Here is a 55,147-nt window from a genome sequence, read left to right as displayed (position 1 = left end):
ATAGTGCAAAACCTTCCAATTAGTTTTGATGGAAGGTTATTTGGCTTGTTCTTTTTTATTATATCATGTCTTTTTTTAGTTTTTTATTGATAAATGTTGACAAACTATTAGCTGGTTTAGTTTAAGTGCATCCTTTCACAAACTCCACCTATGTACTTTAGCATTATTTATCTTTCAAAAATCTTACATTTAACTATACTAAATAACATAGGTTTTGAACATGGTTATAACTGTCCGTTGCCACGTTTCAGACTAATCTTTATTTGGTCGAAAATGGAACTCATGCTACAATTAACGAAAGCAATAAGGAGGGATTGTGTGGCGAAAACTGTTTCAGGAAAGCTATCGATTCTTATCTTAGCTGTATTCCTCATTCAACTCGTTTGGTTTATAAACATGATGTCTGTGAATGGATTAGGCGCGATCGTTCAGTTCATCCAAGTGACTTCCATAACAGGAATACTAGGAGTGATTGTGGGAGGAATTAGTTTAAAGAAGGAACGTGACAACAAATTCGTTCCTATTGCGACGATGGGCATCAGTCTACTATTTATAGGAATCATGTTTCTCTTCTTATTTGGATATTCCTTTGGTGGGTGATTGATTGAAGCAAAGGAGTATTCTTTTCGTGTAAAAGAACGGAGCAATTCATGGGCCCCAATTGATATGCTAGTGGAATGATAGATGCACAAAATTGTAGAGTACCCTGACGTTCATGTTTAATATAGAAAGGAAGAGGTCCTATTTTAAAGAAACTTTTATTTATACTCGCTATCCCTCTTGTTATATTGTTATCGAGTTGTAGTAGTGATTCCACACAAAATGATCCTTTTCAAGGAGAAGCATTCTCTTCGAAGAAAGAAGCGATAAACGATTTCGCTACTAAAGAGAACATAAAAGGTCATATCATCAAGGCCCAAACAAATAAAAATGAGCAAATTCTTATCGCAGAATATAACAGAGATGAATATACCATGGGTGAATTGCTAGAAAAAGACGGGGAATACAAAGCCGTAATAATTACAGGAGTCCAGTCTTTAAGAGGTGTAAACGGTATGGGGTGGGAATTTGCGAGTACAGCAAACAATGAATACTCTATTCAATTCCATAAAGAAGAACGGGCGAGTTCAGTTCATGTCACAGAACGAGACTTTTATTTCGAGTTAGGCAACGGGCATACACTCTCTACACAGCCTTCCATTACCTCTGATGCGATTGTTTCAACGGAAACCTATTAATTAGCCATGGAAGCTCGCGGACAGTTCGGGACAAGGGAGCTGTCTTCCTATCCCTGTCCCCCTATCCCATTAAATATAGAACCAAAATGTAAATATAGAAAAAACAACCACAAAGATAACTTTACTTATAATGAATTCTTTATTACTTATGCCTAACTTCTTTTCCATAAACCTCACATAAGCCCAGACCAACAAAAAACCACCTATTCCAAAAGCCTGTCCCTGGAAGTCGTGGATAACAGATAGTAACCTCATAGTTGCTAAACCAATAAGGAGAAGACCTGTATACCCAAGCGTCATATAGAAATAGAGGTTTTTCTTCTCATCGTTCATACACATACCCTCCAAAAATTCTTACACATTATGTAACTGTTCACTAATAACTATTGTCATCACAATTATAATGAATTGCTGCATTTCTGTTATGTGTTTATCACTGTTAATGGTATATTGATCTCCTAACACTAAAGATTCTTTGAAAGTTGGATTAGGAACTGAGCGCTTCTTAATGCTTGAAAGCACTAATTCACTTGCTTCCTTCTCTTTTACAAAAAAGTCCAATGACCCATTTCTACCTCTTGCAATAAGAAAGTCATCTCCATCAGGGGAGACAGCAAGTATTTTTTGAGACGTCATTTTTAATTCTTGTTGTAGTATAGAGAGTTTGTTCCATTCTGCATCAAAGACATCTATATTCTTATTGAAACCTCTCTTTTTACTTATATAGGCCATGACCTTTGCTTTGGGATTTGTTATGCATAGAACCTTACTCCCTACGGAATGTAAGTTAATTAAATTCAGCAATTGATTTTTCCAATCTCTTGAAGGATCTATGGTTTCCTCAATCATTCCTATTAATTTCCCATCAGACCGTATGGAGTACTGATGACTCTGACTTTTAAATACGGACTCCTGTTTTATCTGTAAGTTGGAATATGTTGAAAACAATGAATGCATCACTTCCTTCTTTTTTCTTATATATTTTACGATTATTTACCTTAATCTGTTTCACAAAAAGGCGATTGCTCACAATGAACAATCGTGCCCGTTATCAGAACAGTATTAGTAAGCAGATTTACTTTTCTTTAGATTTCGCTATTAAATAATTTAATGGTCCAGCAAAAATCAATCCCCCAGCAGCTATACCTAAAAAAATCGCAGAGTATGATAGCAGTTCAACATCCTTGCCTACACTATATTCTATAATCATAAGAAGGATCGTAATGATGGTTGGAGCTACGAGCGTCCAAAATAACATTAATTTGATCATCTTTGACATCTTTCTCCTCCCATAAACAATAGTCCCTATACAGCTATCGCCACAAATAGTAAAAACCCTTTAAAATCTTCTATTTAACCCCACTGTCGTTCTTTCTATTTGATAATCTCAAATTATATAATAGTAAGATTAAGAACATTAAAATAAATATCCCTATATTATCAACCCATTTAACCTCTTTATAAAAAATCAACTGCCAAATGATTGATACTACAAAAAATATGAAGGGAAATCTGATGCTGTTCCTCCACATAGTTCTACCCCCTTGCATTTATAAAATTTCCAACATACAGCTTGTTAAAAAAGCTGCTCCGTCTGTTTAAATCCGTTTTTCACAAACTCCACCTATGTACTTTATCTCTGCATTTTCAGATGTCAATAAATGTATGAACTCTTCTTTATTCTTAGGCGAAATACTAATGACCTTATAATCACCATAAAGTATTGATAGTCGATCAACTGAAAGAGCAGGTGCAGTAATGAGACTTCTTTCATTGCTTATTTTGATAATATCTCTACTGTTAATATACCTCTTAATCGGGCCAAATCTAATTGTTAATTTCCCATCTTCAACAAAGTATCCTGTCCTAAACCAAATCCAAGTAATGCCCCCTAATAACACCCCTGTTAGAATATAGCCGAATATACTGTTATAAGGTATAAACTGTAATCCAAAGGGTTCTGAACCAAATCTGTAAATACATACGATAAATACTAAAAAACCATAATAGAATAATCTTGACCAAATATCCTTTTTAGATGAAAAATACATCCACCCATCCCCTTATAAAAATACAGAATTAAACGTCCCCGCCGTATTAGAATATCTCCAAGAAACATATGCATTTTCTCCTCCCTCAATTACATAGAAGAGGTATAGTTACAACCTAATAAAATTTACGATTAATACCAAAAAAAGTTTCAAAATTATACCAATACCCTGAAACTTGGAAGCTCCGGGATGGTTCTTACGCTTCCTGATTGTAATATATGAAGGATCTGCTACCTTTTCATACTGTTTCTCTAATGTTTGTTGTGTTTGTTCTCTATAAAAGGGCACAGATAGAGGTTGGCGGACAAGGGACCTGTCCCCCTATCCCATAGTAAAAGAAAAACTGTATTTTTTTTGCACAAGAATACCTTGCATTATTAAGTACTCTTTCATATAGTGGTTACCAGAGGTGAAAAAATTGGAAATTAGTAAGGAAGTATTAAAAGGGCATATTGATACGCTTATATTATCTCTTTTACATAGAAAAGACATGTATGGATACGAGTTAGCGAAAATTGTTCGTGAAAAAAGTGAAGAGCAATTTGAATTGAAGGAAGGCACACTCTATTTATCGTTAAAACGATTAGAAAAAAACAAATGGATCTCCCCTTACTGGGGGGAAGATCAAGGACCAGGTGGAAGAAGAAAATACTATAAACTCACCCAACTAGGTGAAGACGGCTTCAAAGAAAAACGAGCAGAGTGGAACTACGTGAAGAATATAATGGATTCATTCATTGAAGGAGGAGAATCATGAAGCAAGTTGATGAGTTTGTCGATTCCATATACGCCAATGTCGATGGGAATGAAGCAAAAGAATTAAAAGAGGAGATGCGCGCTCATTTAGTAGAAACCGTTGCAGAGCTAAAAGCTAACGGAAAGACAGAACAAGAAGCAATCGATATCGCCATTAACCGTTTCGGCGATCAAAACCAAATCAAAAAAGGGTTATTTCAGTTGTTCAAGGTCCAAAGCAAGGTAATCAAAAATCTATTCCGAATGTCTGGCATTGCGCTTGCCTTAGGTTTAGTGCTTTTGGTTAGTATACTTTGGAAGGAATATGAAGTGAAGACCGTTGACCAAACCGTCAGTAGTGTGATCATGACGATTGAAGACAGTAGCTTGTCTGAGCAGAAGACTAAACAGATTACGTCCCTTGTTGAAGGAAAAGATGCCATCGAGTATTTTGTAGTATATAAAAATCCAAACGCTTCCGCATTGCAAGAAGAGGGAGAACGAGAGATTGCTATAGAATATGGAGATACTTCAGTTAAACACTCCGAAGGCTACGGTGCTGTGGTCAAAGGAGATCACCAAGATAAATACCGTACGGTTGCAGTCTATGAAAGCAGTAATAAGACAGGTCTTTATTCTATTTCAATTGGATCATTTATAGTGTTTGTCGTACTTAGTCTATTCGCATTAATCTTAAGAGCAAAGCCAAGTCGTTAACATAAGGAGGAACTGTTACCTTTTCCATACTGTTTCATACAAAAAACGTCAGAGAACATGCGTGTCTCTGACGTTTTTTGTGTTTGTTCTCTATAAAAGGTTACAGATAAGTGCTATCTCTTACATTATGACCATGTAGCTCAGTGAAAGTGTCATAGATCGGTCGCCTCTGTTACCTTTTAGTCATTAATTGATGAGTAAACGTCACAGATAGAGGCGGCGGGACAAGGGACCTGTCCCCCTATCCCTTTTCTCTCAACATGGAATACTTCACATAAGCTTTATAGTAACTTCCAGCAAAAATGCCAACCATAAGTATAGGGAGCAACTTCAAGAGAACAAATGGAGTTTCAAAAATAAGTGCTTTCCAAAATAGTGCACCGTTCATATCCCAAAGGCCTGCGTGGTATAATCTCGTATCCTTGTAAATCATAAAAGAAAACACTAAACAGAGCATCCCGAACCACAGTGAATAATTCATTAATCGCTTATAATAATTGCCTTGTGATTGGCGATCGGAGAAGATTTCATTTTGGCCATCGTCTTCTTTTTGCCAATATCGGATTCCAAGCCCGCTCCCCTTTATATAGTTCCAGCCGAAATCCTCGTAGATTCCAATGTATTCTTCACGCTTTTCCTTGGGTAAATATTCTTGATAATCAAGTCGCATCACATATTTCTGGTCCGTTTTTTCGAAGGTGTACAATCCTAAACTATTAATATGTGTGCAGCGATACCCTTTTTGTAACTGTTCGTTCAGCCATTGCTCTTCTTTTTCAATATTAATAAACACGTTAAACTTCTTCATTCACATCACCTTCTTCATATAAGGATAAAATATGCGAGAGCCTTTCTTGTTCCATCTTTAGAATCGTGCTTCCTTCTTCGGTAATCTTATAGATCTTTCTCCGTCCTGAATGTCCGACCGGTTCAATCCAACCGTGTTTACTTAAGTTTTCAATCGCCCCGTATAATGTACCAGCGGCTAAGCTAACGGAGCCTTCACTCATGCTTTCGATCTTTTGCATTACGGCATAGCCGTGCAGTGGCTCACGTAGAGCTAATAAAATGTAGTGCATCGTTTCAGACAACGGCAGTAATTTGTGTTTCATTCTCTCACCCTTTATTCAGTTCAACTATATAGTGTAACTTAGTAATAACATAATACAGTTCAACTGAATAATCAATACTATTTTATAATTTTTTCCAAAGGACTTGCAGTACCCTTTCGAATTAGGCCAATACATAAAAAGAGTCGATTTCCTTTACGTTCGGAAATCGACTTTTTCCACCTATCTTGTGAGGTGAACTTTTAAGTAGCGCTATGGGTTCTTTTTCTTGAAAAGCGAACTAATGCGATGGCCAAACAAAGCATGCTCAGTGCCCAAACAAATCCAGAGATCCCCATCTGGAGCGAAATCTCTTCTGAAGCCATTGGATGCGTGTAGTCAAAAGCCATTCCTTTTAACGCAAAGTAGACTGCAGCCGAAACGAATAGCAGATGCAATACTATCCATGTATAACCTGAGCGATTATGTTTATTTCTTATCCATAGAAAGATTGTAACCAAAATAGCGGTCCCCATAACAATCGAAAAACCACCAATTAACAGACTCATAACTTCTTGTTCTAATGGCATAAGATAACCTCCAAATTGAATTGTTTGTTCCATAAGGCTCTTTATTTAGGATCCGTACTGTTCCATAACTTCCCCATTTTCATCTAGAGCCTTTATAGGTCCCCAAGCGTTGAGTTTATAAAAGTAACGACCTGAGTTAATGGGTAGGATTTCTATTTTTTCAACTTTATTATTCACTCTTGCTGTAATAGAAGATACACGTTTGTCCTCTACCTTACCGAAAGCGATCGGTATTTCGGTTTCTTTCCCTTTTCCATTTTCGATATGTACAATTTTATGATGGGCGGCGAATGAATCGTTTTCCACTGATTCTACTGTCGTATCGATCACTTCCCAGTTAGAATCGCTATGTTTAGCCAATAAAGCAACCCCTACTCTTTCCAATGCATCATTCTCATCTACATTGTAGGCAGAAAAGAGGACGACAGTTCCATACGTTCTTTCCTTTTTGGATATAATCTCATGTACGTCTAATTCGCCAGACCAACGATTGTCTATTGCCTCTTTGGGTGATTCATTGCTGCACCCTATAAGGATAAAAACGATAGAGATGAAGAATAAGTGTTTCGTACATCGTTGTAGTATTTCGATAAACAATGGTACTAGTCCTCCTGTATGGTTATGTTCTCTCTAAGAAATGGCTCGAAGCGCGGGGACGGTTCTGGTGCTTTGTCATCTTAACCTACGGGGGAGAACTGAGTTTTTTTGTGTTTTCACTCTATTAAAATTCCTACTATATCTTACAAGATGTCCATGCAGACTAATGAAACCGTCACAGATGGAGGTGACGGGACAAGGGACCTGTCCCCCTATCCCATGTCTCCTAGGGTTTTCGTATTCTTATGAATCAATTCTCCATTCCGCCAATCATACCACTCCAAATACTCCGTGTTTTCTCCTTCAACGGTATAATGAACAAGATAGGTGTTTTCTTCCCTCTCGATTTCTTCAAAATAATTTATTGTGAAACTCTCATCCCCTACTTTTTCTCCAATGGCATCATACACTGCTTCCTCTACTCTGCTATCTTGCCAGTAATGAAATACCGATGCGCCCAAAACAATAAAAGCTAGTACGATTCCTATCCAGTCGCTCACTCTGGTATTCTTTTTCTCTTTCTTGTTGTACCACATGATTTTAATTAAACCTGTGATCAACATCAGCATTAACACAGGGACATATAGAAGAATCAGAGAAACTTGAAAGAGCGCCCCTACATATGAAATCACAAACCAAAGGAGTAAGAGGAGCAGAAATTTCTCTAATCCATATTTTTTCTCATTAAACAATAACTCAACAACAACGCTTTTACGCAAACTCCCACTCCTTCACTTTATTAAACGACCACTTTCCTATAACAACAAAGGAGCTGCCATTTAGACAACTCCCTAGGCACCCTTTAATTGAAAAAGAAGTTTCCAATGAATCCGAATAGAAACATGATGATCATGCCTCCAACCAGAAAATACCCAATAAGCTTAATAGGTAAAGGTAACCTGCCTCCCCTCGTTTTAGGGAACCCCTCGATATCTTGCTTATGGGCTATGGCATCATTAAAGGGCTTGTTTTGGTCTTCATTGTTCATAAACGATTTAGCACCTCCGTTGTAGAAGCTATTTCACTGTATCGAAAATCCTTATCTTACACTTACGATTTACATGACTTTACGTTTCAGTCCTGTAATGATTTACAATCTAGTTTGTTCCATCCCCCTACTCCCTTTTTGTTTTACCCAAAGAGATAAAGGTTACTAAATACTGTAAAAAGGAGTCCTTCTCATGGACGTACTTGCTGTCGTTTTAATGACGATCGGTATCATAGCTGTACCGGTGATTGGCTTTTTCTACCCTGCTTTGAAAGAAATGAAAGGGGAGCATTTGTCGGAACGTAAGCGATACGGATACGGAGCACTAGGCATTGGCATCTTGCTTTTACTATTAATACTCAGTCAATTCATCATGAGGTTAGAGTTTACTGAGTTAATTCCGTATGTTCTTTAATTTTTTAATCTAAAGAAATTTGACGATACCAACATAAGTACCCCTATAACCAATAGCGGTATCGATAACGTCTCTAATAATTCTGGCGTACCTTCAATCCCCAATAAATCACTAAACGCAAAACCAGCGGCAAAAACCCATATCCCTAAATAAGCAAGCACTTTTCCTACGGTATTCTTCCCTCTTCCTAACATCTACATCATCCTCCTCAGTTGTTTTTATGTATACCATGCTCTTTTCATCTTTTAACAAATAAAGGAAACCAATTAAAGCATACCAAATCCACACATGCATGGGAACCATAAAAAAAGAAGCCAGGATCCGCTAATCCTGGCTTCTCTCTATTCTACTATGCCGGCTGTGCTACGTTCCACGTATCAACCATGTTCACGCCAGCTGCTTTCATCATTGTATAAATCGGGCAACGGGCTTCTACTTTTTCCTGTAGTTCTTTCAGACGCTCATCTGATTCACTTGTTGTAATGTCAGCCTCGATCGTTACCGTTTCGAAGTATGGCTGAACATCTGCTTTGCCCATGAAACCGCTAGGATCGAACTCACCTGAGATGTTGAAGGAAATGTCCTGTAGATCAAATCCGATCTCTCTTGCGACCATGCGCGCCGTCACGTTTTCACAAGCGGCAAGGGAACCGAGTACACTTTGAAGTGGGTTTGGCCCAGAGTCTTGACCGCCCATGTGTTTGCCTTCATCAATCATAAATTCGTGCTTTCCTGCATTTGCTTTTACAGTAATACCTTCTGTTTGTGCTGTTACGTTCATTGTCATTTTATTTGCCATTGTAATCTCTCCTCTATAGTGTGAATCGATTTTAGTTGTGAATGAGAACTTCACGTTTCTTTGAATTTCGTTACTTTTTCATTTATAGTTGCGTTTTTTATCTGCTCACCAATACCCTAAGGGGTACATAAAATACTATACTAGGTATCTTTGATATTGTCAATAGTTTGGGTTTTCCCCCTGATTCAGGAGGATTATTAGGCTGACGCAAAGAATTTTATATTACCATGGAAATAATGACTAAAACCTTTAAGAGTTCCCTTTATTTGATTTCTCGTATTCTTAAGCTATGGAAGGAGTAGTATTCATGCCTTATCGAGCAAAGACTCAAACGTTTCCTTTGCTTTTACTCTTATTTTTAATGGTAAGTTCTGTACTAAGTTCATCATTTCGGAATAGCCTTTCTGTTGAATTTCTTGTGTTCGGGATTCTATTTTGCATCTTTACCTTCTTCACTCTCTTTATCCACTACGAATGTACAATCGATTCAAACTATGTATCGTATAGAGTCTTATTCTTCTCCTGGCCACTATATAAACGGACCCTCTCTCCAAATGAAATCAAACAGATCAAGTTCAAACGTGTTGGCTGGAATACCAAGGGGGCTATCATAAAAACAAAAAAAGGCCCTCAAGTCAGAATCACTCATTTCACACCCGAAGACGTATATACAGATTTAACGAACTTTGCAGCCGCACATAACCTTTCCGTCTACAAGACAAACGATTACCTAATTCTAGATAGGTAACTAGATCATGCGTTTAAAAAAGGAGAAGAACCGCCAACCTGCGTTTCTTCTCCCGTTACTTATGTATCGTTTATGTATGAGTTTGGGCTGACTTTCTTGTTACGACATCCTTTGGTGTTTCCAATACGTCTTATACCCCTTGTTTCGCACGACGGCTTCTTTCGGAACTTGAGTGGAAATCATCCAGATCGCAAGAAGATCGACACAGGCACCTATGGCATTTAGAAAAGCGATATCAAACAAAAATAAAGAATAAACCCCGGTCGCCGCCATAAACACGATTGGCACAATCGATAGCACAAGGAAAGGGGTCAGGTAGACTACCAGAGCCCGGTTGCGACTCATCCTCTTCGTATAAAAAGCGAAAAACACAAGGTACTTCATCAGCACCCCAACATAAATATCATCAGACTTCAGCTTAGCCGGAAACACTACCGCATGTAAGCCTTCATGAATGGGAAGCATGACGGCATAAGCCAAGAGAAGATTCCAGCCAAATCGGAATTGATAAAACTCTTCAATTCCTAATACAACTGCCAACAAATAAACCAACAGAATCGCAAATACCCCAATTGGTAAGGCCATCCATTGAGCTAGCGCTGCGTTTGGCTCCTTGAGCATCGTCCATCCTTCCTCTTCAGGACGGAACTGCTCTGATACGGGAAGCTTTGTAGAAACCTTCACTTCGTCACCTCTTCATCACTCATATAGTTCCCTTCATTTAACCCCCATATGGTATAACCAAATAATAGACCACCTAACAGAAATGACCCAATCGCAATTGCGAGCTCAAGCACCCAGCCTCCAGTGAAGTAGTCACCGAACGTTAGCTTGTGCTCCATTCCTTCACCAAGCAGGAAGAAGAGTACCCCTGTGGATAATCCCCAGCCAAGCACACCGTAATATAATATGTAATGCTTCTTACCTTTCTCGCGAATCTTGCTCCATTTTTGGTTAGCATTCTTGTGACGTTCGTTCATCCAATCCTCTCCTTTTGAACCATCACACATTTTATCATATTTCTTCCAATATTCTTGTAAAAAATCAATATGGTTCTCTAGTTGAATATGGTAGTCTTGTACCAAATGAATCGATTGGCGGGATTAGAATGAAACACCGTTCAGCTTTGGTCTCTATTGGTCTAGGGGCTACTTTATGGGGAATCATCGGAATTTTTGTAACGTATTTATACGACTTAGGCTTCAACCCTGTTCAGGTCGTGGCCTTACGTGTGTTCATGGCAGCGGTGTTCATGAGTGTCTATGTTGCTTTAAAAGATAAACGTTTGTTCCGAATTAAGCTATCTGATAGTCGCTATTTTATTGGGACGGGCATTATCAGCATCGTGTTTTTCAACTGGTGCCTTTTTAGCGCGATGGAAGAAACGTCTATTTCGATCGCCTTTGTCCTATTATATACGGCTCCCGCTTTCGTCACGATCTTGTCGAAGTTCTTATTCCAGGAACCTCTGACAACGCGTAAGATCAGCGCCTTACTCACAACGTTTATTGGCTGTACACTTGTAATTGGTTTATTGCCTGATATGAGTGGCTCTATTTCTTTATACGGCCTTCTACTCGGACTTGGCTCTGGATTTTTCTACGCCCTTTATAGCATTTTCGGAAAATACGCCCTTCAGAAACATAACTCCCTAACCGTTACGGTGTATACGTTTCTATTCGCAACAGTTGCTGTTGTCCCGTTTAGCGGTTTGGGGGAAATGGTACCGGTTCTCTCCGATTGGAAAGTATGGGGATTCATCGTAGGACTCGGCTTCTTGTGTACGATGCTTCCGTTTATTTTGTACACCAAAGGTCTCGAACACGTAGAATCAAGCCGCGCTTCTATTATTGCAACGATCGAGCCTGTAGTAGCTTCTCTGACCGGATTTCTTCTCTTTAATGAGACGTTAACGCTGTGGCAGTATGTTGGGATCGCTTTTGTGATTGGTTCGGTTATTATGGTTCAGGAAACGAGAAAAGGAAATCGTGTTCAAACGTTGGAAGAAGCGAACGTTTAAACGGAGAATTTAACGTAGTAAGTAATTGGATAATTTAAGAGTGTTGCACCTGCTTCTAACAATCAGAACTCAGGAGAGGAGGATGTAATTGATCAGCTTATTGGAAATGATCTTTCAAGTATCTGGAGCAGTGTTGCTCTTCTGTGCCGTTTATTATTATTTTCATTTTAAGAAAATCAAAAAGACCAAGAAACTAACTGCAGTTGAGTTTACCGTTTACGTTGCAACTCAAATTGCATTTATACTTTTGGGAAGTAGTTATTTGCTTCTACTTTTGGATAAAAGTTAGTAAACATACGAGTGTGAATGCTGAATAATGGGTCATCCATCCAATACGAGTTATTTATACAGTCCCTTCTCTAACGCATAATTTAATGCCAGTTCAGGGACTAAGTATTTCACACTCATTCCGTTTTCAATGCGAGAACGAATGAGTGTAGAACTTGTTTCCACATTCACACCTTTACTCAAACAATCGAATCGGTGTTCATGCTTAGTCAGAAAAGAATTTCTAGCGATTATTTCAGGCATATCATATCCTTCTCGTCCCATGACAATGAATTTATTGTTTTCGATGAGTTCCTGCCCCTTGTGCCATGTTGTGATGTTGGCTAAATTATCAGCACCCATCACAAAGAACAGTTCGTCATTCGCATATTCTCTTTTTAACTTTTCCATCGTGTTATACGTATACGTCTCCCAAGCGTGAGCCCTAAGCTCAATGTCATGAACATGAAAATGAGGATTATCTTCAATCGCTAATTGGATCATGCTCAATCGATCCTCATTCGGCGATAAGTCCTGAACCTTATCAGCCCTTATATCTGAAGACGGGATCAGAATAATTCCATCTAATCCTCTCCTGTCTCTTACCATTTCCATTGTGACAAGATGACCGATTGTAATGGGATCAAATGCCGAACCAAATACTCCATACCGTTTTGTTTCCATGTTTATCTCCCTCTCTTGACTATAAGATATCAACCTTCCCACTTCCCTCAGGTTCTTTTCCTTCTATACTTATGTAATCACGTTCAGAGCAATTAATCATCATGTTTACAATACGGTGAACTTTTTATACGAACTCTCTCGTCTCTTACCCTTTAAATCCTTGAATTTGATTATAGCCTAAGATCATTGCGACTATAAACCAAATCGTAGCAATCACTAACATGAAGAGGACCTTCCACACTTCCTTTAGTACGATTTTAAACGACAATTTCTTGTACTCCGTTATTTCGACGGATTGGAAAGGTACACGAAGCAAAAAGCTCATTAGAAATAAGAAGAGATTTTTGAAACCTTTATGATTGGATAACATGGCTATTTTGTACAATATATAAAAGGATAACATTATAGCTAAGAATACATATACTTCGATAGCAATAAACATATAAAACTTAACTTGCGCTAGATCCTTAGCTTCAGGGAACAACATACCATCACTACTTTTACCTTAAAGTTTATAATCAATAGAGACTATTGGAATCACTCTTATTTTATCAATAATAAAAGGAAACCGAAATCATATACGATCGGTATTCCTTATCCATTAATTTCTATGCTTTTCAACTACACAACTATATTCCTCGCCCGCCTCAGCTTTTTATTTCTCCTCAAATTCCACCGCACACACTTGCTGCGGATTAATGATGATATCATCCTCAATTTCAACAAGCCCGCTATCCTCTAACAAATCTAGAAACTCATCTCGATCCTGGCATTCGATTACATACGCCTTGCCGTTTGTTAAGAAGATCTTTGCATACGTCGTCATCTTAGATTCCACTCCTTTATTGGAACCTATGTGATGACATGAGTGATTATGTACAAGCCCTTTGCTGAAAAATACCTACTCTTGTCGCTTCTTTTCCTTTTTGTAAATAACTAATTTAAACACACCACTCAGCATAAACATCAAAGCTATTAAAAGAGGATAAGATACCGTCCGCAACACCTCGCCACGATCAGGTGGTGCCCACACGCCAACTTGGGGTGTTATCATGTGTATTACTTGAACCACAGCGAGTAGCAGCATGACACCTGCACTCACAAAAGGAATAACGAACCAACTCTTTTTAGACATGTTCCGATTGCTTCTTTTCATAACTAACCCCCTCCGCTTCAACGGCTCTCCTTGTATTACGAGGACAATCGTTGAAACGTTTCAGGAGTAACACGTACTTTTCAAAAGATCACTTAGGATAGATTTTCATCTATAGAAAAAGGACTATAGAAACGTTCATCTTCATGTATATCTCCCTAACCTAATCTCTTATATGGACAGACGATTTGACCGTATCGAATATGCTCAACAGCATGATAGTAAAGCCATGTTGGATATCATTGATCAAAAAGTAAGCCGTACTCGAGTTGATGTTGATTATTTAAGTGAAAAGACAGGTGTGCATGATGTAAAGTTGAATAATCTGGCCAAGCGTCTTGATGAATAAAGAAGACCTTTTCCTACTTTCCCACAAAAATAAAAAAAGCACCTGGCCCAAGACCAGATGCTTCCTTCATCTATATTAACGCTCGATTTTTTCCCCTGCATACGACTCAATCTCAAGTGGAGCAGTTAAGAACTGTGGTGCTTTCTCAACGAAAGCTGTGAAGTGGCTGCTCTTCCCATGTGCTTCAACAGAAGCCTGATCCTGCCATACTTCTACCATTGTATACGTGTTCTCTTGCTCTGTGCTTTTCATTAGGTCATACGAAATGTTTCCGTCCTCTTTTCTTGAGTCAGCGATCAGTGAACGGATCTCTTCTAAGAAAGCTTGTTCTTTCTCAGGGTTTACTTGAAAATGTGCGTGAGTGATAATCATGGTTATTCCCTCTTTCTCTTATCAGTTTATTTCCAGTCTGCGATCGTATCGATTGGAAGACGTACAGATTCGTACCCATCTTCTGCTGCTTTACCGATTGAGATCAGCATAACTGGGTAGTAACGGTCTTTATCCAGACCATAGGCTTCAGCGATTTGGTCTTTCTCATATCCACCAATTGGGTTCGTGTCATAGCCGTGAGCACGAGCTGCTAGCATGAACTGCATGGACACAAGGCCACCATCGATTAGATTCATTTCACGGTACGCATCCTCTGAAAGTTGATCCACTAGTCCTTGAATGGCAGGAACTTGACGATCGCGTACTTCTTGCGGCATTTTCCCTTGTTCAACTGCACTATCGAAAATCGTCTCAAGGTATTCTGTGCTGTTCATATCTACAAATACAGCTACTACGGCTGCAGATGTTTCGACTTGATTTTGATTGAACATGGCTAGAGGCTTAAGGGTTTCTTTCCCTTCTTCACTGTCGATGACAACAAAGCGCCAAGGTTGTAAGTTAACAGAAGAAGGAGCCATGGTTGCTTCTCTTAGAATTTCAGTCATCTCTTCTTGGCTGATTTTTACAGATGGATCGTAGTTACGAATGGAACGACGACCTGAAATAATTTGGTTGAAATCGTTGATAGTTGCTTTCGTCATGTTGTATTCTCCTCTACTCTATAGGTTGTTCGTCTTCAATATCCTTCACGTTGCTCTCTACTCTCGTTAATAAATCAGATAAGACAGCACGCTCTTGATCTGAGATTCCTTTGAAGACTTGTTTAATAAAAGTTTCTTTCTCTTTACAATAACGCTCGATCTTTTTTCGACCAGCTTCTGTTAGCTTGACGAATGTGACCCGGTTATCTTCAGGGTTTTTGCGACGAGTGACGACCCCTTTTTCATCAAGCTGCTTCAGGTGTCTCGTCACGGCAGCACTATCAATGTTGACCTGGTGACGGAGCTCAGTCTGATTAATCTCATCAACTTCCATTAATTTATGAAGTAACTCTAATCGTGACTGGCTTATTCCTGTGCAGCGTTCAAATTTCGGGCTCATCTGTCTATAGATCTCATTCAATTGAAGAATGAGCTTCTCTTGTTCTTGATATGAATTCGTCAACAAATCCCCCTCCTCACCTAATTAATTGATGCATCAATTATTGACCCGTCAACTAATTTAATATAGATCCTTATGCTTTGTCAACTAGAACGAATCCATTCATTGACCCATCAATCATTGAGGCATCAATTACTATAAAACAGACGATGTACATGAGTCAACGAAAGTACACTCTTCTTTACTCACTCTCTGCTACCTCTACATTCACGCGATAATCAAATGTATGCTACAATTGTACAATTAGATAGGTTATAGAAAGGATTTTTTGATGTGGTATGATGAGGATTTCACTTATTACCATGAGGGATTCGAAATCAACAAAGCCGGATTCAGTGTTGTAGCGAAAATCCAAGAAGGGATCATTCATATGATTGACTTCGGATTTGAGGATGTTGCTCCTTTATATCCAACAATGAGTCGCGAATTTATTGATACACTTATGTCTTTTGTACCGAAAGAAGTTGCGAAAGCCCTACCTCGCTATAGAGGAAAAAATGCGGATTTGGTCTACTACTTTATGAACCGTGAAGGAAAGTGGTTCGAGTTCAATTATCACATGGATCGGATTGAACCAGTCCAGGGCTTAGATAAATACAATATGAACGACACCGAAATGATTCCATGGGTCGGCGAAGCATTAAAGCGCCAAAACGCTGAACATTGCCCAAGCTGCCGCGCCCTTTATTTAGAAAAAGGCAAAGTCGAATGCCTACCATGTAAAACCATCGGCCCCCACCACCCTCACAGAATGGCCGAGGCTGACAAAGTGGAATAGAAAAGCTAGAGGACGGCCTGAACCGTCCTTTTTTTGATGGATTAAATTCCAGACTGGATATCGGAACCAGGGGTTAAGCCGATCCACCCGAACTTGAGCCGCTCCCGCTAACTCTCTCCTCCTACTTGAGTCACTTTTTCTTAATCTTGAGCCACTTCTCTCTAACTTGAGCCACTTCCTTGCTGACTTGCGCTTTTTATCTCTAGCTTGAGCTGTTTTTTTAAGTACTTGAGTCAGTTTTTTTCGAACTTGAGCCGGTTCTTCTATAGGTTGAGTCGCTTTCACTGGACTTGAGCCGCTCTCCCCCGACTTGAGCCACTTCCGCCCCGACTTGAGTCGCTCTCCCCGAACTTGAGCCACTTCTGCCCCGACTTGAGTCGCTCTCCCCGAACTTGAGCCACCCTCCCAACTATATATGCCCTCCGCTTACCATCATCCCTATCATAAATTCACGTACATCCCTCATCATCCAATACATGTCAAGACTAGTAATAACCCGACTTTTTATCTATTATTTTACATATACCTACATCTTAAGGAGTGGCTTTGATGACAACGGATACGAAGGAAATAAGCCAGGAGTGGCTCGAGATACAAAAGACCGTAAAACAAGACTTTCTGAACCATGTTTCTAAGAAGGAAATGGCGAAGATTGCCCAGGTGTTTGACTTGAAAGTACAAGGATTTTCAAAGAAACGATTGGTTTCTGCCCCACCTCCTATGCTAAAACAGACGATCACAAAATTTATGGATTCACTTACCGATTTGAGAATCTTCTTCCGAGGATTCACAGGACCTTTTATAGAGGACATGGAAGCGCACGAGTTTTCTGAGCTGATTTTACAGGCATCTTTAGAAGAAAGCATGACCGATACGCAAAAAATGATGATTGTGGCTGTGCTTTTTCCGGAGCGTTATGAAGACAATCGAAAGAGGATGATCGAGAATGTAGAGAACGGAGAAGATGTATTCACTGGCCTTCAAGAATTTTCATTAGAAGAAATTCTCAAAGGCCATGCGCAAAAGCACGAAACAACGCTCCCTTCTCTCATCGATTCGTTCCTTGAGAAACACACGATAATCGAGGATCTCCCCGAGGAGTTAGATCTTGTATCGTTTTTCGAAAAAGAGTATGAAGAGGATCATGAAACAGAAGCCTTGCAAATTGTAAGCGAATACGACCTGAACGGTGAGGACTATTCTTCTGAAGAATTGCTACCATTATACAAACTTGCACTCCATGAGCTTATTACGCTTGCCGACCGAACCATTACGAAAGCTAACGAAGAGCGAGAGGGAGCGCTACACGAGAAGGCTTCTGCTGAACGAAAAGCAAGTCGGTATTATAAGCGACGCGATGACCTCCTGCGTCAGTTGAAAGAAAAAGAACAAGATCGACAAGATGGAGAAAAAGACCAAAGAGAAGAACGACTAGAGCTTCAGAGACAGAATGAAACGCTTGAACGGGAACTTGAGAAGGTGCGTCAGGAGTATAAAGATGCGATGAAGAAGAAAGAGGATGCCGAGATCGATGTGTTCTCAGAGCTTGATGACTTTTTGTTTATTACAAGCGAACGTGCCGAGCGCTACGATTCTTTCATCCCTGAAAAGAAGCTGCTTACATACAATACAGATCGTTCGTTTTCTGAGCAGTTTAAGTTTATACCAGAGAATAAGCTGATCTTCATAGACACCAACTCCCTTTCATCTAAGGCGCAGCTTGAAGTCAGGAAGTATTTGCAACAGAAACAGTACAGTTATAAATTCGTCAGCGGTTCTCCTCAGAGCGTGTTCCGCAAAATTATTTTCTACCTAGAAGGAGATGCAACCTATGAAGCTATCAACTAAACTCCCACATATCGTAAGAAGACAACTCGATGACAGCATCTTCGTTGGCCGATTAGCTACATCGTCTGAAATTCATACCCAAACGTTTCAGGAATCACCGATTGTACTAAGCGAACATTCGGACCGGCTAACCTTTTACATCAAGCCGTTATCCCCTATTCCGAACGGACTTACCCGCTATTTTGGTAAGATGAGTGACTTGTTAACAGGGAATACAAACTCGATGAACAACGTGCGTTTGTTCAATGATTTGATCAACTATGATCGTCTTCCCTATCCAGATATTAAGCCACGTATCGAAGCGCTGTTTCAGGACAAGCTTGTTCTCTTCAAGTTGACCCATGCGAATGACAATATTTACGTTGAGTTGATTAAGCTTGAGCCCATTCAACCTGAAGAGGGGTATGTAGTGATTCCAGCTCCCGACTTGCGTATTGGAGAAACGAATCAGGATCTCGAGTCCAAGCTAACGAACGAGAAACGCCCCATCACACTAAAAAAATACCCGAACCTATTCCCGTCTCCATCCATGGTTCTGTTTGAGAACACCCTTTATGAAGTTGATTTGGAATCTAAAAGTAACTCTACAACGTACTTTCAGAAGGATGACGCGTCTGTTCGATACGCTACGCTTGATCCAGATGAACTGATCGAACATGTTGATGCTGTTTACGAACATCATTTATATTTCTTATCTAAACAAAAGTTCGCTAGTTTGTGTGAGCTTTTTGAAACGAGAAAAAGAGAGCTGACTAAAGAGCACCCGCCAAAGGTGGAGCAACCTGCAACGCCTGCTAGTTCAGTAGAAAGGCATATACCTACTCCGGCTCGAGCTACTTCTGAGATGGAGTTTCTTCACCGTTTGCTTCATAAAGCAGGGTATGAGCACAAAATGTTTTATCGTGAAGAGGATCTGTATGCGTTTCATATGAGTGTGAAGACGAATCCGCTCACCATTCTCGGTGGCATGTCTGGTACAGGAAAATCACAGCTCGCTCGTATATACGGGGAAACGCTAGGACTCGTAGAAGGTGAGACAATGCTTTTCTTACCCATCTCCCCTTCTTACCAGGATCCAAATGATATCCTTGGGTACTTGAATCCGACAACAGAGCTGTTCCATGAAAGCGATACGGGTCTTGTGAGTCTCTTGCAACATGCGGCTGATTATCCGGATCAGCTCCATATGGTTATTTTTGATGAGATGAATTTATCGCAAGTGGAGCACTGGTTCAGTCCATTTCTTTCGCTCCTTGAGATTAATGGAGATAAGCACTTACAGATCTTTAACGATCACGTGACGGAACAAAGTGGTCGCTACCAGTCTCGTATTAAACTTGGGGACAATTTGATCTTTGTTGGAACCGTGAACTTCGATGAGACGACGAAATCCTTCTCCGATCGGCTGCTTGACCGGACAAATATCATTACACCGAAGAAGCCGCCTTTTAAAGATACAATCGCTTTCTATGAAAAGGTCCACCGTTCTGTGCCTGTTTCTCCTGAGCCGAGAAAGGTGAGCGCTTCTCATTTGCGCGGGGAATGGCGCTTTGCTCCGCAAGAGGTTGGGCTCCATCTTTTGAACGAGTACGAGGTCCATACACTTGATGCGATTCATACCCTTATGAATGAGAACGATCCCCAAAAAGGAGTCTCATTCCGTGTGGCACTAGCAATTGCTGATTACTTGTGCAACGTACCCCATGACGAGCACGGACAGCCTTTACTTTCTAGACGGGAGCTGTTTGATTTCCAGATCAATCAGAGGATCTTAACGAAGATTAAGGGCATAGATACGTTTGCAGCGCCTATGGTTGGTGAAATGAGTACGCCTACTGATTATGTCGACGGCTCCCTCGCCCAACTCTTTAAATCCGACCGTGCTCAGATGGCTTCTGACTTCACCTTGTCTCTGAAGACCCTTCAGAACAAAGCAAAAGAGTTGATGATGTATGGCTTTACCAATTAATGAGCAAGAGACGATCGAACTAAAGGCTCTAGGAATCGGGCTTTATTTTCAAACCGGACGAAACGAAGTGCGAATTGATCGATTGAGCCTGGATCAGAAGCGACATAACCTTACAGAGACTATCGTGGAAGTGTATGAATACCAGAAGTGGAGTGCCCTATTGATTGACTGGAAGGCCAGTCGTTCCGTTACGGTTCGCCTCCCCTCAAAGGACGGAGCAGGAAACTCACTAGAGATTTCATTAGGGAAACACCAGCAAGTACAGCCGTTATTTGATCCGTCGAAAGAAGACACTTTCCCCTGGCCGTGCGGGACATTTCTGTACGAAGTCGATATTGGAGGTCAGACGTATTACGGCGCTGTCCGCATCATACCGCACCACTTCTCGAAGAAACAGTTCAATCGAATTGCAGAGTATTTAGAAGAGGCATTAGATGGGCTGACAACAAACTACTACCAGGATGTCAGTCGATCTCTTAGTCCTGAGCAGCTGATGGGAGAAAGCGATCTGCTTTTTTCTCGTTGGCTGGATCGTTCCTTCCGCAAGTTGACGATCGCACTGGATTGGATTGAGAAAGAAAACCAAATGAACGTGAGGCGTCACTACCAGGTCGAGTCTCATCCAGGAAGGATGGATCGTCAGAGTGTGAAATGGGAGTACTCCTTTAAAGGAGCCGTGATGAGTGGGACAAAGTTTTACAACCGCAAACATCGACATGACGCGAACCTCCCTGAGAATCAACTCGTTAAATTTCGTACGAAAGCGATTCTAAAACGAATGGACACTCTAATCCAGACACTCGAACAAGAACGGCTCGTCTTCATGGGCGAACAAGAGAAACTCAAGAGTGAAATCAGACAAATTCAATCCGACCGAAGAAGCCCGCTTCACCATGTCACTTCTCGTGATCAGACGCTATTAAAGAACAAGCAGATCAGTAAAGAAAAGACTCAAGAAGCACATGGATTAAAGATTTCCGGTATGGATCAGATGCTTCAGAAGGTGAAGTCCTATAGACAACAGCTCCGCTACGTCATACGGCAAGGTTTCTGGAATGATGTGGACGATGTCCATCCAAGGGTACCTCGATCCGTTCAAAGCCGTGGGTATATTTCGTTCCATAAGCTGTGGCATGAACTTGAAGAATCCGGAGGGCGAAAAACGTCACCATCGACGCCGTCCAAAGGGTCTCCTTTGTTCCACTCTACTGGGAAAATGTATGAGTATTATACGCTCTTAACGATTGTCCAGCTTATAACCGAGCGCGGCTTTTCCTTTAAGAAGGATACACTCTTGGGGCAGTTGCAAAAAGGATACCTACACTCAGAGCTTCAGGGAGGGACAACAGTCGTTCTTGAAAATGAGGACTTGGAACTGCATGTTGTGTACGAACAAGAGCTTGAGCATCGCTCCCGGGATGCGATCGCTAATGGAACGTACTTCTTCTCTAAGTTCAGAAGGAAAAAGCCAGATATCCGGATCGACTATTATAAGAAGCAAGAGGATGTCCCCCTCTATCATTCATCGATCGCAGTAGAAGTGAAGTATAGTCCCCTTCGCAATATCTACTCGCCGGATGGCAACACGAAAGCTGCCGAGCAGATGAACGAATATGTCGGCATTAAATATTACTGTCCTATTCGTAAGTCTTTCTATAACCGAATCCGTGAAGTGCTGTGCGTCTATCCCGGAAGTCGCGCAGAGCCTGTCCTACTTGATACAGAAGCCGGAAAGTTTGTTCAGCTTTATCCTACAGAAGATGGGGCTGTTGGGATGGAGGCGTTAGGAGAAGTGCTTGATGGGTGGTTGGATCCTGAAGTGTGGTAATGGATCGTCCCACTAAAAAACGAATGAACGTGAAAAAAACGGCTCAGATTTCGTATGAAACCTGAGCCGTTTTCTATTGTTCCTTTCAACGAAAAACCCGTTCGATCTATGTTTTCTTTTTGTAGCGATACAGAAAGAATGCGACTCCTACACCTATCAAAACAAGTATACTTCCATATACGAGGAAGGATGAATGTTCGTCCTGTGTATCCGGACTTGGTTCTACCTCTGTAGCTATCGTTTGTTCAGGATGCGACTTTAGAAAGTCTTCGTAAAAAGCTTGATTTGGACCTACAACTTTACCACCTTTCAGTTGAACCATCCCGTTTGGACCCGCAACGGGTATTAAGAAATCAGCATCTTTACTCGCTTCTAAGAATAAGAGAAATTCTCCCCCTTCTTCTTGATATTCCTCTACCCATCCCACATCAAAGCCATCAATGCCTGCCGTGATTGGATTAGCTACCTCTCCTTTATAAACATGTGTGATGTCGAACTCTTGCCCTTGAAATATAAAATCACTCGGTTCTGGTTGACTTGAGAAATTATATGTACCCGAAACAACAACCTCTGCCCGATCCACAACTTCTTGTGGTTCTATTTCGACCCAGCTCGTAGCGGAAGCTGTAGCGGAGTTCATCATCACGGTTAATAAGAAACTAGCAACGAACAGGATGTAATATAGTTTTTTCATTGTGGGCCCCCTTTCTTATTGATTAGACGTGCAATCAATAGAAAAGTTGCAAGCGAGTCTTGTTCGTATTGCTGCTAAGAAGAAAACATAACAGACCCAATCATTAGTCTTGATCTTTTGCTTCTTGGTTATCATTTTTGTTGTTCTCTAACTTGCTCGTTTAACTGCTTCACCTGTTGGATTAATTGCTCATTTTGCTTGATCTGAGCTTCTGAGTTTTTACTTAGGATTCGAAGCCATCTGAAGTTGAAGGCGATCGCGAGTACAACTATCATCCATATAGCTGTTGGGATATCCATGCCAAAGCACACCTCCTTAGTCCTTTTGAATCCAATGAGCTCTCATTATGCCAAAACCGATTCAGAACTGCGTCTCCTCAAGACCTCATCAATGACAAAGAATAGAGCAGCTACTGGCACCGCATAGACAAACAGGAACGGATTCACAATGACCGGGATGGTGAGACCCATATGAAAGATAAAGGAGAACATCACACGTGCGTCTCCAAAGTTTCTAGTCATCCTCTCAATTCCCATAGAGGCCACGCCACCAAGGAGCGTCCCACAGCCAATATAGATCATATAGAGGACTACGTTTGAAAGGAACCCATCCTTTTCAAATAACTGAAACTGATAGCCAAAGAAAGCTGAAGCGATGATGGTTGTACTAAGTGCGGCATAGATTTTTCTGAGGATCACGGCGATCTCTCTCCCCTTTTCTTTTCTTGATATAGGTTTTCATATTTATGATCCATTTTACGAATGAGCTTTCTAACACCAAAGCCAATCCACATAAATATTGCCAAAAAGAGTGCATGTATACTGTTCTCCACCCATGAAATGTGATCAGCCCAAAGAAGATCAAGAACGACCCTGATTGAAAATAAGCCTAGGAAGACAAAGGTACAGACACGAAATATAACGCGTGACATTCGATCAACTCCTATCTAATCTCTTTTTTGAGTGGTAAAAGGAAACCTCTGCTCTATTCCTTTCATGGGTACTCATTTATGTAACTCGTGTTCCTCTCTTCCTACGGTTTTAGGTTCCTGTAAGTTTCATCCTTCACCAAAAAAGAGATCAAATGATGTTAAAGAGTGACTTCTTCCATTATGACTCTCTGATCCACTTGAAAAGATAACGAACGGATAATGCCGAGAGCGGGAAGTTAGCCAACACAGCTACCCAGCTCAAGAAGTAGGTAACCCCATTTAAAGGCAATATGGTATGAAAGAGAAATACGAGTACCCGCCAATAAAACACAAGAAATACAATAAATAAGAAGAAGCTCACAACCTGTTCTTTAGCAGGAAGATATTTATCCGTTGCTTTCATCACTCCTCACCCCCATCTATTCAACTGTAAAATAACCCCAACAAAATGTAAACACTTTCATATAGTAAAGGAGTGAAGGGTGTCTGGCACGCTTCACTCCTTTACTGCATTAAAAAAAGCACTTCTGATTTGAACAGAAGTGCTTTGATAGGATTAGGTTGTAGTTTTGGTGCGGATTCTTTTCTTCAGTGAGCGGGCGTTCCATGCACAGACGATGGCTGCAACACCGTCTATAACGGGGATGACCCCTGCCGTAAAGATTGAAAAGAAAAAGGAGATTGCAAATAAGGCAGCTAACACAATCATGAGGTAGAATAAGAATTTTATCATAGTAACGTGGATTCCTCCCTGTCATTTCCTCCCCCAATGGTAACACATCTGCACTCACTCAACGATCGTCTAAAGAACAGAACCCTCATTCAAAGTTAGGGTGAAATTCACCCAGGAAGAGAGCATATCCTTTTATTCACTAAAATAATCATTGAATTCCATTACTAGGATGTTTTTTAGTTGATTGTTCCTATAAGGAATTCTATCATAATAAGTAAGGGGGAAAGACCATGACGACAACAGATATTCAAACAAACATTCATGATTACCACGTGGTACAGGCCATTGAGGAAAACCTTGCCACAATCCGGTTTGATTTAAATCGCCGAGTGCAGTTTGTGAACGACAATTTTGCTAAGGGGCTTGGATATACAAGAGACGAGATGTATGGAATGCTACATAGCGACCTTTGTTTTCCTGAGTTTAGCCAAGATCGAAGCTATGAAACATTTTGGCGAGACCTTGAGAAAGGAAAGTCTTTTCAAGATAAGATTAAGCGAAAAGACGCGAAGGGAGATGCCATTTGGTTAGAAGCTACGTATATGCCTGTGAGGGATGACTCAAGACGAGTGGTAGGCGTGTTTAAAGTTGCCACAAACATTACATCACGTCAGAATACGATTCATTCAGTAGCGAGTAAATTAGAAGCGATGTCAGAAGATCTGACTCAAAAATCGCAGTTTGGTATTGAACGCAGCCAGGACTTTCTAAAGACGATTGAAAGCATCTCAGAAGTCTCGACTTCAAATATTCAGACACTAAACAATCTTCAACAAGATGCCAAAAGCATTCAAGGAATTGTGAAGACGATTAAAGATATTGCCGCGCAGACCAACTTACTTGCCCTAAATGCCGGAATCGAAGCAGCAAGAGCCGGTGAGCATGGACGAGGATTTGACGTGGTGGCGAAAGAAGTAAAGAAACTATCCGAGAAGGTAGACGGTTCTATTAAAGAGGTTAAGACGAGCATTGAGTCCATTTCATATGAAATCAATACCATTACGACCGGCACCGAACAAGCTCAATCGAGTATCCAGGATAGCCAGCAACAAATTCAAGATGCTCTAGAGGACTTCGCTAATATTCTTGAAGCTGCACATACGCTAGAGAACCAAGCCAAAGATTTCTCTACTATTCTATAGATCACAAAGCTACCGCATTCGGGCGGTAGCTTTTTTCCGTATAGCTAACTTTTTTCACTACCTACAATTTCAGAAGGCTTCACTAAGCGAAAGGCACTGAAGAACACTACAAGCCCATTTATGAAATAAGGGATTGAAGCAAGTAAACCAATGGTTCCAGCAATCTCATCTCCTTCATTAATAAACTTCACCCCCATACTAAGACCAAACATAAAAAGGGGTGTCGAGAAGATAAACAGCATGCCGGCCCATAGTCGCTTCTTAAAATTACGCCTAGCATAATAGTTAGCCAAGCTATTCACCGAAATGAATACTGCTACAACGATCGCTGTTAAAAGAACCCTTTCGAGAATGTCCAATTCCTCTCCCTCCTTTCTCCTGATCCTCACAATAAAACTCTAGCATATTTTGCCTTTTTCGATCATCTGAAAATAGATAAAATTCCTCGTTCTCATGCTTTATGCCCATTTTTGTATGATTTTACCACTTCGGGTGTTATAATGGACCAAGATGAATTGGAACAAAATGGGGTGGAAAGATGATCTATATCCTTTATTTGATTCCTATAATCTTGGGAATCTATTATATCGCGAATGGCATCCGCCACGTCGGCGTTTCTCGCTTTCTTGCACCTTTAATACTCGGCCCGCTCTCTCTCGTGATTATACTTTGGCGTATTTTTGGTGAATTCGAGAACGATGGGGCCAAGATGCTTCTTTTCGTGATCGCCGTTTTACTCAGCTCTTCCTTTTTATTTACTTCGATGCTCCCTACCGAAAAGGAATTTTCCGCCCAGTCTGAAAATCAGAAGGTCGATTAGAAGAAAAACTCTAAGTGACGGAACTTAGAGTTTTTTTCATGTCTCAATGCCTTATCGTTTTCATATGAAGCACAAACGTTTACCATGAGAATAGCTACATAACCAACAAGAAAGGTCGTGTTCCATATGTTTCCACACCACTGGTCTGTGGACAAAATCCCTTCGATGCAGGGACAAACCATTATCGTAACAGGCGGCAATAGCGGATTGGGACAAGAAGCTGTCCGTGTCTATGCTACAAAAGGAGCCACAGTCATACTAGCTTGTCGCTCGATCGAGAAAGGTCAACAAGCAGCCCACCGCATTCTTTCCATGTTCCCTCAAGCCAACATTGATGTGATGGAGCTTGACTTGGCTAGCCTTCAATCGATTCATACATTCGCTGAACAATTCAAATCGAAATACAGCAAACTAGACATTCTCATGAACAATGCAGGCGTCATGACCACCCCTTATGGAAAAACAGAAGACGGATTCGAGCAACAACTTGGCATTAACCACCTCGGCCATTTCGCTCTTACCTCCCTTCTGTTCGATCACTTGAAAAAGGGAGATCATGCTCGAATCGTGAACATCAGCAGTAACGCTCACAAACAAGGTGACCTTGATTTCGATAACTTAATGTATGAAGGTGGCAAAGGCTACTCTCCTATGAAGGCCTACTCCCGTTCCAAGTTAGCAAATCTCCTATTCACGTATGAACTACAGCGCCGCGTTGAACGTGCTGACTTAGATATTAAAGTCCTCGCTGCTCACCCAGGCGGTGCAAATACGAATTTAGCAAGACACATTGAAAATAAGTTCTTATTCAAGATGCTTCGTGGTGTGCTTGAACGGATTACGCAAAGTGCCTACGACGGCGCCCTCCCAGGCATTCGCGCCGCAACGGACAAGGATGCAAAGGGTGGACAGTACTACGGGCCATCTGGCAAGTGGGAAATGAAAGGCGACCCTGTCCTCGTAGAACCGAAAACGCGAGCTCTTGATGTGAACGATGCTGACCTTTTATGGAAAGAGTCAGAGCGATTGACGGGTGTTCCATTTACCGTATAGCCAAATAAAAAAAGGGACTTGTTCATAAAGAACAAGTCCCTTTTTCTATTACTCATCATAATTGGCAAGCGTAATCGCAATTTCATCTTCAATGTCTTGCGCAGAATCTAAATAGTTGTTGAGGATAATCGAGAAAATCAGCTCTTCCCCGTTCTCTGCTGTTACATATCCAGACAAGGACGTCACACCAGTTAAGGATCCTGTTTTAGCTTGGACATTCCCTTCTGCCAGGGTATCGCCCATCCGGTAACGGAGTGTCCCTCCTTCGAAGCGCCCGCTGTCACCCGCTACAGGTAAGGATTCCAAATAATCATCAAACCACTCTTCTTCTCTTATTTTGTATAAAAGGTCCGAGATTTCATTAGCCGGCACCATGTTGACGTGCGACATACCAGATCCATCCCGGAGGCGCATCGTATCTGCATTAACGCCAATGCCTGATAAGTAGTCTTCTACCACATTCAACCCTTTTTCCCAGCTTCCTTCACCATGGGTGACTTTCCCCATTTCTTTCACTAACACTTCAGCATGTCCATTGTTACTCAGTTTCATAAACGGAATAAGCAACTCTTCAAGGGGCATGGACTCTTTAGAAACGAGCTGTTTTGCTGTATCTGGGGTCTCACCATTCAGCTGCTTCTCGCCTTTCACTTTAATTCCTTCATCCACTAGAGCCTGATGGAATAAGTCTAATGCGAGGCCTGATGGTTCAGACACAGCCACCCACGAACGAGAACGACTTCCGTCAACCGGGATCGTGCCTTCGACAACAATTTGATTCGTCCCATGCTCCCGTACGATCGAAATGTCTTTTTCCTCATCTGCAGCTACTGTTTCTGTTCGATTAACAATTTCAACGTAATCCGTCTTTGGAGTTACTTGAACATTAGCTTGCCCTCCTTCTTCATCACCCGGGTACGCAGCAACAATCACGGTACCAGCATCATAGTCTTCATTAGGCGCTGCTGTTAGCGCGGATACTTGAGCAGCATAGTAGTTCGTTTCATCATTCCAAGAAATATCCTCTGACAATCGTACATCATCGTACCATGTATCATCGGCAATCACGTCGCCTTTAACTTCACGAACGCCCGCCTCTTTTAAAGACTGGGCCATCTCTTCGAAATCTTCCTTCATTAAAGTAGGATCACCCTTACCTTTCAGATACAAGTCACCGTGCAACTTGCCCCCTTTCATTTCCCCATCAGCCAAAACCTCTGTCGGAAAACGGTAATTAGATCCCAACGTGTCAAGCGCGGCCGCAGCCGTCAACAGCTTCATGTTCGAAGCGGGCTTCAAGCGAAGATCTTCATTGTATTCATACATCACCTCACCCGTTTCAGCCGAACGAACACTCACCCCAGCAAGCGCGCCGTCCAATTTCTCATCACTTAAAATCTCAGTCAGCTTTGAGGACAACGTATCCTCTTCATCCGTCGCGTTAATCTCAGTAACGGGAGCGGACTGATAAGGAGCCATTAACAAAAACGAAGCAAGAAACAGGACAATGATTTGTTTACCTTTCTTTGAAAACATATGTAATTTCATTCCTCCTTGAATCATATAGTATTCCTAACACTATCAAAGAATACAGAAAATTCAATTATTTATAAGGGGTTAGATGGAAAACAGAACCATTGTATGACATTCTTTATGACTTTAGCCTTATTCATGATGCCCCTTGGCCTTGAGTTCATTCAGTTAGAAAGATGTAGGTGGAAGATGGGCGGGGGAGCTGGGGGCTTGAGCCGGTTCTCGGGGACTTGAGCCGTTGATTCTGAGCCTGAGCCACTTGTCCTGTCACTTGAGCCAGTAAGCTTAAAACCAGACCTCGCCTGCCTGAGTAGTGCGCTGACTTGAGCCTGTTTCTTCTCATCTTGAGCCAATATGACGTAACTTAAGCCAGTTCTCCCCCTACTTGAGCCAGTATCCGCTGACTTGAGCTGTTATTTTCCCGGCTTGAGCCGATTTTCTCAAATCTTGAGCCGGTTCCCTTCCCTCTTGAGCCGTTTGAGCACAACTTGAGCCGCTCCGCCCCCGGTTGAGCCGGTATCGACTAACTTGAGCCAGTAAGCTTAAAACCAGACCTCGCCTGCCTGAGTAGGGAGCTGACTTGAGCCTGTTTCTTCTCATCTTGAGCCAGTAGGACGTAACTTAAGCCAGTTCTCCCCCTACTTGAGCCAGTATTCCTTGACTTGAGCTGTTATTTTCTCGCCTTGAGCCGTTTTCCTAAAATCTTGAGCCGATTCTCTTCCCTCTTGAGCCGTTCCAGCACAACTTGAGCCGCTCCCGTCCCCGGTTGAGCCGGTATCCACTAACTTGAGCCAGTAAGCTTAAAATCAGACCTCTCCAGCCTGAGTAGTGCACTGACTTGAGCCGGTTTCTTCTCATCTTGAGCCAGTAGGACGTAACTTAAGCCAGTTCTCCCCCTACTTGAGCCAGTATTCCTTGACTTGAGCTGTTATTTTCACGTCTTGAGCCGATTTTCTCAAATCTTGAGCCGGTTCCCTTCCCTCTTGAGCCGTTTGAGCACAACTTGAGCCGCTCCGCCCCCGGTTGAGCCGGTATCGACTAACTTGAGCCAGTAAGCTTAAAACCAGACCTCGCCTGCCTGAGTAGGGAGCTGACTTGAGCCTGTTTCTTCTCATCTTGAGCCAGTAGGACGTAACTTAAGCCAGTTCTCCCCCTACTTGAGCCAGTATTCCTTGACTTGAGCTGTTATTTTCTCTTCTTGAGCCGATTTTCTCAAATCTTGAGCCGGTTCCCTTCCCTCTTGAGCCGTTCCAGCCCAACTTGAGCCGCTCCGTCCCCGGTTGAGCCGGTATCCACTAACTTGAGCCAGTAAGCTTAAAACCAGACCTCGCCTGCCTGAGTAGGGAGCTGACTTGAGCCGGTTTCTTCTCATCTTGAGCCAATATAACGTAACTTAAGCCAGTTCTCCCCCTACTTGAGCCAGTATCCGCTGACTTGAGCTGTTATTTTCTCTTCTTGAGCCGATTTTCTCAAATCTTGAGCCGGTTCCCTTCCCTCTTGAGCCGTTCCAGCCCAACTTGAGCCACTCGGCCACCGCTTGAGCCACTAAGCCCCCACTTGAGCCGCTCCGTCCCCGGTTGAGCCGGTATCCACTAACTTGAGCCAGTAAGCTTAAAATCAGACCTCTCCAGCCTGAGTAGTTCACTGACTTGAGCCGTTTGAGCACAACTTGAGCCGCTCCGCCACCGCTTGAGCCACTCGGCCCCCGCTTGAGCCGCTCCACCACCACTCGAGCCACTACACATCCACCTCAACGCGCCTCACCACATCACACCAAACAAAAAAAGCTGCAAAGGTCTCTAGACCTTTGCAGCTTCAAATCACTACATCTATTTTAGAATTCAACTAGCGCCTCAATGACTTTCTGTGCTGTGCTTTCAGATGACATTGGGTTTTGACCGGTTACGAGTTTGCCGTCGCGGACGGAGTAGTCACTCCAGTCTTCGCCACTTTCAAATTCTGCGCCTTGTTCGCGTAGTTTGCTTTCAAGTAAGAATGGCATATTGTCTTCTAGTTCCATGCCACGTTCTTCTGAATCTGTGAAGGCGTTGACTTTCTTGCCTTTCACGATTGGAGTGCCGTCTTCGTACGTTGCGTTGACAAGTCCAGCTGGTCCGTGACATACGGAGCCGATTACTTTGTCATTTTCAGCCATTTGTTGAAGGGCATATTGCAATGTTTCGCTATCCGGGAAGTCGAACATCGCGCCGTGGCCACCTGGTAAGAAGATAGCGTCGTAGCCTTGGTCAACAATGTCTTTCGTTAATTCTTCTGTATCTTCAAGTTGTAGACGTGCTTCTGTCCATTTCGGCGTGTCCTCTTCAGGTACACTGTTTGGATCTAGCTCGACTTTACCTCCTGAAATAGAAGTAACGCGTACATTGTAACCCTGTTCTCTGAACATATTGTAAGGGGCTGCGAATTCTTCTAGCCATAAGCCTGTTTTATGTTGATCAGTTAATTTAGTGTGATTGGTCACGACCATTAGTATATCTTTAGACATGATTGTTCCTCCTCTAAAAATCTTAATACTTTTATATCGTCTCACATCCTCCTCTATACCCTCTTCTTCTCAAAATTACTCATTTTTCACCAAAAAATTTTTCTATTCGATTTGCAACAGGCGCTTAAAACCCATCTATTGGCGCTTGCAAAATTCCTCGAAAACCTTCATATTTGAGGAAAAGGAGGCCGAAAATGCGACACGACATACAACAAAATGAACGAGCGTTTTCCACGAAAGAAGTGGCCGAAGAAGTAGGAATCGCTACCACGACCGTACGTCGATATGGCCAAATCCTGGAACGGAACGGTTATGAATTTTTTAAAGATGGCGACAGACGGATTTTCGTAAAATCAGATGTGGAATCGATTCGCGCGATCAAAGAAACCTCCCTCACCCAAGATGAAGCAGCCCAGGAGGTTGTAGCGAAACAAAAAGAAATGTTAAGCGGTTATAATGAACGAACGATCGCGACGGCAGGTACATATAATCAGAATCTATCAGATCCGAAGCAGACTCAGGAATTGTTGCAACTTCTTGCGACTGAACTAGCAGCCTCTCGTGAAATGAATGTGCAGCTTAAGCAAGACATGGATGATTTGAAGACGACTGTCTCCCGCCTCCAGCAAGACCACCATGTGATTAGTTCAGGTGTGGGAAACTTCTCTCAAAAGACCCATACGAAGATGGATAAAATGATTGAAGAACAGAAAACTCAATATGAAACATTACTCGAACAAGAACGCGAAAAAAGCGAAGCCTTACAACAAGAACTTCGACAAATCCGCGAAGACCAGCAAAAGGAATGGGAAGCGCAGAACGCATTTAACCAGCAACTTGAAGTAACGGTAAAGAACTCTAAAAGTCCTTTAGAGCGATTGCTTAATTTGTTCCGTAAGTAATTTATCCAGACTTCCACATCAGGCGATCGCCCACCTGAGCAGGGAGTCTTTTTTATTTTTTTAGATTTTTTTCAAAAACGGGTGATCCAAATCGATCCCTCTCTCGATCGCTATGTGAAAAGAAAAAACAAACCCTCACATACACAACTTTAAAAAGGAGAGAATCGATTTATGAAACTATTGAAAAAAGTATTTGCACTGACGATGACCTTACTCCTTCTCGTGCCATCGGTATCCATGGCACAAACGAACTCAGGACCAACGGCTAAGACGCCAGCTGCGGACTTGCGAGCAACGCTCAGTCAACTTCTATCCAATCACTTTGTCTATCAAACGATTTCTATGACGAAAACATACGACGGCGCTGAAGATGTTGAGGCGGTTAATGAGGCGCTTGAACGAAATGCGAATGATTTAACGAAAGCCATTGAATCCATTTATGGAAAAGAAGGCGCTCAGCAATTCGAGGAAATCTTTGACTCTCAGTACGAGAATACACCAGGGCTTGCTGAAGCTGTAAAGAATGGAGATAAGGAAGCTGCGGAGCAAGCAAAGCAACAGCTCAACCAGGAATTCCCGAAAGAACTGGGGAACTTCTTAAGTGAAGCAACTGGCGGTAACCTGCCTGCTGACACGGCAGAAAAAGTATTACGTGCCCACGAACAAGATGTACAAGATGTTTTCAACGCTTATGTTGAAGGGGACTATAAAAAGGCCTATCAAACATTCCGCACCGGATTTGATCGCATGTTTGATATCAGTAAAGCACTATCTGGTGCAATCGTAACCCAGAACAAAGAGCAATTTAATCACACAATGGTCGATACAAAAGCGGCTGACCTTCGCTCGACTCTAAACCAGCTTGCTTCTGAACACTTTGCATTGGCGACTTTAGAGATGCAAAAAGGGTACGACCAAGCTGAAGATTATGACTTCGTAACATGGGCTGAAGATCAGCAAACAGCCGATTTCAAAGCAGCTATTGAATCCATTTATGGAGCAGAAGCTGCTGATCAGTTTGAGAAAGTGTGGCAGAAAGATCACATTGCAGCTCAATCGCAAGTGGTAGCAGCCACCCTTCAGGACAATGGAGATGAAAGAAAACAAGCTGAGGAGCGTTTGAAAGCTTTCTCTCAAGAATTTGGGATGTTCTTATCTCAAGCAACGGAAGGAAAACTTCCAGAAGACAGAGCGAAAGAGACGGTTTGGATGCATGAAGAAGATGTGCTTATGACATTTGACCACTATGTAAATGGAGATTATACGTCCACTTACGAATCATTTGATAAAGGATTCGCGTTCATGTACAACGTTGGCGAAACGCTAAGTGAAGCCATTGTGAAGCAAATGCCAGATACGTACAAAATGATGCCATCTGAAATGCCAGATACAGGACTTGGCACGAGCGAGCAAACTGGCTCAACTTGGATTTGGGTCACCTTCTTAAGCCTCGCTCTTCTATCAGGCGGCGTGCTAGCGACTAGAAAGCGTGCATAGTCCCTACACAAAATCGGATTTCTTGAGGGGCCATTCGCCCCTCTTTTTTTCCGTTATGCTATCCTTTTACTAAATAAGTAACAAAAAGAAAGGTGATGGGTATGAAATGGAAGGTTTACTTTGGAATTGTAGGCATGGCTTTCCTTCTCCTTATCGGCTATGAAAATGATGTGTTCGCCAACCTTCTTAATCAAGAGAAGCAGATGGAGCAGGGAGAAGAAGTCGAACAGGTAACAAATGTGGAAGAATCGTCGTATTTAAACGAGGAAGAGGATAAACAGAAAGACCCGCTTGCGCAGGAGTTTACGGTCCTGAATAAAGCTGAAAGTATGAATTCTTCAAACGTGAATACGGATGATCCTAAGGAGCAAGAAGACCAAGGAATTGTTCCAACTCACCTGTCGATCCCAGCTATTGACGTGGATACAGAAATTGAGGAAGTCGGCATTCTCGACAACGGCCAAATGGGAGTACCAGACAGCACGAAGACGGTTGGCTGGTTTGAACCTGGTACGAAGCCTGGCAACACTGGTAATTCCGTCATCGCAGGGCACGTCGACAGCTACAAAGGCCCAGCTGTTTTCTTTTATTTAAAAGATCTCCAAAAAGGCGATGAGGTGACGGTTACAGACAAAAACGGCAAAAAGCTAACGTATGTCGTCAAAGCTTTGGAGAGTTACCCGTATGACAATTCCCCAATCGAAAAGATTTTCGGTACGACCGATAAGAAGCGACTGAATTTGATTACCTGTACCGGAACCTTCGATCAGGAAACCAATAACCATTTGGAACGCTTGGTCGTCTATACAGAACTGAAAGAAGACGAGCAGCAAACGAAGGAAAAAGAAGTGGAGAAAGAACTAGAAGCTCCTGAGAAAGTCGAAGTAAACGGAACATTCATAACGTGGCATGCCGTGCGTGATGAAGATATCATTGGCTACCGCGTCTACCGTAGCGCTGACGGGGAAACGTTCGAGAAAGTTGCGAGTGTATCTTCTTTTGAACGAAAAAATTACACAGACCCTGATGCGTCAGAGTTTACGTATTACGTCACCGCCGTTGATGAAAGCGGAAATGAATCGAAGCCATCGAAAAAAGCAACAGCTGCCGAATAACCAAAAAGCCCATCCCTTTTAAACTCTCCCCTTGTGGAGAGTTTTTTTGTTCGTAAGAAGGCTCTTCTCCTCATTCAAACCAATGATTTAAAGTCAGGACTTCTCATTCCGAAGATTGACGAGATGTTTATGATCCATAGCCTCTCCACACGTTTCACCTTGAGCCCTCAAGGGTATTTTGATGACATCCCCAATTCTAACAAACCGATAAAGGAGGTTATTATGCACAAACCTATACTACTATCCGATCGAGCCAAACCATCTGCCTTGTGGGGTCCTGCACTTTTATTAGTCCTTATCTTTCTCTCATCGATTTTCATTATTGGTGAGATGGCGATGGCTTCAGGAAAATTGTCCATTGATCAGTGGGCATTTGATGTAGCAAATCAAGCTCCATCTTGGATCACTTCCGCCATGCTTTCAGTCACAAAAGCTGGTTCTGTCCTTTGGCTAAGTGTCTTGTCCGTTCTTACCCTTCTCTATCTACTATTCTTCTCCCCATTTAGTCGGTGGGTTGGAGTATACTTTGCGGTGAATATGATTGGCGTTAGTTCGCTTACAAAACTGTTGAAGATCTCCTACAGCCGCGAACGCCCTGAACAGACGCAATACGCAGGCGAGTCATCAAGCTTTCCTAGCGGTCATACATCAGGAGCGGTCGCCTTTTATGGATTTCTTATTTACCTCATTTCGATTAGCCACCTATCCAGCATGACGAAATGGTCGTTGAACATCGTCCTCACCCTCTTCATGCTCGCAATCGGGATCAGCCGCATCTTCGGTAGCATTCACTTCTTCACCGACGTCCTAGCAGGCTTCGCCATCGGATTCGGATGGCTGATGATTTGTATAGCAGGAATTGAGATTACATTGAAAAAACGTAAACAACAACAAGCATCAGAAACAAACGTCCAGGCTTAGAGGCCTGGGCGTTTTTTGGTGGTGATTGGAAGGAGACGCGTGGTGGGCTGCGGGCGTGACGCGCGAGGCGAGCGGGGCGGGGCTTGAGCCGTTACGCACAAACTTGAGCCGGTTTCTCGCTAACTTGAGCCAGTTCCCCTTCTTTTCGAGCCGGCTCCGGCCAACTTGAGCCTCCTCTTGCATGACTTGAGCTCTTATTTTGAGCTCTTGAGCCGTTATTTTTCAAACTTAAGCCGGTCTGCTGTGAACTTGAGCCGTTATGCCCGATATTGAGACATACTTCAAAGCCCCGCCAGATTACCAGCGGGGCTTGAGCCGTTTTCCCTTTAACTTGAGCCAGTTCCCCTTCTTTTCGAGCCGGTTCCGGCCAACTTGAGCCTCCTCGTGCATGACTTGAGCTGTTATTTTGAGCTCTTGAGCCGTTATTTTTCAAACTTAAGCCGGTCTACTGTGAACTTGAGCCTCTACGCGCGAACTTGAGCCATACTTCAAAGCCCCGCCAGATTACCAGCGGGGCTTGAGCCGTTTTCCCTTTAACTTGAGCCAGTTCCCCTTCTTTTTGAGCCGTTTCTGTCCAACTTGAGCCTTCACGTGCATGACTTGAGCTCTTATTTTGAGCTCTTGAGCCGTTATCTTTCAAACTTAAGCCGGTCTACTGTGAACTTGAGCCGCTACGCGCGAACTTGAGCCGCTATGCCCGATTTTGAGCCATACTTCAAAGCCCCGCCAGATTACCAGCGGGGCTTGAGCCGTTTTCCCTTTAACTTGAGCCAGTTCCCCTTCTTTTCGAGCCGGTTCCGGCCAACTTGAGCCTTCCCGTGCATGACTTGAGCTGTTATTTTGATCTCTTGAGCCGTTATTTTTCAAACTTAAGCCGGTCTGCTGTGAACTTGAGCCTCTACGCCCCAACTTGAGCCGCTCCACTCAAACGCCAGCCGCCCCCCCCCAACTTGAGCCGCTCCACCCAAACGCCAGCCGTCTTCTCTCTCAAAGAACCCGAATCCGGTTCAACCGCTCTCCGAAGCGCCCGAACCAGTCTCCTCCCTTATGCTCGGCGGGTCTGCAAAAAGTGTAATAATCGACTTCACGAAGGAAATAAATCAGACGGGCGCCTGCAAACAAAAAGGCGGTGGTGGATCCTAATGCAAAGCCGACTCCGTACCAGTCAATTCCTTTAGAGAGGAGGAGCCATGTGAATCCACCATTCAGAGTAAAGAACAGGCCACTCGTCCACACCGCCCCTTTTTGATCATCGAAATACAACAGAAGCAATGTGATGACAAGAACCATGGCATTCGAGAAGGCGCCGATTGTCGTAATCCTGAAAATTTCACCGATTTCAAGGTCCATTCCTACCCGGGCTACGAACCAGGCAGAGAACAGGATTGCCATGAAGGAAACGACACCTTGACTACGAAGAAGCCGGGCCATTTCCTGACGCAGTACGTGATTCATTTTATCTTTAGCTCGCTCTATTTGCTCATAGGTTCCGCCTTGGTTAATAAAGCCGTAAAAGGTTCGGTATCGTTCGTAGAAGCGGGTTTCCACCGAAACTACGAAGATAATGAGCGTTGGAATAATCGTTAAATAAGACCAAAAGATTGCCGTATCATAAAGGCGGTTGGTAAGAAACGTGTCAGCAACGATTGTTCCGCCTTCCCCAAACCATATGATCCAGTTGCACACCCAGATGCCTGCATTGTATAAGAATCCAGCCCCAAATAAAGCAGGGAACCGATCATAATATTCCAAGAATGAAAACTGATTCTCCCTATTTCGATTTGGGAAGGTAATTAGCATGGCAAATACCAATCCAAAGAGCGTCATTACCATACCTAACGTAAAACCGAGAAGCATCAGAAGTGACATAGATATGCGAAAAGATTCGGGGACTAGAGGAATAAGCAAAATAGACAAAACCCCGACCACCCCACCGACCAGGAAACTGTAGGCTACCGCTTGATAATACTTGGCTGCACTTAAGAATATAAACATTACCCAAATCAGGTTAAGGGTCATAAACAATGTCAAAAGAACAAGCTTATAACCTAAATGAAGAGGAGAGTAAAATACAAACGCTAGCCAGACTATTAATGAGAGAAGGACCGTTATTTTACTAACCCCAAGGAAAGTAGGGAAGATTCGATCATACAATTTTTCATAAAATAAGTCCGCGACGTAACGGGTGACAATTAAGTGTTGAATGCCTAGGATGACTTGGGAAAAGATAAAGCAATACGCAACAGACAATGTGAAGAGCTCCCGTTCAGCAAGCTCGATCCCCGTCAGGCTGGAGGAGAGCCACTGGATGAGTGTAATCGCTGTAATGACAATCAGCCATGGCCCCGAGGATACAAGTCCAGCAAAAGCATAGGCTTTGAATCTAGAAGAATAGTAATCTTCTTGAAAAAGCTTTTGTAATTTAAACCCGATGCCCGCCATAAGCTGACCTCCCTGCGCGATAAAGTTCGCGGTACTGATCGATCATATGGTGTTGCTGATAAAAGGCTGCCACTCTCTTTCGTCCGTTTTCACCGAAATGCTTACGCTCCTTCTCGTAATCCATAAGCCACTCAATCCGATCTGCCACTAGATCAGGATGAACAGGTGGTACGACGAATCCTGCCGGGCCAAATGGATCATCTTCTCTTCCATAAATCAGTTCAGAACATCCGCCGACATCTGTAACGACATAGGGAAGACCTGCTGACATCCCTTCTAACACAGCTAGTGGTTGCCCTTCTGAGATACTCGTTAGTACACCAATATCAAAGGTCGGCAAGTAATCTGCAATGTCGACTTTCCCTACTAGCTTCACCATGTTCTCGAGCCCATTTTGCTTGATAAAGAGACGGCATTTGTTCGCGTAATCTTCATCTTCATCGAGCGGTCCCATTAAGATCCACTCAAACAAGCGACCACGCTGCTCTAAAATTTTGGCAGCTGTAATCATCGTTTTCACGTCTTTGATGGGGACTACCCGGATAATCGCACCGATACGAAACGGACGCTGTTCTTCTGACACAGGTAACTGAGAGAGCCTGTCGTAATCGACTCCATTTGGAATAATGGCTGTCTTCTCCGGATCTGCTCCAATCTCATGTTGATGGTGTTGATTTTTATCAAACAAGGTGAGGATACTGCTTGCTTCCTTATAGGCTTGCCTTGAAAGGTGATGAAAAAAATCAATCCAATGCTTCTTATAGAAGGAAGGAATCCAAGAAGCTTTCAGAATCTCTTCCTCTCGCTCTCTCGAATAAATTCCATGTTCGCTTACATAAAAGGGGATGTCTTGACTCTTTGCCATGTAAGCTCCAAGTAAGCCGGCATAGCCTGTTGATGCACTGTGGACGATGTCGACCTTAGGGAGTTCTTGTTGTAAAAGTCGTAGAACAGGTTCAAACATTCCCCGCCACATCCATAAAAAATCAATAAATGATCCCTTATTCGGCTCATGTTCATAGCTTTTTTTCACCGTTTCATAAAAGGTGCGACTTGCGAAATAGCGTTCGCTTGAAGGAATTACATCCCCCATGACGAATAACGCATTCGTATTCACTTCTTCGAACATTAGCCATTTTTCAAGCGAATCAATGTCTTCGTCCTCTAAAACGACTCGCCTCTTCCTTCCTTTCTTTGGTGCTTCATTAAGGGTCAGGTTCTGAAGTCCTATGACATTTGGAGGCAACCGGTATTGCATGTCCTTTTCTGTATAAACAGTTGGGTTAATAGCAATGATTACAAATTGATGATTCGGCATTTGTCGAACCATCGTATGCACCCAACTCGCCACACCACCACTTACATAAGGGTAGCTTCCCTCAACAATCATACCGATCTTCATGATACCTCCTCCTTCATCTTAAGCGTGACAGATGGTTCACGAAGCGTTACAATATACAAGTTTGATGAATCTGGCATAACTTCCACTTCTCCAAATGAGAACGCTCCAGTCTCAAGGTGCTGACCGGAATTGAGGCGTACGAGAGCAATAGATGGATGTAACATATCTTCACCTGTAATGGTGATTGCATCTTTTTCGTACCGCACGTCAATGTTCGATTGTTGATAGGCGATTAGCTTTTCCCGAGCTTCTTGCTGTGTCAGGCTTTCTAAGTAAGGATAGTAAGTGGATAAGAAACGGTACATCCCTTCTAGTCCTTCTCGCATTTCCTCCCAGCTTCTTCCTTTCGCACGGTCTACATCCGTACGGTCATCTGGGTGGATAAAGTGGGAGAATACTCCTTGGTTTGCGATGGCATCCGTTAGTAAGAAGTAATCTTCCGACGTGTCCCCATGCCCACTCGCGGTTCTTGGAAAGTGATAAAGGCCCGCGTACGATTGATCAAAATCAAATTCCTGAATAAACGATTCCCCCTCTTCCGCACCGAAATAAAGGGAGGCGATAACATTCACAGAAGGCAATGACTCCATAAGCGCGTCTAATCCTGTCGGGCCTAATATGTTCGAAGGCGGGACATAGGACTGAAACGCTTGATCAGGAAAATAATGATGGAAGAGCTCTTCAGTTTGATTTAACTTCTTCTTCATAATCGACTTACGCTTCCAAGGAACGTATTCATGCCCCTCATCAACAGGGATCCCATCTTCCTCAACGACTAATGGCTGGTGATTGTACCCGTGTAAAGCAAGCTCCCCGCCTCTATTTAAAATTTGACGACCGTAGTAAACCATTGGAAATTCACGGAGCTCGATTAACTCCTCTGCCCCTAACCGCTGACGATCTTCATATGTGCCGATTAACGCACCCGTATAGATAAGATCATACGTTTCTCGAAGCTCCTCCACACTTTCCCACCAAACGTCTTTCACAAATTGCCCGTACCCCATATTCTCTACCGTTCCTTCTTTAATTGGGGAAGGGAAATCATCCAGGTAACTTACTTTGATTCCAGCCTGGTGCATGACAAAGGAAGGGGGCAAAAGGGATAAAGACTGAAGGACAAGTCCTCTGGCTTCTTTATCTTTTGTAATGGTCGTATTCCAATAGCCAACTTTCCCTTTACCATAGTCGAATGTCCACATGACAGGGTGGTCCTGCACGGATAAATAAAGGTCTGCCTCTTCTTTTAATGTTATATCTAATACACTATGAGAAAATAGCGCGTTTTCTGATGATAGATTGGGGTAACCTGGGAATAATGATTTCTCAAACGTAAGCCCTTTTTGAGTAGATTGGATAAAATCATTGGCATCATCGATTCCTACTAAATCATTCCACGCCTGCTTCACCCCTCCATATCGTAAAGCGACCATCAGACGCCCTCCCTGATCTACGAAGGACTCTATTACCTCATAAGGCCATTCTTTCGCATGTTCTCCGGCTACGATAAGAATATGGTATGGACTTGGTTCAAGAGAAGAGAGGTCTTCCTTCTTTATTTCTCTGAATGGGATTTTCGCATATTGGAGCGCATAGCGAATATTTGATATAGCTGCCTTGGAGTCAATGCTATCGTTCTCTAGTAAACTAATCGTTATTGGTTCTCCACTTCGTTCCTTCATCTCAGTTCCCATAGTAGGGAAGTGTTTCTCTTCTTGATTAAGAAGTGGGAACATGGAATAAATCGCTGTTACCCTTCCCCACTGCAGCACAACAACACTCAGCAGGAGGACTAGAATAATTGCGGCAAATGTAGAGCGAATGTTTCTCACGTTACGTTCCCTCCTAGTACATGTAGAACAAATCGATCTTCTTCGGATAAGTCTATTAAGTCGAGAGTTTCTTGACTCAACGCAATTGTTTGTTTAATCCCCGACCAATTCCCCATTTCATAATAGACGCTAATAAGCTTGGTATAGCCTTTTGGATAAGTGGGGGATTGCTCCATTAATTGCCTATAATACCCCGCAGCCTCCTCCAGATCGCCAAGGCGCTTACTACAGTCTCCAAGTCCTTCATAGATCCAAGGTTCTTCCGGGTACAAAAGGACGATCGAGAGCAAGAAACTTAACCACATTTGTTCTTTTTGCTTCCGTACGATTGAAGTAAGTACGTCACTATGAATATAGCGAGCGTAGGTTTGATGAAGCTGCTTCAAGGATTCAAGGTCCCTTGATTGAGCCTGTTCTTTCGCCAAAGCTAACTCCCGCTCATATTGGTCAATCAGCGTGTTCATAAGTGTTGCTGAATAGTGAACGGTTTCATGATCTTCATTTAGCAATCCCATCCGCAAGTACTTCCCCTGATGGTTGACCCCCTCTGGAATATATTGCAGGATAGAGTTCTTCCGATTTGCAAATGTTCCAAGCGTTAGCGATTCTGAAAGGGGCAAAAGATCGACACTTCGTTTGGCTTCATGTCTCACAGGCTCAAGGTTCAGGACTTCATAGCTTACATATTCATCATAGTCTTCAAAGATCTTCTCACTTGTAAAACGCTTCGCTAAAAACCAAGCCAGAAACCCAAACAGTTCTCCTACTATAGGCATAAAACAGCTAACCATTGAAACCCAAACCACCACTGCTTGCTGATCTTCCCGAAACCGCCCCTTGAGCAGAACTGTTAGGATAACAACTACAACGGCATGAACGAGGAAAAAGACCACCCACATCCAAGGGGATAACAAGAGGTCAAGCATTGTACACGACCCCTTTCATCCTCAGTACCTGCTCAATACGTGGGAAAATCACATCACGGGCTGATGGGTCTGTACCAGGGAATAAAAACCACAATTCATTCTTACCCGCATCGTATCCTAAGCGGTCAATTTCACGAATGTGAGAACGAATCATCATCTCGGCTTCGATGATCGGCACCTCGACAGTTGACTTCAAACGAATTTTGCCTATTAAATAAGGTAGCCTAAACTCTTTAGCCTTCTTTTCCTCCATTTCTACAAGCTCGTTAAAGAATTGCTTCTTATAAACGCTCGTACCTGAGAACATCTTCGGCTTTTCTTTTTCTTGTTGAAGATTATAGGCTTTTTGTAAACGGCTCGACATCCAATCCAAAACGAGAGAAAGGACTTGCATTTGATGCGCCGTGATGGAATGAAATTCAACATCCTCTAAAACAACAACTTCTTTAATTTCCCCTTCGTACATAAGCGGAGCGAGAAGTACTGGAGAATCTTCAGGGTCCTCGACATTCCGAATTGTGATCGTTTTCCCCTCAAGCATACGTTTGAACATTGAAGAAGTATCCTCGATTAAAATCGATTGCTTAAACCGGTTCTTCTCATCTTGTCGAATAAGAAGACGAAGTGCACGCTGAGACTGGTCCACGTGGTAGATCGCCATTTGCTTAACTTTAAAAACTTCACGAAAGACATTTAAGGCCTCACTTCGAATGAGCTCTGGGTGGTCCTGATCGAGCGCGATCCCCACCTGGTAAATCCGCGACAAGGAATGATCTGATTCCAACACTTTCATTTGCAACATACGCTGTGTACGCTCTAGTAGTTCAACTGTATCTTTTAAATAATGATTCTCATCTTCTGTCTCTTCTTTATGAAATTGAAGACTTTCATATTTCTCTCTATAAGAAGTACTGAATAATCCAGCAATTAAAGCAACGAAAAGCAACCACAGAAATGCACTTAATGATTCTGTTTCATAAAAGAGCAAGAGAACATCTTCCCCTGTGACCCAGCTGAAAAAAAGGCGATACACCGCCACGAGTAAAAAGGCTAACACCCCTATAGATAACCCATAACGCAGTGCAGCGAGAAGAACGAATAGGAACAATATTTCCGGTACCGAGGAAATGATTTGCCCTTCTATCACTAAATCTAAAAGGACAATAAGCGCCCATACCCCAACTACTTCCACCAATTTCAACCACAATCGGTCTTGTTTATAAAACATCCCCTCACCCCATTTAAGTGATCATTTCTTCACGTAGCCTGCCGGATTAAGCCGCTGCCACTTCCATGCGTCCCTGCACATATCCTCTATTTCTTTAGTAGGGTTCCAATCAAGCTCCTCTATTGCTTTTGAGATATCAGCGTAAGAAACCGCTACATCGCCTGGGCGTCTGACAGTCGTCCAGGTAGGGATTTTGGTTTCATTGACTTGCTCAAATGTGCGGAGAAGCTCTTTTACTGTCGTCCCTTTGCCTGTTCCTAGGTTGTAGATTCTCGCACTAGATTTGATCTGATTTGTCGCTTCAATCCCTTTCACATGACCTTTTGCCAGATCAGTGATGTGAACGAAATCCCGTATACATGTGCCATCCCTTGTCGGATAATCATCTCCAAAGATGTGAAGGACCGGTCGCTTCCCGATGGCCACTTCTGTCATGTATGGCATGATGTTCATTGGCACGTCAGCCGGATTTTCTCCAATCAACCCGCTTGGATGGGCCCCAATTGGATTAAAATAGCGGAGTATAATAATTTTCATAGGGAAATAGGCTCGTTGAAAATCTTCTAACATTTGTTCAGCCATGTGCTTCGTACGGCCGTAAGGATTTGCTGTATGAATAGGATGGGTTTCTGGTATAGGAACTTGTTGAGGAGGTCCATATACCGTCGCTGAGGAACTAAAAACAAGTCGATGAACGTGATGTTTTTGCATACATTCACATAAATGAAGTAAAGGGGTCAGGTTATGGAGGTAATATCGGAGAGGATCGACCACCGACTCACCTACTGCTTTTAAGCCAGCCAGATGAATGACAGCATCAATGGAATGGTTATGAAAGACTTGATCAAGAGCGGTCTCATCCATCATATCCACTTCCATCCAATGGATCCGTTCACCTGTAATTGTCTCGACCCTCTTTAGTGCTTGGGGTGTACTGTTGACGAAATTATCAATCGCTACCACCCTAAATCCAGCTTCCACTAACTCTACGCATACGTGTGATCCAATGAAACCTGCTCCACCTGTTACCAGTATCGTCTCCATACCGTCTCACACTTTCTTTTTCTTTTTTGTCTTTATAAAATTATATGTTTTCATAGACTCATATAGGCCAAAATGCTTAAAAAGATTCATATAAGATCATTGTATTATATAATTCAATAAATAGGTAGTTTTGCTCGGTTCTTCCTAACTTTTATTATGTAAATAAAAGTCATTTCAAACAAAAAAAATAAACGCCCAGATTAAGTCCGAGCGTTAGGAAGCAGAAAAGCTATTTTACATACGTCCATCGATTATAATGATCGGGTTCGTGAGTGTGAATAAATCCTCTCTCCCTTGCATAGGTCATGCTTTTCCTCTTACCTTTATAGGAAACTGTAAAAACATCGATGTCATACTTAGCACGAAGCGTGTTCAAATCAGCTATGCGATTTTGACTCCATTCATCGCGGGCAACTGCACTGTATTGAAACCCTTCCCACATTACCCCATCTACATAAGGAGCGGAAGTAGTCTTCAACGTATCAAACCCCCAGTTCTGAATAATCGGGATTTGACCATATTCATGCCGAACAAACTTCAAGAGTTCAGCATAGGCATTTCGTTGTGCTGTTAAAACGGAGCTATTCTGACTATGCTGGTCGTCAATATCACCAACCGTATCAAAAAAGATCCCATCGAATCCTTTGTCGATTACCTGAGCTTTCAAATCTGTTCTTAACACAGATTGATAATGAGAGGATGTAAGATCCATCAGATACGAATTCCATTCCGGGAAGAAAACCTTTTCCCCGTTCCGATAAAAGAAATCCTCCTCTTGTAGTTGCTTCATTACCTCAACATTCCATTCATCAGCTTCCATCACATTGACGTACCCTAACACCATCGTCCCGCTATTTTGAATGCGGGAAACTTGCTCCTTTGTCACTTCCCGTGGTTCTAGGATCACGAGATCATACCTTCTCATATCCTTTTCAATCTTAGTTGTGACCGGATCATAATAGATTTGATAGGATGTTACGTCTTCAAAAATAGGTGAAGACGCACGTACAGAACTTGGAACAAACAACATACCAACCAAAACCATTAAGGACAGCATCATCTTCCTTACCATGTTTACCCTCCAACTATGAATGGGGCTATAGCGAAGAAAAGTGATCATTACCTTACTTACCTTTTCGCCCCTATCTCCAGCCCCGCCTTTCAACGAGTTTGCCCCATTCACATTTAACTTACTCTACATAGTATGTACCAGCAGGACAAACTCCTCGGACAAACATCCATCAATCCAGAAAATACACTTTCACACAGTAAAGGGTGCCTGGCACCCTTTACTTCGCTAAAACCATAAAGCTTTTTCGAACTCAAGACTTGAACCGTTGTGCGCTGGCTTGAGCCGTTCCTCCTTCAACTTGAGCCAGTTCTCCTTCTTTTCGAGCCGTATCTGGCCAACTTGAGCCTTCCCGTGCCGACTTGAGCTGTTATTTTGAGCTCTTGAGCCATTATTTTTCAAACTTAAGCCGGTTTGCTACGAACTTGAGCCGTCGCCACCAAACTTGAGCCGCCCCGCGCGTACTTGAGCCGCTACGTCCCCATTTGAGCCACACCCCAAAGCCCAGCCAGATAAGCAGCGAGGGCTTGAGCCGCTTACTCTTCAACTTGAGCCAGTTCTCCTTCTTTTCGAGCCGGTTCTGTCCAACTTGAGCCGTCCCGCGCATGACTTGAGCTGTTATTTTGAGCTCTTGAGCCATTATCTTTCAAACTTAAGCCATTCTACACCTAACTTGAGCCGCCGCCACCTGAACTTAAGCCGTTCCCACCCAACTTGAGCCACTACCCGCCCCACATCACCCCCACTCTCACACAGCACAGCACTAAAGGGTGCCAGGCACCCTTTAGCCCTTTACAGCACAAAACACGCAAAACACAAAAAAAGACAGGTCCACTCGTCAAAGTGGTGGCCTGTCTTTGTTTATTCTTTATAAAATCCCCATTGCTGCAAGAGCGATAACGGCTACGACAGATAGAATCGGAATGACAATCGCAACTACGAAAATATCTTTATAGCTATCTTTGTGCGTCATGCCTGTAATCGCGAACAATGTCAGTACCGCTCCGTTATGCGGAAGTGCATCTAACCCTCCGGATGAGAGCGAGGCAATCCGGTGGAAGGCTTCTGGACTTACGCCTGTGTTCATTGCAATCTCGTAATACTTATCACCGAGAGCTTCTAAGGCGATTCCCATACCACCTGAGGCGGAACCGGTTGCACCGGCTAGGATGTTAACTGAAATTGCTTCAGAGATAAGCGGGTGTCCTTTTACACCCATTAACAGTTCTGTTAAACGGTCAAATCCTGGCACAGCTTTTACCACCGTACCGAAACCTACAGCCGCACTTGTGTTAATGATCGCAAGGACCGATCCGCTCGCTCCTGCGTTAATCGCACCAACGAATCGTTTAACTTTCGATACATTTAAAATCATAATAAGTAAAATACCAATAATTAATGCCACAATAACATCTAACTCAAATAGATTCAGTGTAATCAATACGGTTAATAAAGGAAGAAATGATAGCGTCCAGTGAGGAATCACAACGTCTTCCTCTTCCTTTTGTTCTTTCGGTTCTGTAAAGGTTTCTCCTTTTTCTGTCAGCTTCTTCTCTTGTCTGCGCAGGTAGAAGTACCCTCCGCCTGCCATAATGATCGCTGCAATGATTCCCATCACGGGCGCAGCCATGGCATCTGTCTTATAATACTCCATCGGAATCAGGTTTTGAATCTGAGGGGAACCCGGTAACGCCGTCATCGTAAACGTGAACGCCCCTAAGGCTACAGTCGCAGGAATTAACTTCCGACTAATATTCGCTTCGCGGAATAAAGATAAAGCCAACGGATATACCGCAAACACCACAACGAACAAACTCACACCGCCGTAGGTTAAAACAGCCGCAGATGCTAACACACCAAGGATCGCGCGCTGTGATCCGATTACTTTCGTCATGGCAACGGCTACAGACCGTGCCATTCCTGTCTCTTCCATCAACTTCCCGAAAATCGCACCCAACATAAAGACTGGGAACCAGCTCTTCGCGAAGTTAACGAACCCTCCCATATATGTATCTTTGTAGGCTTCTAATACATCAAGGCCTCCTGTTATAGCAACAACACCTGCCGCAATAGGTGCTACCCATAGGATGGACCACCCTATGTAGGCAAGCACCATTAAGACGACAAGTCCTAAGAAAATCCCAAGCATACTACATCCTCCAATATCAATCTAAGATCGTTCTCGTGCTAGTTAGACTTCCACGACCATCGCAATGCCCTGGCCCCCACCAATGCATAGTGATGCGACTCCGTACCGCTCATTTCGTCGTTTCAGTTCTTTCATTAATGTATATAAAACACGCGTCCCACTTGCGCCAACCGGGTGACCAAGTGCAATGGCTCCACCATTTACGTTTACCTTGTCCCGATTTAGCCCTAGTTCTTTTTCTACCGCAATATACTGAGAAGCAAACGCCTCATTTACTTCAATTAGACTCATGTCATCTAAGCTTAATGATGCTTTCTCAAGCGCTTTGCGAATGGCTGGTGCAGGACCAATACCCATAATGGAAGGATCAACGCCAGCTACGGCCCAGGACACGATGCGACCAAGTGGCTTCAGACCCCTTGACTCAACAAACGATTCACCCGCAAGGACAACCGCACCTGCTCCGTCGTTAATGCCGCTCGCATTTCCTCCTGTTACGGAACCATCTTTCTTAAAAGCAGGCTTCAGACCAGATAGCTTCTCAGCCGTTGTATCTTCACGAATATGCTCATCCGTATCAACGACTTGAGTTCCTTTTTTAGTCTTCAACTCAACCGGAACAATCTCTTCTGCAAATTTCCCTGACTCTCGTGCTGCCGCAGCACTTTGGTGACTACGAGCAGCATACGCGTCTTGCTCCTCACGAGACACCTCATATTGATCGGCGAGGTTCTCACCAGTCATACCCATGCCTGCACCAATATATTCGTCAGTCAGAGCAGCCCAAAGCATGTCATCTAGCTTCGGTGCGCCTAACTTCGTTCCGAACCGACTCCCATGTAAAGCATAAGGTGCAAGACTCATACTGTCTACCCCACCTGCTAATGCCGCTTGCCCTTCTCCTAGCTGGATCGACTGAGCAGCTGAAACGACAGACTGCAAACCAGAACCGCATAAACGGTTCACCGCAAGGGCTGGACTCTCATACGGAAGCCCTGCTTGGAGAGCGATGTGGCGCGCTAAGTAAGGAGCATTTTTCGCTGAATGGATAACATTCCCCATAACGGAAAAATCAAGATCTTCTGCTCGAATCCCACTTCGCTCAATCGCACCCTTACTCGCTGTAACACCGAGCTGGGTTGGGTCTACATCTTTCAATATCCCGCCAAAACTACCAAAAGGCGTACGAGCTCCTTCTAAAATATATACATTCTCCATTCTTTCCACTCCCATCGATTATTGTGCTGTATACCCGCCATCCATTACCACAGCCTGGCCGGTTACCCCTTTTGCCGCATCACTAGCCAGAAATGCTGTATAATCAGCAATTTCTTTTACAGAAAGCAGACGCTTCTGTGGCACAAGCGGATAAATGACTTCTTCTAATACCTTCTCAAGAGAAACGTCCCTGGTTTTCGCTAAGTCTTCTAACTGTCCGCGAACAAGCGGCGTGTCCACATATCCAGGACAAATCGCGTTGACCGTAACGCCGTGTTCCGCCCCTTCAAGAGCAGACACTTTCGTCAGCCCAACCACACCGTGTTTCGAGCTGTTATAAGCTGCTTTTCCTGCAAATCCAATAAGACCATTAATAGACGCCATATTAATAATGCGACCGAATCCTTGCTCTTTCATAATCGGGAACGCATGCTTCGTTGCCATGAATGGCGCTGTGAGCATGACTTTGACCATGAATTCAAATTTCTCTGTCGGGAACTCTTCAATCGGTGACACGTGTTGAAGACCAGCGTTGTTAATTAAAACATCGAGTCGGCCGTAATGCTCTACGGCCTGATCGATTGCCCCTTTTAACTCATCTTCATTCGTAACGTCACATTTTACGCCCATGCATTCATAACCTTTAGAAGTTAGATCACGCGTAACGTCCTGAACTTTCTCTTCATTAATATCGCTGAATACGACCTTTGCTCCTTTTTCAGCAAAATCAACACCGATTTCATATCCAATGCCACTTGCTGAACCTGTGATGAGTACGACTTTAGTTTCTACCATTCTTGTGTTCCTCCTAGCCTAGTACGCTGTTTCTAGTAGATTCGGGCTTACACTTAGTTCTGCTTCTGTGGATTCTTTAATCTCTTCAACCGTCCAACCATCAGCAAGCTCCACAAGCTCTAACCCTTTATCCGTTACATCAATGACCGCGCGCTCTGTAATAATACGGTCGACCACGCCTTTACCTGTTAAAGGAAGGCTGCACTGTTTTAAAATTTTCGGTTCTCCGTGTTTGTTCACATGGTCCATAATGATGACAATTTTCTTCGCACCGTGGACGATATCCATCGCACCACCCATGCCTTTAATCATCTTGCCTGGAATCATCCAGTTTGCGAGATCTCCCGTTTCAGAGACTTCCATTCCGCCTAGAATAGCAAGATCCAGATGCTCTCCGCGGATCATGCCAAACGATTCTGCACTATCGCAATACGCGCTACCAACCGCTGCTGTAACAGTTTCTTTTCCAGCATTAATTAGATCTGGGTCTACTTCATCTTCATACGGATAACGCCCAATTCCAAGGAGACCATTCTCCGATTGAAGCACCATCTCTTTATTCTCTGAAATATAATTGGCTACCATTGTTGGCATGCCAATCCCCAAATTGACATAGAAACCGCTTTCAATTTCCTTCTCAGCTCTTCTCGCGATTTTCTCACGCTGCGCTGCTTTATCTAATTGTTTAGCCACGATAATTCCTCCTTTTTATGCATTTGCGTTTGTCGTTAATCGTTCAATGCGCTTCTCTTGCTGCCCTTCAATCAGCCCCTGAACATACACGCCTGCCGTATGTACGTGATCTGGATCGATGGCACCTGGTTCAACAAGCTTCTCCACTTCTGCAATTGTCACTTTCCCCGCTGCTGCCATCATTGGGTTAAAGTTACGCGCTGTTTTGTTATACACAAGGTTGCCAAGTCGGTCACCTTTTGCCGCACGAACTAAACTGAAATCTGCTTTCAGTGCATGCTGAAGTAAGTATTCCTTTCCATCAAATGTACGCACTTCTTGCCCCTCTGCAATCGGTGTACCCACTCCTGCTGGTGTATAGAACGCAGGGATTCCAGCGCCTCCTGCACGAATTCGTTCAGCAAGTGTCCCCTGAGGCACAAGCTCCACTTCTAATTCGCCTTCAATCACCTGACGCTCAAATTCTTTGTTCTCACCGACATAAGAGCCGATCATTTTATCAATCTGCTTATTCTGAAGCAACAAGCCTAGTCCCCAATCGTCAACACCACAGTTATTTGAGATAACCGTTAAGTGTTTTACATTCGACTCGACTAATGCCAATATTAAATTCTCCGGAATTCCAACAAGACCAAAGCCACCTACCATAATCGTGTCATGATCCTTAATGTCTTTCACTGCTTCTTGGAACGATGTATACATTTCTTTCATCATTTCCCACTCCCTTCACCCTATTTATATGCAAAAAACATGCCAACTTTCTAAATCCTGCTACAACGCTAGTTAAAGCGCACTTCCTGTTTAAGCGATTCCAGAATTTCAGAAAACTTCGACAAACTATACAAAAATATTTTGTAAGCCCTTACATTAGACAACTAAAAAAGCCATTCCATATTATCGGAATGACTTTCCACAATTACGGAATGACTCAAAGGCCGTATTTCTTCACTTTTTCATAGAGAGAGGATTTTCCGATTCCAAGCGTCCCGGCAGCCTTCACTTTATCTCCCTCCGCATGAACCATCGCTTCTTGTATCGCCTGCTTCTCTGCTTCTTCAAGACTTTCCTTTAACGTACGCCCAGCCGTATAACCACTAGATGTCGCACGAATGGAAGATGGGAGGTCGTCTAGACCAATCGATTCGGAACGAGTTAAATGCACTGCGGATTCAATGGCATTCTCTAATTCTCGCACGTTTCCTGGCCAGGAATAACGCTTGAAGGCTTCTTGCACAGCCGGGTCAAAATCCTCCACCCGTTTCCCGATCTTATTCGTCACTTTATGAAGGAGAGATCTTGCTAGTACTTCAATATCCTCTTTCCGCTCTCTAAGCGCTGGCACATGAAACTGGACGACATTAATGCGGTAAAATAAATCTTCACGAAAGCGCTGGTCCTGAATCAATTGTTCTAATGGCTGATGAGTGGATGCAATGATGCGTACATTGACTTTCTGAGGATGCGTTGCTCCAATTGCTTCCACCTCTCCTTCCTGCAACACCCTTAGTATTTTCACCTGAGCATGGAGTGGCATGTCACCAATTTCATCTAAGAAAAGTGTGCCCCCATCCGCAAGCTGAAACTTGCCAGGTTTGCCCCCTTTCTTCGCTCCGGTAAAGGCTCCTTCCTGATAGCCAAATAACTCTGACTCGAGAAGGTCTTCAGGAATCGCGGCACAGTTTACTTTGACAAAAGGTTTGTTGCTACGTTCGCTTAGATGATGAATGCTATGAGCAAACAGCTCTTTCCCGGTTCCACTTTCACCCCTGAGTAATACAGATACATCACTTGGAGCTACTTGTTTGATCTTATCTTTTAACCGTTCAACTTCCTGCGATTGGCTAATGATGTGATGCAGAGCGTAAGTCGCTCCTGTTTGTTCCCTGCGCTGCGAGCGATACGCTTTCAACTCAAGAAGCAAATCACGTATGTGACTATTCATCTTCAGCCACTCTTCCGTATCACGGAACAGCACCATCCCGAAGGCCCCAACAACTTTTCCGTCTGAGCGCAAAGGAATGCGATTGGCAATCATATAATTTCCTCTTATGTATTGAAGATCGGCCATCTCTTCCTTACCTGTCTCCACGACGAGGTGCATACGCGTGTTCTCAATGACCTCCGTTACATGCTTCCCGATCGCTTGCCTCTTATCAACATTCAGAAATTGGCAATAGCTTTCATTTATATAAGATACGATCCCTTCATGATCGACAACAACGATGCAGAAGTTCCCATTCTCAAAGAACGTGTCGAACACATCCTGCTTGTGACTATCTCTAATCGATTCCACTAGACCCCACTCCTTGTCACCACGATATGATAACGATTTCATGTCTTTCTATTAGTCTATCATGATGGACGAAATGTGGTATAGTCTATAAATAAAAAGAAGCGAGACTACCTTTTTTATATGAACGTCCTCACAAGAAGAACTGCTGCTGGAATGCCTACGAAGAAAATAAACCCACTCAAACATCCAACGACAGTACAGCCATCAGCAAACCATGTTAAACAAGAAGCAAAGGGATTTTCCCTGCTAGAATTATCATTTTCATCCACTGCCACTCCTCCTCTGTTTCTGTCTACTAGAAGCAACGAACCCTACGCCGATAATCGAATGACTCTTACCCCATTTTTCCACATATTCTCATCGTGGTGAAATAAACTGTTTCACTCAAGGTCTATTACTATAAAAAAAGCCATAAGGAATGTTCTCCCTTAATGGCTCTGAAACTTTTCTCCCTAGCAAGGAGACACGAAATTACGATCCATTATGTTGTTTTAGTTCTATACCAGAACTTTCTCCAAGGTCATCTGCAACAATGGCAACGCCCTCAAGTTTCGTTCCAGGCTCTACTTTTGGTTGGACGGAGGGGTTACCCGGATAGGTTATACCATTATAGGTTAGCCGGGCAAAGAAGGGTTCAATGCCGCCACCATACACATTCATAATGATATCCTTATACCCATTTGTCTTCGCATCGCTTATAATGACAGGATTATTGACCACGCTGAATCTGGTGAGCAGAGAATAGTCTCCGTCTTGTTCTTTAAAGATCGCTGCGCTACACCCACCCGTTCCACAAAAATAGGGGCCTACTAAGTAAACAAACGTTTCCGGATTTCCATCTCCATCAAGATCCACTTTATTGTAATAGTACCTCGCTTTACCTTCATCTGTGTATTCAAACTCTTTAATCAAAGCTTTTTCGAGTTGAGGGTCTCTTTCCTTTTCAGAAGTTATGTATTGGATAGAGGATAAGTCAATATCACCTTTATTTACGAAAGGTTCATAGCTATCAGATTGATTTCGTAACTTCTTAAGCTCTTTTTTTAATGTCAAAAGTTCCTCTTCACCCGGATAGGGATAGTCAAACGATAAAGCCTTTTCAATTGACGTAAGCGCCTCTTCGTACTTCCCCCTTTTTATTTGAGCATCGGCTAAATAGTACCAATAGGTAGTAGAGTCTTGTTCTTTTAAAACATTCTTATAATATCGTTCTACTTTTTTAAAGTAATCAGGATAGACGTCCACAGCCAATTCAAACTCTGTTCCTGACCATCTAAAAACTTCGACTCGATAAGCCACACCCGTATCATGTTTCCATAAAGCTACTTCAGAAATCCCGTCCTTCTCTCCCATATCTTCTACATCGATCATGCTATAATATCGATTCCCTACAATTACATCCTGAAGGCCACTATCAGCCCACTCATACACGCTAAGATCTGACCAGTGAGAGGCAACTTGCCAGCCTACAATAAGGTTGTTTTTAGAGGGACTCGTGAAAGGGGCCGCTCCAAAATAGGTTATTCCATATCCTTTTCCCTTCATCACGTTCACAACTTGCCATGTTCCATAAAAACATTTCAATACAATGATATAATTCTCCCCGCGCCAATAAAAAGCCCCTACCATCTCAAGCACCCCATCCCCGTCTAGATCCACCGCTCCTACTGCAGGTTGTTTTGGGGTTGTTTCTAATTCGACTATTTCAGAGTAAGGGGGCAAAAATGGTAAGATTACGTTCATTACATAATGGCTATCCCACATAACAAAACCTCCCCACCGCTTTTAGGTTATATATATGATGGTTTATTTTTGTATATGTGATGTGAAGGATCGAAACTGAGGTACTTGATCAGAGGAGATCCGTTTCCAGAAGAGAAGTTGGGCAGGCATGG

Annotated in this window: 63 protein-coding genes; 19 read left to right on the top strand and 44 right to left on the bottom strand. The window is 42.9% G+C overall.

Going from position 1 to position 55,147, the window contains the following annotated elements; all coding sequences use genetic code 11:
* The first annotated feature begins 318 nt into the window (after window positions 1-318).
* Both IEW76_RS10925 and IEW76_RS10920 read left to right on the top strand, forming a co-directional pair.
* Window positions 319-600, top strand: a complete 282-nt coding sequence (locus IEW76_RS10925; protein WP_188653735.1) for a hypothetical protein — start codon at window positions 319-321, stop codon at window positions 598-600.
* 374 nt (window positions 601-974) lie between these two features.
* The gene (locus IEW76_RS10920; protein ID WP_188653733.1) at window positions 975-1,238 is read left to right on the top strand and encodes a hypothetical protein; all 264 of its coding nucleotides are present in this window, start codon (window positions 975-977) and stop codon (window positions 1,236-1,238) included.
* Window positions 1,239-1,307: 69 nt separating this feature from the next.
* On the opposite strand, the gene IEW76_RS10915 is transcribed toward IEW76_RS10920, so the two are convergent.
* From IEW76_RS10915 to IEW76_RS10900, 4 genes are all read right to left on the bottom strand, one after another.
* Complete coding sequence (locus IEW76_RS10915; RefSeq protein WP_188653731.1) at window positions 1,308-1,571, bottom strand: hypothetical protein; 264 nt, start codon at window positions 1,569-1,571, stop codon at window positions 1,308-1,310.
* 21 nt (window positions 1,572-1,592) lie between these two features.
* Complete coding sequence (locus tag IEW76_RS10910) at window positions 1,593-2,087, bottom strand: hypothetical protein (protein ID WP_188653729.1); 495 nt, start codon at window positions 2,085-2,087, stop codon at window positions 1,593-1,595.
* A gap of 226 nt (window positions 2,088-2,313) precedes the next feature.
* Window positions 2,314-2,517 carry a hypothetical protein gene (locus IEW76_RS10905; protein WP_188653727.1) on the bottom strand — a complete coding sequence of 68 codons (204 nt, stop codon included), beginning with the start codon at window positions 2,515-2,517 and terminating at the stop codon, window positions 2,314-2,316.
* 319 nt (window positions 2,518-2,836) lie between these two features.
* The gene (locus IEW76_RS10900) at window positions 2,837-3,289 is read right to left on the bottom strand and encodes a PH domain-containing protein (RefSeq protein WP_188653725.1); all 453 of its coding nucleotides are present in this window, start codon (window positions 3,287-3,289) and stop codon (window positions 2,837-2,839) included.
* Between the two features lie 418 nt (window positions 3,290-3,707).
* Between IEW76_RS10900 and IEW76_RS10895 the strand changes: the two genes are divergently transcribed.
* Both IEW76_RS10895 and IEW76_RS10890 read left to right on the top strand, forming a co-directional pair.
* On the top strand, window positions 3,708-4,046 hold the full coding sequence (locus IEW76_RS10895; RefSeq protein ID WP_188653723.1) for a PadR family transcriptional regulator: 339 nt from the start codon (window positions 3,708-3,710) through the stop codon (window positions 4,044-4,046).
* Window positions 4,043-4,741, top strand: a complete 699-nt coding sequence (locus IEW76_RS10890; RefSeq protein WP_188653721.1) for a permease prefix domain 1-containing protein — start codon at window positions 4,043-4,045, stop codon at window positions 4,739-4,741. Before IEW76_RS10895 ends, IEW76_RS10890 begins: the two co-directional genes overlap by 4 nt.
* A gap of 241 nt (window positions 4,742-4,982) precedes the next feature.
* Here IEW76_RS10890 and IEW76_RS10885 read toward each other — a convergent pair whose 3' ends face one another.
* From IEW76_RS10885 to IEW76_RS10860, 6 genes are all read right to left on the bottom strand, one after another.
* Window positions 4,983-5,549, bottom strand: coding sequence for a DUF2812 domain-containing protein (locus IEW76_RS10885; protein WP_188653719.1), 567 nt, complete (start codon window positions 5,547-5,549; stop codon window positions 4,983-4,985).
* Complete coding sequence (locus IEW76_RS10880; RefSeq protein ID WP_188653717.1) at window positions 5,536-5,853, bottom strand: PadR family transcriptional regulator; 318 nt, start codon at window positions 5,851-5,853, stop codon at window positions 5,536-5,538. The genes IEW76_RS10885 and IEW76_RS10880 overlap by 14 nt, the downstream gene beginning before the upstream one ends.
* Before the next feature lie 200 nt (window positions 5,854-6,053).
* A complete protein-coding gene (locus tag IEW76_RS10875; protein ID WP_229721206.1) occupies window positions 6,054-6,380 on the bottom strand; it encodes a hypothetical protein in 327 nt (108 codons plus the stop codon).
* A gap of 45 nt (window positions 6,381-6,425) precedes the next feature.
* The gene (locus IEW76_RS10870; RefSeq protein ID WP_188653715.1) at window positions 6,426-6,977 is read right to left on the bottom strand and encodes a hypothetical protein; all 552 of its coding nucleotides are present in this window, start codon (window positions 6,975-6,977) and stop codon (window positions 6,426-6,428) included.
* A gap of 212 nt (window positions 6,978-7,189) precedes the next feature.
* Complete coding sequence (locus tag IEW76_RS10865) at window positions 7,190-7,696, bottom strand: MBT domain-containing protein (RefSeq protein WP_188653713.1); 507 nt, start codon at window positions 7,694-7,696, stop codon at window positions 7,190-7,192.
* A gap of 83 nt (window positions 7,697-7,779) precedes the next feature.
* The gene (locus IEW76_RS10860) at window positions 7,780-7,965 is read right to left on the bottom strand and encodes a hypothetical protein (protein WP_188653710.1); all 186 of its coding nucleotides are present in this window, start codon (window positions 7,963-7,965) and stop codon (window positions 7,780-7,782) included.
* Between the two features lie 193 nt (window positions 7,966-8,158).
* On the opposite strand from IEW76_RS10860, the gene IEW76_RS10855 reads away from it, so the two are divergent.
* Window positions 8,159-8,380, top strand: coding sequence for a hypothetical protein (locus IEW76_RS10855; RefSeq protein WP_188653708.1), 222 nt, complete (start codon window positions 8,159-8,161; stop codon window positions 8,378-8,380).
* Here IEW76_RS10855 and IEW76_RS10850 read toward each other — a convergent pair.
* Both IEW76_RS10850 and IEW76_RS10845 read right to left on the bottom strand, forming a co-directional pair.
* Window positions 8,377-8,574 (bottom strand): hypothetical protein, encoded by a 198-nt coding sequence (locus IEW76_RS10850; protein WP_188653706.1) that lies wholly within the window; start codon window positions 8,572-8,574, stop codon window positions 8,377-8,379. The two genes, IEW76_RS10855 and IEW76_RS10850, sit on opposite strands and share 4 nt — an antisense overlap.
* 155 nt (window positions 8,575-8,729) lie before the next feature.
* Window positions 8,730-9,179 carry an OsmC family protein gene (locus IEW76_RS10845; protein WP_036783724.1) on the bottom strand — a complete coding sequence of 150 codons (450 nt, stop codon included), beginning with the start codon at window positions 9,177-9,179 and terminating at the stop codon, window positions 8,730-8,732.
* A 307-nt stretch (window positions 9,180-9,486) separates the two neighbouring features.
* Between IEW76_RS10845 and IEW76_RS10840 the strand changes: the two genes are divergently transcribed.
* On the top strand, window positions 9,487-9,927 hold the full coding sequence (locus IEW76_RS10840) for a hypothetical protein (protein ID WP_188653704.1): 441 nt from the start codon (window positions 9,487-9,489) through the stop codon (window positions 9,925-9,927).
* Window positions 9,928-10,026: 99 nt separating this feature from the next.
* Here IEW76_RS10840 and IEW76_RS10835 read toward each other — a convergent pair whose 3' ends face one another.
* Both IEW76_RS10835 and IEW76_RS10830 read right to left on the bottom strand, forming a co-directional pair.
* Complete coding sequence (locus IEW76_RS10835) at window positions 10,027-10,611, bottom strand: DUF3267 domain-containing protein (RefSeq protein WP_188653702.1); 585 nt, start codon at window positions 10,609-10,611, stop codon at window positions 10,027-10,029.
* A complete protein-coding gene (locus tag IEW76_RS10830) occupies window positions 10,608-10,907 on the bottom strand; it encodes a hypothetical protein (protein WP_188653700.1) in 300 nt (99 codons plus the stop codon). Before IEW76_RS10830 ends, IEW76_RS10835 begins: the two co-directional genes overlap by 4 nt.
* Before the next feature lie 128 nt (window positions 10,908-11,035).
* Here IEW76_RS10830 and IEW76_RS10825 point away from each other — a divergent pair, with 128 nt between their 5' ends.
* On the top strand, window positions 11,036-11,947 hold the full coding sequence (locus tag IEW76_RS10825; protein ID WP_188653698.1) for a DMT family transporter: 912 nt from the start codon (window positions 11,036-11,038) through the stop codon (window positions 11,945-11,947).
* 339 nt (window positions 11,948-12,286) lie between these two features.
* On the opposite strand, the gene nadD is transcribed toward IEW76_RS10825, so the two are convergent.
* The 4 genes from nadD to IEW76_RS10805 all read right to left on the bottom strand — a co-directional run bounded on the left by nadD (window position 12,287) and on the right by IEW76_RS10805 (window position 14,054).
* On the bottom strand, window positions 12,287-12,898 hold the full coding sequence (gene nadD, locus IEW76_RS10820) for a nicotinate-nucleotide adenylyltransferase (RefSeq protein WP_188653697.1): 612 nt from the start codon (window positions 12,896-12,898) through the stop codon (window positions 12,287-12,289).
* Window positions 12,899-13,043: 145 nt separating this feature from the next.
* A complete protein-coding gene (locus tag IEW76_RS10815; protein WP_188653694.1) occupies window positions 13,044-13,385 on the bottom strand; it encodes a hypothetical protein in 342 nt (113 codons plus the stop codon).
* Window positions 13,386-13,553: 168 nt separating this feature from the next.
* Entirely contained in the window at window positions 13,554-13,724 is a 171-nt protein-coding gene (locus IEW76_RS10810) for a hypothetical protein (protein WP_188653692.1), read from the bottom strand.
* Window positions 13,725-13,799: 75 nt separating this feature from the next.
* The gene (locus IEW76_RS10805; RefSeq protein ID WP_188653690.1) at window positions 13,800-14,054 is read right to left on the bottom strand and encodes a hypothetical protein; all 255 of its coding nucleotides are present in this window, start codon (window positions 14,052-14,054) and stop codon (window positions 13,800-13,802) included.
* Between the two features lie 172 nt (window positions 14,055-14,226).
* Here IEW76_RS10805 and IEW76_RS10800 point away from each other — a divergent pair, with 172 nt between their 5' ends.
* The gene (locus IEW76_RS10800; protein ID WP_188653688.1) at window positions 14,227-14,400 is read left to right on the top strand and encodes a hypothetical protein; all 174 of its coding nucleotides are present in this window, start codon (window positions 14,227-14,229) and stop codon (window positions 14,398-14,400) included.
* Between the two features lie 75 nt (window positions 14,401-14,475).
* Here IEW76_RS10800 and IEW76_RS10795 read toward each other — a convergent pair whose 3' ends face one another.
* Genes IEW76_RS10795 through IEW76_RS10785 form a run of 3 tightly spaced genes read right to left on the bottom strand, consistent with a single transcriptional unit; the run spans window position 14,476 to window position 15,897 of the window.
* The gene (locus IEW76_RS10795; RefSeq protein ID WP_188653686.1) at window positions 14,476-14,772 is read right to left on the bottom strand and encodes a putative quinol monooxygenase; all 297 of its coding nucleotides are present in this window, start codon (window positions 14,770-14,772) and stop codon (window positions 14,476-14,478) included.
* A 26-nt stretch (window positions 14,773-14,798) separates the two neighbouring features.
* Window positions 14,799-15,434: a nitroreductase family protein gene (locus tag IEW76_RS10790; RefSeq protein ID WP_188653684.1), complete on the bottom strand. Its 636-nt coding sequence runs from the start codon at window positions 15,432-15,434 to the stop codon at window positions 14,799-14,801.
* 13 nt (window positions 15,435-15,447) lie between these two features.
* On the bottom strand, window positions 15,448-15,897 hold the full coding sequence (locus IEW76_RS10785) for a MarR family winged helix-turn-helix transcriptional regulator (protein WP_229721205.1): 450 nt from the start codon (window positions 15,895-15,897) through the stop codon (window positions 15,448-15,450).
* Window positions 15,898-16,165: 268 nt separating this feature from the next.
* On the opposite strand from IEW76_RS10785, the gene IEW76_RS10780 reads away from it, so the two are divergent.
* The 4 genes from IEW76_RS10780 (at window position 16,166) to IEW76_RS10765 (ending at window position 22,317) form a co-directional block, all read left to right on the top strand.
* A complete protein-coding gene (locus IEW76_RS10780; protein ID WP_188653682.1) occupies window positions 16,166-16,672 on the top strand; it encodes a hypothetical protein in 507 nt (168 codons plus the stop codon).
* A gap of 549 nt (window positions 16,673-17,221) precedes the next feature.
* A complete protein-coding gene (locus IEW76_RS10775; RefSeq protein ID WP_188653679.1) occupies window positions 17,222-18,520 on the top strand; it encodes a hypothetical protein in 1,299 nt (432 codons plus the stop codon).
* The gene (locus IEW76_RS10770) at window positions 18,504-20,489 is read left to right on the top strand and encodes an McrB family protein (protein WP_188653677.1); all 1,986 of its coding nucleotides are present in this window, start codon (window positions 18,504-18,506) and stop codon (window positions 20,487-20,489) included. Before IEW76_RS10775 ends, IEW76_RS10770 begins: the two co-directional genes overlap by 17 nt.
* A complete protein-coding gene (locus IEW76_RS10765; RefSeq protein WP_188653675.1) occupies window positions 20,473-22,317 on the top strand; it encodes a hypothetical protein in 1,845 nt (614 codons plus the stop codon). The genes IEW76_RS10770 and IEW76_RS10765 overlap by 17 nt, the downstream gene beginning before the upstream one ends.
* Window positions 22,318-22,423: 106 nt before the next feature.
* Here IEW76_RS10765 and IEW76_RS10760 read toward each other — a convergent pair whose 3' ends face one another.
* From IEW76_RS10760 to IEW76_RS10740, 5 genes are all read right to left on the bottom strand, one after another.
* On the bottom strand, window positions 22,424-23,011 hold the full coding sequence (locus IEW76_RS10760) for a hypothetical protein (RefSeq protein WP_188653673.1): 588 nt from the start codon (window positions 23,009-23,011) through the stop codon (window positions 22,424-22,426).
* 131 nt (window positions 23,012-23,142) lie between these two features.
* Window positions 23,143-23,310 carry a hypothetical protein gene (locus IEW76_RS10755; protein WP_188653671.1) on the bottom strand — a complete coding sequence of 56 codons (168 nt, stop codon included), beginning with the start codon at window positions 23,308-23,310 and terminating at the stop codon, window positions 23,143-23,145.
* Between the two features lie 45 nt (window positions 23,311-23,355).
* The gene (locus tag IEW76_RS10750; protein WP_188653669.1) at window positions 23,356-23,709 is read right to left on the bottom strand and encodes a hypothetical protein; all 354 of its coding nucleotides are present in this window, start codon (window positions 23,707-23,709) and stop codon (window positions 23,356-23,358) included.
* Window positions 23,710-24,120: 411 nt separating this feature from the next.
* Window positions 24,121-24,348: a hypothetical protein gene (locus IEW76_RS10745; protein WP_188653667.1), complete on the bottom strand. Its 228-nt coding sequence runs from the start codon at window positions 24,346-24,348 to the stop codon at window positions 24,121-24,123.
* Between the two features lie 150 nt (window positions 24,349-24,498).
* Window positions 24,499-24,675, bottom strand: a complete 177-nt coding sequence (locus tag IEW76_RS10740; RefSeq protein WP_188653665.1) for a hypothetical protein — start codon at window positions 24,673-24,675, stop codon at window positions 24,499-24,501.
* A 230-nt stretch (window positions 24,676-24,905) separates the two neighbouring features.
* On the opposite strand from IEW76_RS10740, the gene IEW76_RS10735 reads away from it, so the two are divergent.
* Window positions 24,906-25,817 (top strand): methyl-accepting chemotaxis protein, encoded by a 912-nt coding sequence (locus IEW76_RS10735; RefSeq protein WP_188653663.1) that lies wholly within the window; start codon window positions 24,906-24,908, stop codon window positions 25,815-25,817.
* 44 nt (window positions 25,818-25,861) lie between these two features.
* On the opposite strand, the gene IEW76_RS10730 is transcribed toward IEW76_RS10735, so the two are convergent.
* A complete protein-coding gene (locus tag IEW76_RS10730; RefSeq protein WP_188653661.1) occupies window positions 25,862-26,176 on the bottom strand; it encodes a hypothetical protein in 315 nt (104 codons plus the stop codon).
* Window positions 26,177-26,355: 179 nt separating this feature from the next.
* Between IEW76_RS10730 and IEW76_RS10725 the strand changes: the two genes are divergently transcribed.
* Together IEW76_RS10725 and IEW76_RS10720 are read left to right on the top strand one after the other, a co-directional pair.
* Complete coding sequence (locus IEW76_RS10725; protein WP_188653658.1) at window positions 26,356-26,637, top strand: hypothetical protein; 282 nt, start codon at window positions 26,356-26,358, stop codon at window positions 26,635-26,637.
* A 126-nt stretch (window positions 26,638-26,763) separates the two neighbouring features.
* Window positions 26,764-27,690 carry an oxidoreductase gene (locus tag IEW76_RS10720; RefSeq protein WP_188653656.1) on the top strand — a complete coding sequence of 309 codons (927 nt, stop codon included), beginning with the start codon at window positions 26,764-26,766 and terminating at the stop codon, window positions 27,688-27,690.
* 48 nt (window positions 27,691-27,738) lie between these two features.
* Here the strand turns inward: IEW76_RS10720 and dacB are convergent, their stop codons facing one another.
* On the bottom strand, window positions 27,739-29,226 hold the full coding sequence (dacB, locus tag IEW76_RS10715; RefSeq protein WP_188653655.1) for a D-alanyl-D-alanine carboxypeptidase/D-alanyl-D-alanine endopeptidase: 1,488 nt from the start codon (window positions 29,224-29,226) through the stop codon (window positions 27,739-27,741).
* 1,831 nt (window positions 29,227-31,057) lie between these two features.
* Window positions 31,058-31,726 carry a type 1 glutamine amidotransferase domain-containing protein gene (locus IEW76_RS10710; protein WP_188653653.1) on the bottom strand — a complete coding sequence of 223 codons (669 nt, stop codon included), beginning with the start codon at window positions 31,724-31,726 and terminating at the stop codon, window positions 31,058-31,060.
* 194 nt (window positions 31,727-31,920) lie between these two features.
* On the opposite strand from IEW76_RS10710, the gene IEW76_RS10705 reads away from it, so the two are divergent.
* The 4 genes from IEW76_RS10705 (at window position 31,921) to IEW76_RS10690 (ending at window position 36,161) form a co-directional block, all read left to right on the top strand.
* Window positions 31,921-32,628 carry a winged helix-turn-helix domain-containing protein gene (locus IEW76_RS10705; protein ID WP_188653651.1) on the top strand — a complete coding sequence of 236 codons (708 nt, stop codon included), beginning with the start codon at window positions 31,921-31,923 and terminating at the stop codon, window positions 32,626-32,628.
* Window positions 32,629-32,799: 171 nt separating this feature from the next.
* A complete protein-coding gene (locus IEW76_RS10700; protein ID WP_188653649.1) occupies window positions 32,800-34,125 on the top strand; it encodes a copper amine oxidase in 1,326 nt (441 codons plus the stop codon).
* A 101-nt stretch (window positions 34,126-34,226) separates the two neighbouring features.
* Entirely contained in the window at window positions 34,227-35,240 is a 1,014-nt protein-coding gene (locus IEW76_RS10695; protein ID WP_188653647.1) for a class F sortase, read from the top strand.
* A gap of 222 nt (window positions 35,241-35,462) precedes the next feature.
* The gene (locus IEW76_RS10690) at window positions 35,463-36,161 is read left to right on the top strand and encodes a phosphatase PAP2 family protein (RefSeq protein ID WP_188653645.1); all 699 of its coding nucleotides are present in this window, start codon (window positions 35,463-35,465) and stop codon (window positions 36,159-36,161) included.
* A 987-nt stretch (window positions 36,162-37,148) separates the two neighbouring features.
* Here the strand turns inward: IEW76_RS10690 and pelG are convergent.
* The 15 genes from pelG to IEW76_RS10615 all read right to left on the bottom strand — a co-directional run bounded on the left by pelG (window position 37,149) and on the right by IEW76_RS10615 (window position 55,016).
* Complete coding sequence (pelG, locus tag IEW76_RS10685; protein WP_188653643.1) at window positions 37,149-38,603, bottom strand: exopolysaccharide Pel transporter PelG; 1,455 nt, start codon at window positions 38,601-38,603, stop codon at window positions 37,149-37,151.
* Window positions 38,584-40,005: a GT4 family glycosyltransferase PelF gene (pelF, locus tag IEW76_RS10680; RefSeq protein ID WP_188653641.1), complete on the bottom strand. Its 1,422-nt coding sequence runs from the start codon at window positions 40,003-40,005 to the stop codon at window positions 38,584-38,586. Before pelF ends, pelG begins: the two co-directional genes overlap by 20 nt.
* Window positions 40,002-41,837, bottom strand: a complete 1,836-nt coding sequence (locus tag IEW76_RS10675) for a DUF2194 domain-containing protein (RefSeq protein WP_188653639.1) — start codon at window positions 41,835-41,837, stop codon at window positions 40,002-40,004. The genes pelF and IEW76_RS10675 overlap by 4 nt, the downstream gene beginning before the upstream one ends.
* Entirely contained in the window at window positions 41,834-42,763 is a 930-nt protein-coding gene (locus IEW76_RS10670; protein WP_188653637.1) for a tetratricopeptide repeat protein, read from the bottom strand. The genes IEW76_RS10675 and IEW76_RS10670 overlap by 4 nt, the downstream gene beginning before the upstream one ends.
* Window positions 42,756-43,991, bottom strand: a complete 1,236-nt coding sequence (locus IEW76_RS10665) for a hypothetical protein (protein WP_188653635.1) — start codon at window positions 43,989-43,991, stop codon at window positions 42,756-42,758. Before IEW76_RS10665 ends, IEW76_RS10670 begins: the two co-directional genes overlap by 8 nt.
* Before the next feature lie 21 nt (window positions 43,992-44,012).
* Window positions 44,013-45,035, bottom strand: coding sequence for a UDP-glucose 4-epimerase GalE (gene galE / locus IEW76_RS10660; RefSeq protein ID WP_188653633.1), 1,023 nt, complete (start codon window positions 45,033-45,035; stop codon window positions 44,013-44,015).
* A gap of 229 nt (window positions 45,036-45,264) precedes the next feature.
* On the bottom strand, window positions 45,265-46,107 hold the full coding sequence (locus tag IEW76_RS10655) for a glycoside hydrolase family 191 protein (RefSeq protein ID WP_188653631.1): 843 nt from the start codon (window positions 46,105-46,107) through the stop codon (window positions 45,265-45,267).
* Window positions 46,108-46,972: 865 nt separating this feature from the next.
* A complete protein-coding gene (locus IEW76_RS10650) occupies window positions 46,973-48,253 on the bottom strand; it encodes a GntP family permease (RefSeq protein ID WP_036786407.1) in 1,281 nt (426 codons plus the stop codon).
* Between the two features lie 42 nt (window positions 48,254-48,295).
* Window positions 48,296-49,471, bottom strand: coding sequence for a thiolase family protein (locus IEW76_RS10645; protein ID WP_188653629.1), 1,176 nt, complete (start codon window positions 49,469-49,471; stop codon window positions 48,296-48,298).
* Between the two features lie 18 nt (window positions 49,472-49,489).
* Window positions 49,490-50,266: a 3-hydroxybutyrate dehydrogenase gene (locus tag IEW76_RS10640; protein ID WP_188653627.1), complete on the bottom strand. Its 777-nt coding sequence runs from the start codon at window positions 50,264-50,266 to the stop codon at window positions 49,490-49,492.
* An 18-nt stretch (window positions 50,267-50,284) separates the two neighbouring features.
* Complete coding sequence (locus tag IEW76_RS10635; RefSeq protein WP_188653625.1) at window positions 50,285-50,959, bottom strand: 3-oxoacid CoA-transferase subunit B; 675 nt, start codon at window positions 50,957-50,959, stop codon at window positions 50,285-50,287.
* Window positions 50,960-50,974: 15 nt separating this feature from the next.
* Window positions 50,975-51,670 (bottom strand): CoA transferase subunit A, encoded by a 696-nt coding sequence (locus IEW76_RS10630; RefSeq protein ID WP_036786398.1) that lies wholly within the window; start codon window positions 51,668-51,670, stop codon window positions 50,975-50,977.
* Window positions 51,671-51,887: 217 nt separating this feature from the next.
* Entirely contained in the window at window positions 51,888-53,252 is a 1,365-nt protein-coding gene (locus tag IEW76_RS10625) for a sigma-54 interaction domain-containing protein (protein ID WP_229721204.1), read from the bottom strand.
* 116 nt (window positions 53,253-53,368) lie between these two features.
* A complete protein-coding gene (locus IEW76_RS10620; RefSeq protein ID WP_188653620.1) occupies window positions 53,369-53,521 on the bottom strand; it encodes a hypothetical protein in 153 nt (50 codons plus the stop codon).
* A gap of 202 nt (window positions 53,522-53,723) precedes the next feature.
* Window positions 53,724-55,016: a tetratricopeptide repeat protein gene (locus IEW76_RS10615; protein WP_188653618.1), complete on the bottom strand. Its 1,293-nt coding sequence runs from the start codon at window positions 55,014-55,016 to the stop codon at window positions 53,724-53,726.
* Between the last annotated feature and the right edge of the window lie 131 nt (window positions 55,017-55,147).

It is taken from the genome of Pontibacillus salipaludis, from assembly GCF_014642405.1.
GTDB lineage: Bacteria > Bacillota > Bacilli > Bacillales > BH030062 > Pontibacillus > Pontibacillus salipaludis.
This window is presented reverse-complemented; position numbering and strand designations above follow the sequence as displayed.

Bases quoted from the DNA above. Each gene is read 5' to 3' on its own strand.
- IEW76_RS10920 (WP_188653733.1), top strand. From the start codon at position 975: ATGGGTGAATTGCTAGAAAAAGACGGGGAATACAAAGCCGTAATAATT.
- IEW76_RS10915 (WP_188653731.1), bottom strand. From the start codon at position 1,571: ATGAACGATGAGAAGAAAAACCTCTATTTCTATATGACGCTTGGGTAT.
- IEW76_RS10910 (WP_188653729.1), bottom strand. From the start codon at position 2,087: ATGATTGAGGAAACCATAGATCCTTCAAGAGATTGGAAAAATCAATTG.
- IEW76_RS10905 (WP_188653727.1), bottom strand. From the start codon at position 2,517: ATGTCAAAGATGATCAAATTAATGTTATTTTGGACGCTCGTAGCTCCA.
- IEW76_RS10900 (WP_188653725.1), bottom strand. From the start codon at position 3,289: ATGTATTTTTCATCTAAAAAGGATATTTGGTCAAGATTATTCTATTAT.
- IEW76_RS10890 (WP_188653721.1), top strand. From the start codon at position 4,043: ATGAAGCAAGTTGATGAGTTTGTCGATTCCATATACGCCAATGTCGAT.
- IEW76_RS10885 (WP_188653719.1), bottom strand. From the start codon at position 5,549: ATGAAGAAGTTTAACGTGTTTATTAATATTGAAAAAGAAGAGCAATGG.
- IEW76_RS10880 (WP_188653717.1), bottom strand. From the start codon at position 5,853: ATGAAACACAAATTACTGCCGTTGTCTGAAACGATGCACTACATTTTA.
- IEW76_RS10875 (WP_229721206.1), bottom strand. From the start codon at position 6,380: ATGCCATTAGAACAAGAAGTTATGAGTCTGTTAATTGGTGGTTTTTCG.
- IEW76_RS10860 (WP_188653710.1), bottom strand. From the start codon at position 7,965: ATGAACAATGAAGACCAAAACAAGCCCTTTAATGATGCCATAGCCCAT.
- IEW76_RS10855 (WP_188653708.1), top strand. From the start codon at position 8,159: ATGGACGTACTTGCTGTCGTTTTAATGACGATCGGTATCATAGCTGTA.
- IEW76_RS10850 (WP_188653706.1), bottom strand. From the start codon at position 8,574: ATGTTAGGAAGAGGGAAGAATACCGTAGGAAAAGTGCTTGCTTATTTA.
- IEW76_RS10845 (WP_036783724.1), bottom strand. From the start codon at position 9,179: ATGGCAAATAAAATGACAATGAACGTAACAGCACAAACAGAAGGTATT.
- IEW76_RS10840 (WP_188653704.1), top strand. From the start codon at position 9,487: ATGCCTTATCGAGCAAAGACTCAAACGTTTCCTTTGCTTTTACTCTTA.
- IEW76_RS10830 (WP_188653700.1), bottom strand. From the start codon at position 10,907: ATGAACGAACGTCACAAGAATGCTAACCAAAAATGGAGCAAGATTCGC.
- IEW76_RS10825 (WP_188653698.1), top strand. From the start codon at position 11,036: ATGAAACACCGTTCAGCTTTGGTCTCTATTGGTCTAGGGGCTACTTTA.
- nadD (WP_188653697.1), bottom strand. From the start codon at position 12,898: ATGGAAACAAAACGGTATGGAGTATTTGGTTCGGCATTTGATCCCATT.
- IEW76_RS10815 (WP_188653694.1), bottom strand. From the start codon at position 13,385: ATGTTGTTCCCTGAAGCTAAGGATCTAGCGCAAGTTAAGTTTTATATG.
- IEW76_RS10810 (WP_188653692.1), bottom strand. From the start codon at position 13,724: ATGACGACGTATGCAAAGATCTTCTTAACAAACGGCAAGGCGTATGTA.
- IEW76_RS10805 (WP_188653690.1), bottom strand. From the start codon at position 14,054: ATGAAAAGAAGCAATCGGAACATGTCTAAAAAGAGTTGGTTCGTTATT.
- IEW76_RS10800 (WP_188653688.1), top strand. From the start codon at position 14,227: ATGGACAGACGATTTGACCGTATCGAATATGCTCAACAGCATGATAGT.
- IEW76_RS10795 (WP_188653686.1), bottom strand. From the start codon at position 14,772: ATGATTATCACTCACGCACATTTTCAAGTAAACCCTGAGAAAGAACAA.
- IEW76_RS10790 (WP_188653684.1), bottom strand. From the start codon at position 15,434: ATGACGAAAGCAACTATCAACGATTTCAACCAAATTATTTCAGGTCGT.
- IEW76_RS10780 (WP_188653682.1), top strand. From the start codon at position 16,166: ATGTGGTATGATGAGGATTTCACTTATTACCATGAGGGATTCGAAATC.
- IEW76_RS10775 (WP_188653679.1), top strand. From the start codon at position 17,222: ATGACAACGGATACGAAGGAAATAAGCCAGGAGTGGCTCGAGATACAA.
- IEW76_RS10770 (WP_188653677.1), top strand. From the start codon at position 18,504: ATGAAGCTATCAACTAAACTCCCACATATCGTAAGAAGACAACTCGAT.
- IEW76_RS10765 (WP_188653675.1), top strand. From the start codon at position 20,473: ATGGCTTTACCAATTAATGAGCAAGAGACGATCGAACTAAAGGCTCTA.
- IEW76_RS10760 (WP_188653673.1), bottom strand. From the start codon at position 23,011: ATGAAAAAACTATATTACATCCTGTTCGTTGCTAGTTTCTTATTAACC.
- IEW76_RS10755 (WP_188653671.1), bottom strand. From the start codon at position 23,310: ATGGATATCCCAACAGCTATATGGATGATAGTTGTACTCGCGATCGCC.
- IEW76_RS10740 (WP_188653665.1), bottom strand. From the start codon at position 24,675: ATGATAAAATTCTTATTCTACCTCATGATTGTGTTAGCTGCCTTATTT.
- IEW76_RS10735 (WP_188653663.1), top strand. From the start codon at position 24,906: ATGACGACAACAGATATTCAAACAAACATTCATGATTACCACGTGGTA.
- IEW76_RS10725 (WP_188653658.1), top strand. From the start codon at position 26,356: ATGATCTATATCCTTTATTTGATTCCTATAATCTTGGGAATCTATTAT.
- IEW76_RS10720 (WP_188653656.1), top strand. From the start codon at position 26,764: ATGTTTCCACACCACTGGTCTGTGGACAAAATCCCTTCGATGCAGGGA.
- dacB (WP_188653655.1), bottom strand. From the start codon at position 29,226: ATGTTTTCAAAGAAAGGTAAACAAATCATTGTCCTGTTTCTTGCTTCG.
- IEW76_RS10710 (WP_188653653.1), bottom strand. From the start codon at position 31,726: ATGTCTAAAGATATACTAATGGTCGTGACCAATCACACTAAATTAACT.
- IEW76_RS10705 (WP_188653651.1), top strand. From the start codon at position 31,921: ATGCGACACGACATACAACAAAATGAACGAGCGTTTTCCACGAAAGAA.
- IEW76_RS10700 (WP_188653649.1), top strand. From the start codon at position 32,800: ATGAAACTATTGAAAAAAGTATTTGCACTGACGATGACCTTACTCCTT.
- IEW76_RS10695 (WP_188653647.1), top strand. From the start codon at position 34,227: ATGAAATGGAAGGTTTACTTTGGAATTGTAGGCATGGCTTTCCTTCTC.
- IEW76_RS10690 (WP_188653645.1), top strand. From the start codon at position 35,463: ATGCACAAACCTATACTACTATCCGATCGAGCCAAACCATCTGCCTTG.
- pelG (WP_188653643.1), bottom strand. From the start codon at position 38,603: ATGGCGGGCATCGGGTTTAAATTACAAAAGCTTTTTCAAGAAGATTAC.
- pelF (WP_188653641.1), bottom strand. From the start codon at position 40,005: ATGAAGATCGGTATGATTGTTGAGGGAAGCTACCCTTATGTAAGTGGT.
- IEW76_RS10670 (WP_188653637.1), bottom strand. From the start codon at position 42,763: ATGCTTGACCTCTTGTTATCCCCTTGGATGTGGGTGGTCTTTTTCCTC.
- IEW76_RS10665 (WP_188653635.1), bottom strand. From the start codon at position 43,991: ATGTTTTATAAACAAGACCGATTGTGGTTGAAATTGGTGGAAGTAGTT.
- galE (WP_188653633.1), bottom strand. From the start codon at position 45,035: ATGGAGACGATACTGGTAACAGGTGGAGCAGGTTTCATTGGATCACAC.
- IEW76_RS10655 (WP_188653631.1), bottom strand. From the start codon at position 46,107: ATGGTAAGGAAGATGATGCTGTCCTTAATGGTTTTGGTTGGTATGTTG.
- IEW76_RS10650 (WP_036786407.1), bottom strand. From the start codon at position 48,253: ATGCTTGGGATTTTCTTAGGACTTGTCGTCTTAATGGTGCTTGCCTAC.
- IEW76_RS10645 (WP_188653629.1), bottom strand. From the start codon at position 49,471: ATGGAGAATGTATATATTTTAGAAGGAGCTCGTACGCCTTTTGGTAGT.
- IEW76_RS10640 (WP_188653627.1), bottom strand. From the start codon at position 50,266: ATGGTAGAAACTAAAGTCGTACTCATCACAGGTTCAGCAAGTGGCATT.
- IEW76_RS10630 (WP_036786398.1), bottom strand. From the start codon at position 51,670: ATGAAAGAAATGTATACATCGTTCCAAGAAGCAGTGAAAGACATTAAG.
- IEW76_RS10615 (WP_188653618.1), bottom strand. From the start codon at position 55,016: ATGTGGGATAGCCATTATGTAATGAACGTAATCTTACCATTTTTGCCC.